This is a genomic window from Dysosmobacter sp. Sow4_B12 (genome assembly GCF_052116665.1).
In the GTDB taxonomy this organism is placed as follows: domain Bacteria; phylum Bacillota; class Clostridia; order Oscillospirales; family Oscillospiraceae; genus Oscillibacter.
The window spans coordinates 112,437-167,001 of sequence record NZ_JBQKKR010000001.1 but is presented as its reverse complement, the minus strand read 5'-3'; the positions used below and the strand labels follow the sequence as shown (position 1 = coordinate 167,001).

Annotated in this window: 60 protein-coding genes, 1 pseudogene and 1 other annotated feature (2 of these 62 only partly in view); of the genes and pseudogenes, 25 read left to right on the top strand and 36 right to left on the bottom strand. The window is 58.1% G+C overall.

The genetic code is table 11. The features are described 5' to 3' along the window. On the top strand, window positions 1-1,194 hold the 3' portion of the coding sequence (locus ACTQ4R_RS00875; RefSeq protein WP_441624926.1) for a sodium:solute symporter family protein. It extends 231 nt beyond the left edge of the window; only the last 1,194 of its 1,425 coding nucleotides appear in the window; its start codon lies off the left edge, out of view; its stop codon occupies window positions 1,192-1,194. A gap of 425 nt (window positions 1,195-1,619) precedes the next feature. Here the strand turns inward: ACTQ4R_RS00875 and ACTQ4R_RS00870 are convergent, their stop codons facing one another. The 4 genes from ACTQ4R_RS00870 to ACTQ4R_RS00855 form a co-directional block, all read right to left on the bottom strand. Beyond that, window positions 1,620-1,958 (bottom strand): histidine triad nucleotide-binding protein, encoded by a 339-nt coding sequence (locus tag ACTQ4R_RS00870; protein ID WP_441624924.1) that lies wholly within the window; start codon window positions 1,956-1,958, stop codon window positions 1,620-1,622. A gap of 19 nt (window positions 1,959-1,977) precedes the next feature. Further along, complete coding sequence (locus ACTQ4R_RS00865) at window positions 1,978-2,151, bottom strand: DUF4250 domain-containing protein (protein WP_441624922.1); 174 nt, start codon at window positions 2,149-2,151, stop codon at window positions 1,978-1,980. Between the two features lie 254 nt (window positions 2,152-2,405). Then, window positions 2,406-5,048 (bottom strand): alanine--tRNA ligase, encoded by a 2,643-nt coding sequence (alaS, locus tag ACTQ4R_RS00860; RefSeq protein WP_441624920.1) that lies wholly within the window; start codon window positions 5,046-5,048, stop codon window positions 2,406-2,408. A gap of 556 nt (window positions 5,049-5,604) precedes the next feature. Continuing rightward, window positions 5,605-6,036, bottom strand: a complete 432-nt coding sequence (locus ACTQ4R_RS00855; protein WP_441624918.1) for a hypothetical protein — start codon at window positions 6,034-6,036, stop codon at window positions 5,605-5,607. Window positions 6,037-6,130: 94 nt separating this feature from the next. Between ACTQ4R_RS00855 and ACTQ4R_RS00850 the strand changes: the two genes are divergently transcribed. Then, window positions 6,131-6,670 carry a DUF5662 family protein gene (locus ACTQ4R_RS00850; protein ID WP_441625982.1) on the top strand — a complete coding sequence of 180 codons (540 nt, stop codon included), beginning with the start codon at window positions 6,131-6,133 and terminating at the stop codon, window positions 6,668-6,670. A 144-nt stretch (window positions 6,671-6,814) separates the two neighbouring features. On the opposite strand, the gene ACTQ4R_RS00845 is transcribed toward ACTQ4R_RS00850, so the two are convergent. Genes ACTQ4R_RS00845 through mltG form a run of 3 tightly spaced genes read right to left on the bottom strand, consistent with a single transcriptional unit; the run spans window position 6,815 to window position 10,599 of the window. Beyond that, window positions 6,815-8,212, bottom strand: a complete 1,398-nt coding sequence (locus ACTQ4R_RS00845; RefSeq protein ID WP_441624916.1) for an NAD(P)/FAD-dependent oxidoreductase — start codon at window positions 8,210-8,212, stop codon at window positions 6,815-6,817. A gap of 16 nt (window positions 8,213-8,228) precedes the next feature. Beyond that, on the bottom strand, window positions 8,229-9,458 hold the full coding sequence (locus ACTQ4R_RS00840) for a peptidase U32 family protein (protein ID WP_441624914.1): 1,230 nt from the start codon (window positions 9,456-9,458) through the stop codon (window positions 8,229-8,231). Then, complete coding sequence (mltG, locus tag ACTQ4R_RS00835) at window positions 9,448-10,599, bottom strand: endolytic transglycosylase MltG (RefSeq protein ID WP_441624912.1); 1,152 nt, start codon at window positions 10,597-10,599, stop codon at window positions 9,448-9,450. The genes ACTQ4R_RS00840 and mltG overlap by 11 nt, the downstream gene beginning before the upstream one ends. Before the next feature lie 149 nt (window positions 10,600-10,748). On the opposite strand from mltG, the gene ACTQ4R_RS00830 reads away from it, so the two are divergent. After that, complete coding sequence (locus ACTQ4R_RS00830) at window positions 10,749-10,907, top strand: hypothetical protein (RefSeq protein ID WP_441624910.1); 159 nt, start codon at window positions 10,749-10,751, stop codon at window positions 10,905-10,907. On the opposite strand, the pseudogene ACTQ4R_RS00825 reads toward ACTQ4R_RS00830, so the two are convergent. The 4 genes and pseudogenes from ACTQ4R_RS00825 to ACTQ4R_RS00810 all read right to left on the bottom strand — a co-directional run. After that, window positions 10,857-10,964, bottom strand: a pseudogene (locus tag ACTQ4R_RS00825) (hypothetical protein); the annotation flags it as partial. The gene ACTQ4R_RS00830 and the pseudogene ACTQ4R_RS00825 overlap by 51 nt on opposite strands. Window positions 10,965-10,967: 3 nt before the next feature. Further along, window positions 10,968-11,633, bottom strand: coding sequence for a dTMP kinase (locus ACTQ4R_RS00820; RefSeq protein WP_441624908.1), 666 nt, complete (start codon window positions 11,631-11,633; stop codon window positions 10,968-10,970). After that, window positions 11,630-12,349 (bottom strand): WecB/TagA/CpsF family glycosyltransferase, encoded by a 720-nt coding sequence (locus ACTQ4R_RS00815; protein ID WP_441624906.1) that lies wholly within the window; start codon window positions 12,347-12,349, stop codon window positions 11,630-11,632. The genes ACTQ4R_RS00820 and ACTQ4R_RS00815 overlap by 4 nt, the downstream gene beginning before the upstream one ends. A 127-nt stretch (window positions 12,350-12,476) precedes the next feature. Beyond that, a complete protein-coding gene (locus ACTQ4R_RS00810) occupies window positions 12,477-13,403 on the bottom strand; it encodes a DMT family transporter (RefSeq protein ID WP_441624904.1) in 927 nt (308 codons plus the stop codon). A gap of 76 nt (window positions 13,404-13,479) precedes the next feature. On the opposite strand from ACTQ4R_RS00810, the gene ACTQ4R_RS00805 reads away from it, so the two are divergent. The 3 genes from ACTQ4R_RS00805 to ACTQ4R_RS00795 are packed head-to-tail and all read left to right on the top strand — an operon-like array spanning window position 13,480 to window position 15,799. Next, entirely contained in the window at window positions 13,480-14,106 is a 627-nt protein-coding gene (locus ACTQ4R_RS00805; protein ID WP_441624902.1) for a DNA-3-methyladenine glycosylase, read from the top strand. Further along, window positions 14,103-14,762, top strand: coding sequence for an HAD family hydrolase (locus ACTQ4R_RS00800; RefSeq protein ID WP_441624900.1), 660 nt, complete (start codon window positions 14,103-14,105; stop codon window positions 14,760-14,762). Before ACTQ4R_RS00805 ends, ACTQ4R_RS00800 begins: the two co-directional genes overlap by 4 nt. An 11-nt stretch (window positions 14,763-14,773) precedes the next feature. After that, complete coding sequence (locus tag ACTQ4R_RS00795; RefSeq protein WP_441624898.1) at window positions 14,774-15,799, top strand: transglutaminase domain-containing protein; 1,026 nt, start codon at window positions 14,774-14,776, stop codon at window positions 15,797-15,799. Window positions 15,800-15,832: 33 nt separating this feature from the next. Here ACTQ4R_RS00795 and ACTQ4R_RS00790 read toward each other — a convergent pair whose 3' ends face one another. Together ACTQ4R_RS00790 and ACTQ4R_RS00785 are read right to left on the bottom strand one after the other, a co-directional pair. After that, a complete protein-coding gene (locus ACTQ4R_RS00790) occupies window positions 15,833-18,340 on the bottom strand; it encodes an ATP-dependent helicase (protein ID WP_441624896.1) in 2,508 nt (835 codons plus the stop codon). 35 nt (window positions 18,341-18,375) lie between these two features. Further along, window positions 18,376-18,519, bottom strand: a complete 144-nt coding sequence (locus ACTQ4R_RS00785; RefSeq protein ID WP_441624894.1) for a hypothetical protein — start codon at window positions 18,517-18,519, stop codon at window positions 18,376-18,378. On the opposite strand from ACTQ4R_RS00785, the gene ACTQ4R_RS00780 reads away from it, so the two are divergent. Beyond that, window positions 18,518-18,931, top strand: coding sequence for a rhodanese-like domain-containing protein (locus ACTQ4R_RS00780; protein ID WP_441624892.1), 414 nt, complete (start codon window positions 18,518-18,520; stop codon window positions 18,929-18,931). The genes ACTQ4R_RS00785 and ACTQ4R_RS00780 overlap by 2 nt on opposite strands. Before the next feature lie 35 nt (window positions 18,932-18,966). On the opposite strand, the gene ACTQ4R_RS00775 is transcribed toward ACTQ4R_RS00780, so the two are convergent. From ACTQ4R_RS00775 to ACTQ4R_RS00765, 3 genes are all read right to left on the bottom strand, one after another. Further along, complete coding sequence (locus ACTQ4R_RS00775) at window positions 18,967-20,082, bottom strand: DHHW family protein (RefSeq protein ID WP_441624890.1); 1,116 nt, start codon at window positions 20,080-20,082, stop codon at window positions 18,967-18,969. A gap of 13 nt (window positions 20,083-20,095) precedes the next feature. Continuing rightward, on the bottom strand, window positions 20,096-21,490 hold the full coding sequence (locus ACTQ4R_RS00770) for an MBOAT family O-acyltransferase (protein ID WP_441624888.1): 1,395 nt from the start codon (window positions 21,488-21,490) through the stop codon (window positions 20,096-20,098). A gap of 74 nt (window positions 21,491-21,564) precedes the next feature. Further along, window positions 21,565-22,053 (bottom strand): DUF4358 domain-containing protein, encoded by a 489-nt coding sequence (locus ACTQ4R_RS00765; RefSeq protein ID WP_441624886.1) that lies wholly within the window; start codon window positions 22,051-22,053, stop codon window positions 21,565-21,567. A gap of 194 nt (window positions 22,054-22,247) precedes the next feature. Here ACTQ4R_RS00765 and ACTQ4R_RS00760 point away from each other — a divergent pair, with 194 nt between their 5' ends. The 6 genes from ACTQ4R_RS00760 (at window position 22,248) to ACTQ4R_RS00735 (ending at window position 27,700) form a co-directional block, all read left to right on the top strand. Beyond that, the gene (locus ACTQ4R_RS00760; RefSeq protein WP_441624884.1) at window positions 22,248-23,273 is read left to right on the top strand and encodes a threonine aldolase family protein; all 1,026 of its coding nucleotides are present in this window, start codon (window positions 22,248-22,250) and stop codon (window positions 23,271-23,273) included. 196 nt (window positions 23,274-23,469) lie between these two features. Further along, the gene (locus tag ACTQ4R_RS00755; RefSeq protein WP_441624882.1) at window positions 23,470-23,916 is read left to right on the top strand and encodes a sigma-70 family RNA polymerase sigma factor; all 447 of its coding nucleotides are present in this window, start codon (window positions 23,470-23,472) and stop codon (window positions 23,914-23,916) included. 98 nt (window positions 23,917-24,014) lie between these two features. Further along, window positions 24,015-25,295, top strand: coding sequence for a hypothetical protein (locus ACTQ4R_RS00750; RefSeq protein ID WP_441624880.1), 1,281 nt, complete (start codon window positions 24,015-24,017; stop codon window positions 25,293-25,295). Between the two features lie 124 nt (window positions 25,296-25,419). Beyond that, complete coding sequence (locus tag ACTQ4R_RS00745; protein WP_441624878.1) at window positions 25,420-25,545, top strand: hypothetical protein; 126 nt, start codon at window positions 25,420-25,422, stop codon at window positions 25,543-25,545. Window positions 25,546-25,558: 13 nt separating this feature from the next. Next, complete coding sequence (locus ACTQ4R_RS00740) at window positions 25,559-26,833, top strand: putative DNA modification/repair radical SAM protein (protein ID WP_441624876.1); 1,275 nt, start codon at window positions 25,559-25,561, stop codon at window positions 26,831-26,833. 9 nt (window positions 26,834-26,842) lie between these two features. Beyond that, window positions 26,843-27,700 (top strand): TIGR03915 family putative DNA repair protein, encoded by an 858-nt coding sequence (locus tag ACTQ4R_RS00735; RefSeq protein WP_441624874.1) that lies wholly within the window; start codon window positions 26,843-26,845, stop codon window positions 27,698-27,700. Here ACTQ4R_RS00735 and ACTQ4R_RS00730 read toward each other — a convergent pair. The 10 genes from ACTQ4R_RS00730 to ACTQ4R_RS00685 form a co-directional block, all read right to left on the bottom strand. Further along, window positions 27,588-28,292 carry a sigma-70 family RNA polymerase sigma factor gene (locus ACTQ4R_RS00730; RefSeq protein ID WP_441624872.1) on the bottom strand — a complete coding sequence of 235 codons (705 nt, stop codon included), beginning with the start codon at window positions 28,290-28,292 and terminating at the stop codon, window positions 27,588-27,590. The genes ACTQ4R_RS00735 and ACTQ4R_RS00730 overlap by 113 nt on opposite strands. After that, on the bottom strand, window positions 28,289-28,738 hold the full coding sequence (gene spoIIAB, locus ACTQ4R_RS00725; RefSeq protein WP_441624870.1) for an anti-sigma F factor: 450 nt from the start codon (window positions 28,736-28,738) through the stop codon (window positions 28,289-28,291). Before spoIIAB ends, ACTQ4R_RS00730 begins: the two co-directional genes overlap by 4 nt. Window positions 28,739-28,757: 19 nt before the next feature. Further along, window positions 28,758-29,063, bottom strand: a complete 306-nt coding sequence (locus ACTQ4R_RS00720) for an anti-sigma factor antagonist (RefSeq protein WP_441624868.1) — start codon at window positions 29,061-29,063, stop codon at window positions 28,758-28,760. Window positions 29,064-29,322: 259 nt separating this feature from the next. Further along, the gene (locus tag ACTQ4R_RS00715) at window positions 29,323-29,565 is read right to left on the bottom strand and encodes a GNAT family N-acetyltransferase (protein ID WP_441625980.1); all 243 of its coding nucleotides are present in this window, start codon (window positions 29,563-29,565) and stop codon (window positions 29,323-29,325) included. 72 nt (window positions 29,566-29,637) lie between these two features. Continuing rightward, the gene (locus ACTQ4R_RS00710) at window positions 29,638-29,760 is read right to left on the bottom strand and encodes a hypothetical protein (protein ID WP_441624866.1); all 123 of its coding nucleotides are present in this window, start codon (window positions 29,758-29,760) and stop codon (window positions 29,638-29,640) included. Window positions 29,761-29,820: 60 nt separating this feature from the next. Further along, complete coding sequence (locus ACTQ4R_RS00705; RefSeq protein ID WP_441624864.1) at window positions 29,821-32,457, bottom strand: valine--tRNA ligase; 2,637 nt, start codon at window positions 32,455-32,457, stop codon at window positions 29,821-29,823. 29 nt (window positions 32,458-32,486) lie between these two features. Next, a complete protein-coding gene (locus ACTQ4R_RS00700; protein ID WP_441624862.1) occupies window positions 32,487-32,999 on the bottom strand; it encodes a YcxB family protein in 513 nt (170 codons plus the stop codon). 57 nt (window positions 33,000-33,056) lie between these two features. Further along, window positions 33,057-33,272 (bottom strand) — a binding site (T-box leader). 34 nt (window positions 33,273-33,306) lie between these two features. Then, window positions 33,307-34,011, bottom strand: coding sequence for an RNA polymerase sporulation sigma factor SigE (gene sigE / locus ACTQ4R_RS00695; RefSeq protein ID WP_441624860.1), 705 nt, complete (start codon window positions 34,009-34,011; stop codon window positions 33,307-33,309). After that, window positions 33,950-34,894 carry a sigma-E processing peptidase SpoIIGA gene (locus tag ACTQ4R_RS00690; protein WP_441624858.1) on the bottom strand — a complete coding sequence of 315 codons (945 nt, stop codon included), beginning with the start codon at window positions 34,892-34,894 and terminating at the stop codon, window positions 33,950-33,952. The genes sigE and ACTQ4R_RS00690 overlap by 62 nt, the downstream gene beginning before the upstream one ends. 244 nt (window positions 34,895-35,138) lie before the next feature. Beyond that, window positions 35,139-35,330: a DUF951 domain-containing protein gene (locus tag ACTQ4R_RS00685; protein WP_441624856.1), complete on the bottom strand. Its 192-nt coding sequence runs from the start codon at window positions 35,328-35,330 to the stop codon at window positions 35,139-35,141. A gap of 162 nt (window positions 35,331-35,492) precedes the next feature. On the opposite strand from ACTQ4R_RS00685, the gene ACTQ4R_RS00680 reads away from it, so the two are divergent. Further along, window positions 35,493-36,350, top strand: a complete 858-nt coding sequence (locus tag ACTQ4R_RS00680) for a S1 RNA-binding domain-containing protein (protein WP_441624854.1) — start codon at window positions 35,493-35,495, stop codon at window positions 36,348-36,350. Here the strand turns inward: ACTQ4R_RS00680 and ACTQ4R_RS00675 are convergent. After that, window positions 36,331-37,599, bottom strand: coding sequence for a replication-associated recombination protein A (locus ACTQ4R_RS00675; protein WP_441624852.1), 1,269 nt, complete (start codon window positions 37,597-37,599; stop codon window positions 36,331-36,333). The two genes, ACTQ4R_RS00680 and ACTQ4R_RS00675, sit on opposite strands and share 20 nt — an antisense overlap. Before the next feature lie 115 nt (window positions 37,600-37,714). On the opposite strand from ACTQ4R_RS00675, the gene nth reads away from it, so the two are divergent. From nth to asnA, 11 genes are all read left to right on the top strand, one after another. Then, window positions 37,715-38,371 (top strand): endonuclease III, encoded by a 657-nt coding sequence (gene nth, locus ACTQ4R_RS00670; protein ID WP_441624850.1) that lies wholly within the window; start codon window positions 37,715-37,717, stop codon window positions 38,369-38,371. Between the two features lie 101 nt (window positions 38,372-38,472). Then, entirely contained in the window at window positions 38,473-38,730 is a 258-nt protein-coding gene (locus ACTQ4R_RS00665; protein ID WP_441624848.1) for a hypothetical protein, read from the top strand. A gap of 81 nt (window positions 38,731-38,811) precedes the next feature. Beyond that, window positions 38,812-39,132: a hypothetical protein gene (locus ACTQ4R_RS00660; protein ID WP_441624846.1), complete on the top strand. Its 321-nt coding sequence runs from the start codon at window positions 38,812-38,814 to the stop codon at window positions 39,130-39,132. 2 nt (window positions 39,133-39,134) lie between these two features. Further along, complete coding sequence (locus ACTQ4R_RS00655; RefSeq protein ID WP_441624844.1) at window positions 39,135-39,497, top strand: hypothetical protein; 363 nt, start codon at window positions 39,135-39,137, stop codon at window positions 39,495-39,497. Window positions 39,498-39,639: 142 nt separating this feature from the next. Then, window positions 39,640-40,647: a tryptophan--tRNA ligase gene (trpS, locus tag ACTQ4R_RS00650; protein WP_441624842.1), complete on the top strand. Its 1,008-nt coding sequence runs from the start codon at window positions 39,640-39,642 to the stop codon at window positions 40,645-40,647. A gap of 12 nt (window positions 40,648-40,659) precedes the next feature. Beyond that, entirely contained in the window at window positions 40,660-41,793 is a 1,134-nt protein-coding gene (locus ACTQ4R_RS00645; RefSeq protein WP_441624840.1) for an MraY family glycosyltransferase, read from the top strand. Between the two features lies 1 nt (window position 41,794). After that, on the top strand, window positions 41,795-42,940 hold the full coding sequence (gene wecB, locus ACTQ4R_RS00640) for a non-hydrolyzing UDP-N-acetylglucosamine 2-epimerase (RefSeq protein WP_441624838.1): 1,146 nt from the start codon (window positions 41,795-41,797) through the stop codon (window positions 42,938-42,940). Between the two features lie 28 nt (window positions 42,941-42,968). After that, window positions 42,969-43,721: a hypothetical protein gene (locus ACTQ4R_RS00635; RefSeq protein ID WP_441624836.1), complete on the top strand. Its 753-nt coding sequence runs from the start codon at window positions 42,969-42,971 to the stop codon at window positions 43,719-43,721. 134 nt (window positions 43,722-43,855) lie between these two features. After that, window positions 43,856-45,346 carry a glutamate--tRNA ligase gene (gene gltX / locus ACTQ4R_RS00630; RefSeq protein WP_441624834.1) on the top strand — a complete coding sequence of 497 codons (1,491 nt, stop codon included), beginning with the start codon at window positions 43,856-43,858 and terminating at the stop codon, window positions 45,344-45,346. Next, window positions 45,343-45,966, top strand: a complete 624-nt coding sequence (locus ACTQ4R_RS00625) for a stage II sporulation protein M (RefSeq protein WP_441624833.1) — start codon at window positions 45,343-45,345, stop codon at window positions 45,964-45,966. The genes gltX and ACTQ4R_RS00625 overlap by 4 nt, the downstream gene beginning before the upstream one ends. Before the next feature lie 33 nt (window positions 45,967-45,999). Further along, window positions 46,000-47,007: an aspartate--ammonia ligase gene (gene asnA / locus ACTQ4R_RS00620; protein WP_441624831.1), complete on the top strand. Its 1,008-nt coding sequence runs from the start codon at window positions 46,000-46,002 to the stop codon at window positions 47,005-47,007. Window positions 47,008-47,069: 62 nt separating this feature from the next. Here asnA and ACTQ4R_RS00615 read toward each other — a convergent pair whose 3' ends face one another. From ACTQ4R_RS00615 to ACTQ4R_RS00575, 9 genes are all read right to left on the bottom strand, one after another. After that, window positions 47,070-48,248, bottom strand: a complete 1,179-nt coding sequence (locus ACTQ4R_RS00615; protein WP_441624829.1) for a macrolide family glycosyltransferase — start codon at window positions 48,246-48,248, stop codon at window positions 47,070-47,072. Continuing rightward, window positions 48,245-48,460: an AbrB/MazE/SpoVT family DNA-binding domain-containing protein gene (locus ACTQ4R_RS00610; RefSeq protein ID WP_441624827.1), complete on the bottom strand. Its 216-nt coding sequence runs from the start codon at window positions 48,458-48,460 to the stop codon at window positions 48,245-48,247. The genes ACTQ4R_RS00615 and ACTQ4R_RS00610 overlap by 4 nt, the downstream gene beginning before the upstream one ends. Window positions 48,461-48,611: 151 nt before the next feature. Continuing rightward, the gene (locus ACTQ4R_RS00605) at window positions 48,612-49,325 is read right to left on the bottom strand and encodes a V-type ATP synthase subunit D (protein WP_441624825.1); all 714 of its coding nucleotides are present in this window, start codon (window positions 49,323-49,325) and stop codon (window positions 48,612-48,614) included. A 15-nt stretch (window positions 49,326-49,340) separates the two neighbouring features. After that, the gene (locus ACTQ4R_RS00600) at window positions 49,341-50,726 is read right to left on the bottom strand and encodes a V-type ATP synthase subunit B (RefSeq protein ID WP_441624823.1); all 1,386 of its coding nucleotides are present in this window, start codon (window positions 50,724-50,726) and stop codon (window positions 49,341-49,343) included. After that, window positions 50,726-52,495, bottom strand: a complete 1,770-nt coding sequence (locus ACTQ4R_RS00595) for a V-type ATP synthase subunit A (protein WP_441624821.1) — start codon at window positions 52,493-52,495, stop codon at window positions 50,726-50,728. The genes ACTQ4R_RS00600 and ACTQ4R_RS00595 overlap by 1 nt, the downstream gene beginning before the upstream one ends. Before the next feature lie 20 nt (window positions 52,496-52,515). Beyond that, window positions 52,516-52,833: a V-type ATP synthase subunit F gene (locus ACTQ4R_RS00590; protein ID WP_441624819.1), complete on the bottom strand. Its 318-nt coding sequence runs from the start codon at window positions 52,831-52,833 to the stop codon at window positions 52,516-52,518. Window positions 52,834-52,848: 15 nt separating this feature from the next. Next, window positions 52,849-53,853, bottom strand: a complete 1,005-nt coding sequence (locus ACTQ4R_RS00585) for a V-type ATPase subunit (protein WP_441624817.1) — start codon at window positions 53,851-53,853, stop codon at window positions 52,849-52,851. Between the two features lie 15 nt (window positions 53,854-53,868). Then, the gene (locus ACTQ4R_RS00580; RefSeq protein WP_441624815.1) at window positions 53,869-54,462 is read right to left on the bottom strand and encodes a V-type ATP synthase subunit E; all 594 of its coding nucleotides are present in this window, start codon (window positions 54,460-54,462) and stop codon (window positions 53,869-53,871) included. Window positions 54,463-54,499: 37 nt separating this feature from the next. Next, window positions 54,500-54,565, bottom strand: the end of a protein-coding gene (locus tag ACTQ4R_RS00575) for a V-type ATP synthase subunit K (RefSeq protein WP_441624813.1). Its footprint extends 426 nt past the window's final position; only the last 66 of its 492 coding nucleotides appear in the window; the start codon falls outside the window, past its right edge — the gene reads right to left on this strand; its stop codon occupies window positions 54,500-54,502.

Genomic DNA, 54,565 nt, shown 5'->3' with positions numbered 1-54,565 from the left:
GCCACCGCCATTCCCTACATGCTGGGCATGTTCATTTTCTCTGGCTATGCCGGACGTATCCAGCGGGTGGGCGAAAAGTACAACATCGAATCTATCCCCGGCCTGTTCGCCTATCGGTTCGGTCCCGTGGCCAAATGCATTCTCTCTGCCATGGTGGCCTTTGCCATGATGGGCACTGTGGCCGCGCAGGTCACCGCCACCGCTACCATCATCAAACTGCTGGGAGGCCAGGTGGGCATCGGCTATGAGATGGGCGCCCTCATCGCCACCGTCATCTTCATTCTCTATACCGCCGCCTCGGGTCTGTTCGGCGTGGTATACACCGATGTGGTGCAGTTTTTCATGCTCATTATTTTCGTGTATCTGCTCCTTCCCATCTCCAGCCTGCACCACCTGGGAGGATTTTCCAGCTTCGCCGCCAATGTGGACCCCAAGTATGTTACGCCTTACCTGGATGGCCAGATCCTGGGGGACATCGTCACTTATCTGGTATTCACCATGGCGGGCGCCGAGATGTGGCAGCGGGCTTTCGCCGCCAAAGACCGGAAGTCCGCAAGACAGGGGATGTTCTGGGGTACTGCCGTCTACGCCTGCACCATTGCCTTACTGTTTTTGATGGGGCTTGCCGCCCAGCAGATCCTGCCGGATGTGGTGGCGGAATACGGCACTGCCGATGCCGTTATCCCGGCCCTTGCCATCAAGATCCTGCCGGCGGGTGTCACGGGCCTGGCCCTGTCCGGTATCCTGTCCGTCATGATGAGCACCGCCGACAGCTATCTGCTGGTCTCCGTCCAAACCATCGTGGACGACCTGGGAAAGACTGTGGCGCCTCAAATGTCCCAGAAAACCGAGCTGCTGATCTCCCGTATTGCCTCCGCCCTGCTGGCTCTGGGAGCGCTGGCCATCGCCCTGTATATCAAGAGCGCCTATGACGTACTCATGTTCGCATGGGCCTTCTACGCAGCAGCGGCAGGCCTGCCCGCGCTGGCTGCACTGTATTGGAAAAAGGCCACCTCCGCCGGCATCATCGCCGGTATGGTGGGCGGCTTTGCGGTAACTGTGGGATGGAAGCTGGCGGGGCAGCCCTTTGGCTTGGGCGCCACGGTTCCCGGCGCCATCACCTGCGGCGTACTGCTGGTAGCCGTGAGCCTTGCGACCTATAAAAAGCATCCCTCTGCCATGGTGGAGGTATAATAGCGGACAGGCAACAGCAGGCCGTCCACCATTCGGTGGACGGCCTGCTGTTGCCTTTTTCAGCTTTCTTATCCTCCGAGGCAAACCAGCGAAGCGTTTACCGGCGGAAATCGAGGAGCAAGGGAGCAGGCGCAGTTTTCGCCGTAGGCGGAAACGGAGTTTCGCGGACTTTGCGACAGCTATTCCCCCGTCTCCTCCGCCGGTAAACCAGCGAAGCGTTTGCCGGCGGAAAGCGGGGAGCAAGGGAGCAGGCGCAGTTTTCGCCGTAGGCGGAAACGGAGTTTCGCGGACTTTGCGACAGCTATTCCCCCGTCTCCTCCGCCGGTAAACCAGCGAAGCGTTTGCCGGCGGAAAGCGAGGAGCAAGGGAGCAGGCGCAGTTTTCGCCGTAGGCGGAAACGGAGTTTCGCGGACTTTGCGACGAGCTCAGCCCGGAGGCCACGTCATGTCCCGGCCGGACAGCACATGGAAGTGCAGGTGGAACACGCTCTGTCCAGCCTGCTCACCGATATTAGATACCACACGGTAGCTCTCCAGCCCCTTTTCCTTGGCCAGCTTGGCGATGACCTCAAAAATGTGGGCCACCACGGCACTGTTGCCGCTGTCCACCTCGGACACGGAACCGATGTGGGCCTTGGGGATCACCAGGAAATGGGTGGGCGCTTGCGGTGCAATATCGTTGAAGGCGTAGCAGACGTCATCCTCATATACCTTGCTGCTGGGGATGTCGCCGGCAATGATCTTACAGAACAGACAGTCAGACATTTGGATACCCTCCTTTGTTTCAGATAAACTGATGATACGCCGGATCGTACCGATAGTCAAGGCCTTCCAGCGTGTTGGAAACAGCCTGCGGCTCCACGTCGAAAGCGGCACACAGGTCCTCCAGCGTGTCAAATTCGTCCCGGAGCTTTGTGTTGACAAAGCTTAGCAGAATATATGGGTCCTTTGGAAGCATTGGCCTTCCTCCTCCGTGGGTTCAGATAGAATAGCGGAAACACACCCTTATGAAAGTGGGCTCCAAGCCGCTCGGCTCCACCGTTTTTCCAGAGTATCTTTCTGCAATGCCTGGTCAAATTCACCTCTGCTGACCTCGCTGCCGACTCCGGTATGGCAGGCTCTGCCTGGCGCTGTCCATTCATAACAGACAGCGCCAGGCAGAGTGTTCCGATCAATACAAACAGGATGCAGTCCCGCACGGCAGGCCGCATATCAGCCCAGCTTGGCAGCCACGAAATCGTCCACAGAGGCCAGGGCGTCATCCAGCTTCAGAAGGTCGCTGCCGCCGCCCATGGCGCTGTCGGGCTTGCCGCCGCCCTTGCCGCCGCAGATGGCGCACACATTCTTTACCAGCTCGCCGGCCTTGATGCCCTTGGCGACAGCTTCCTTACCACAGACAGCCAGGAACGTGATCTTCTCGCCGCTGACAGAAGCCAACACGCCAACCACAGTGGGCTCTTTGTCCCGCAGGAAGTCGCCCATCTGCCGCAGGCCGTTGGCGTCCATTCCATTTCGGGTGGCAGTCAAGACCTTCAAGCCGCCCACTTCCTTGGCACTCATCAGGAACTGACGGGCCTCACCCAGAGAGGCCTCCGCCTGGAACTTCTCCAGCGTGTGGCGCATCTCCTTCATCTCATTGAGCTGCTGGTCGATCTTGCCCTCCAGCTCGCCGGGGTTGGTTTTCAGCATCTGAGCCGCATGGAAGAGCACCTGCTGGTTGCGGTTGATGGTCTCTTGGGTCAGCTTGCCGACAGTCGCTTCAATGCGGCGCACACCGGAGGCCACGGAGCCCTCGGACTTGATGCGGAACATACCGGCCTTGGCGGTGTTGTCCAGATGGGTGCCGCCGCAGAATTCCATGGAGAAGTCTCCCATCTCCACCACGCGAACGGTCTCGCCGTACTTTTCGCCGAAGATGGCCACGGCGCCCTTCTTCTTGGCCTCCTCAATGGGCAGGACCTCTGTCACCACGGGATAGCCCTCCAGGATGGCATCGTTCACCATGCGGTCGATCTCGCTGAGCTGGTCGGGGGTAATGGCCTCAAAATGGGTGAAGTCAAAGCGCAGACGGTCCGGCTCCACAAGGGAACCAGCCTGGTGCACATGATCGCCCAGGACTTTCTTCAGCGCGGCATCCAGCAGATGCGTGGCGCTGTGGGCGCGCATGATGGCCTTGCGGCGGTCCACATCAATGGAAGCGGTGACGGTGTCGCCCACCTGGAATGCACCGGAGACCACTTTGCCGTAGTGCATGAACTTGCCGCCCTTGTTCTTCTGGACGTTGGTCACCTGGAACTTGGCGTCGCCGCAGGTAATGACGCCCTGGTCGGCCACCTGGCCGCCCATCTCGGCGTAGAAAGGCGTCTGGTCCAACACCAAAATCGCGTCTGCGCCGGCCACAACGCCGTCCCGGAGCTCTTCCTCCGCCACGATGGCCAGGACCTTACCCTGGGCCTCGGTACGGTCATAGCCCACAAACTCGGTGGCGGGCATCTCAGAGCCGAACTCAATGCCGGCCCAGCCCAGGTCGCCCAGCGCCTCCCGGGCCTTCCGGGCGCGGACACGCTGCTCCTCCATCTCCTTGTCGAAGCCGGCGCGGTCCAGGGTCATGCCCTCATCCGCCACCATCTCCGCCGTCAAGTCGATGGGGAAGCCGTAGGTGTCGTACAGCTTGAAGGCATCGGCACCGGAGAACTCCGTCTCACCCTTGGCCTTGTGGGCCGCCAGCAGGTCAGCGAAGATCTTCATGCCGCCGTCAATGGTCTTGGCGAAGTTCTCCTCCTCGGTGCGGATGACCTTGGTGATATAGGTCTGCTTCTCCCGCAGGTCGGGATAGGCGCACTCGTTTTCATGCACGACGGTGTCCACTACCTCGTACAGGAAGGGCTTCTCCACGCCCAAGAGCTTGCCGTGGCGGGCAGCCCGGCGCAGCAGGCGGCGCAGAACATAGCCACGGCCCTCGTTGGAGGGCAGGATACCGTCGCAGATCATCATGGTGGAGGAGCGGATGTGGTCGGTGATGACGCGCAGGGACACATCGGTCTTGTGGCTATCGCCGTAGTGGGCGCCGGTGATCTCGCTGACCTTATTGGTGATGTTCATAACGGTGTCCACATCGAACAGGGAGTTTACGTTCTGGCACACGCAGGCCAGACGCTCCAGGCCCATGCCGGTGTCGATGTTCTTGTTCTTCATCTCGGTGTAGTGGTTTTCACCGTCGTTGACGAACTGGGAGAACACGTTGTTCCACACCTCAATGTAGCGGTCACAGTCGCAGCCCACGGTGCAGCCGGGCTTGCCGCAGCCGTGCTCGACGCCGCGGTCATAGTACACCTCGGAGCAGGGGCCGCAGGGGCCGGCGCCGTGCTCCCAGAAGTTGTCCTCCTTGCCGAAGCGGAAAATGCGCTCGGCGGGAATGCCGATGTCCTTATTCCAAATTTCAAAAGCCTCGTCATCGTCCAGATAGATGGAGGGATACAGGCGGTCCTTCTCCAGGCCAACTACCTCGGTCAAAAATTCCCAGCAGAAAGGAATGGCTTCCTTCTTGAAATAGTCGCCGAAGGAGAAGTTGCCCAACATCTCGAAATAGGTGCCGTGGCGGTCGGTCTTGCCGATGTTCTCAATGTCGCCGGTGCGGATGCACTTTTGGCAGGTGGTAACGCGGTTGCGGGGCGGCTCCTCCTCCCGGGTGAACCAGGTTTTCATGGGAGCCATGCCGGAGTTGATCAGCAGCAGGGACTTGTCGTTGGCGGGAGGGATCAAAGAAAAGCTGGGCAGGCGCAGGTGGCCCTTGCTCTCAAAGTAGCTGAGGAACATCTCCCGGAGTTCGTTCAGCCCGTGATAGGGATGTGCCATAATGTTGTTTCCTCCTAAAATTTATTTTTTTACTTGTCATTTTTCCGGTGTTAGGGCAATCAAAAAGCCTCCGCCCCCTCATTTAGGGGCGAAGGCTTGCTTCACGGTACCACCCTAATTATCCCCTTCGCAGGGGCATCTTAGCCATCCGGTAACGGGGATGAACCGTTCCGCTCGTCGCAGACCGCTCCAAAGTGGCTGCCTTGCGGCGTGGGCAAGGGGCTTTCACCGTCTCCCCTCTCGCTCCGGCCGGTTTCGCAAAGCTGGCTTTGTCATAGCATTTTTCTTGTCGAACAGGGATATTATATCCCGTTTATGGGATTTGTCAAGAAGGGTCTCCCTCTTTTTTAGCCCGTTTTCTCCCTTTTACCATGACACACTCTCCGGTGCGGACACACTGGCCGCAGCCGCAGCAGGAGACCACGCCGCTTTTGTGATTGTTGACCTTATACCAAGCAAAAGCTGTACCACCCAATACCAGTGCCAGTAAAACCCAAGTGACCCATGTCATCGGCATTCTCCCTCCTTTTTTAAGAGCTTATCACGGAAGCAAGATTTATGTCAGTGGCATCTGCAACAGCCATAGCCCCAGCAGCGGCAGCAGTTGTTCCGCCGGCTCCGGAAGCGGAGGAAGTGGGATCTCCTGGGGCTCGATGGCGGCGCCGCCCGGCCGCGGAAGTGTCCGCTGGATGCAGAGCACAGGCTCCTCCAGACTGGAAAGCGTTAAACTGTCACGGCTGGAAAGGCCATAGGTGATCACGGTGTCCGCCATTCCCATCATCCGGCAATTCCCCGGCAGCAGCAGTACCCGGCACCGGGGGCAGCATCCTGTCAAATGCGCGCAGCCCTCCGGTGTCAGAGCCAGCAGGTCCCAAAAACGCCCCACCGCTTCCTCCCTGTCGGGCCGCAGCGTCTCTGGCGGCAGCCGATCCGTCCACCTGTTGGGGCAGAGAAACATCCCGCAGTGCAATCCAACCACCTCTTTCATAGTCTTGCCTCTAGGCCGTGTTCCATGCGAAAAATTTCCCTCGTCATTTTGAAAATCGTATGCTATACTAAACCACAGAATTTTGAGTTTCGAGGTGACGTCCTTGCATTTCTGGGCTCATTTGAAAACTGTCCACCGCCATCGGGCGCTGGTGCGGAAATACTGTTTCCGGTTGGGATTGTACTGGCAGGGACTGACGCATGATTTGTCCAAGTATTCTCCCGTGGAGTTCTGGGCTGGTGTCAAGTATTTTCAAGGTGACCACAGTCCCAACGATGCGCAGCGAAAGCAGCATGGATACAGTGCCTCTTGGATGCACCATAAGGGCCGTAACCGCCATCATTTCGAATACTGGACGGATTACAGCACAGACGGTTCCGGCATTTCCGGTGTGGAAATGCCGAAGAAGTATGTGGCGGAGATGTTCTGCGACCGTCTGGCTGCCAGTAAGGTCTACCGTGGCAAGGATTTCGACCCCGGCGACCCGTATAAGTTCTTCCTCCGGGGCAAGCAGCGGCGATTGCTGCTTCACCCCAACACAGAGGCACTGCTGGAACGTATTTTGCTGACGCTGAAGGACGAGGGCGAGGACGCGGCGTTTGACTACGTGCGGCGGGAGGTTTTAGGCAAATAAAAACAGCGCCGGGAGCTCGCTCCCAGCGCTGTTTTTCTATTTAAAGCAGCTTGCTGACAGACTGCTAGGTGACGTCCAGACTGCACCGCTTGTGCCGCAAGGAAAAACCGCTGGGAGGTCCCAGCGGTTTTGTATTCCCTTGGCTCAGCCCTCTTCGGCGATCTTGCGGCCCATGAGGGTGCCCATGACGGAGGCCATCATCAAGCCCCGGGTCCAGCCGGAGCTGTCACCCAGGCAGTGGAGGCCCTGGAGGCTGGTGTTGAAGTCGGTGTCCATCTTCACCCGGTTGGAATAGAACTTCAGCTCGGGAGAATACAGCAGCGTCTCATAGGCGGCAAAGCCCGGCACAACGTAATCCATAGCCTGGATAAAGTTGATGATGTTGGTCATGGCCCGGTAAGGCATGGCGGCAGTGATGTCGCCGGCCACGGCGTCCGGCAGCGTGGGCCGGATATTGGACTGTGCCAGCTCCTTTTGCCAGGTGCGCTTGCCGTCCAAAATGTCACCGAACCGCTGGACCAGAATCTGACCGTTGGCCAGCATATTGGTCAGCTCGCCCACCTTCTGGGCATAGGCGATGGGCTGGTTGAAGGGCACGGAGAAGTTGTGGGAGCACAGGATGGAGAGGTTCGTGTTGTCGCTCTTGAGGTCCTTATAGGAGTGGCCGTTGACCACCGCCAGGTTGTTGTCGTAGTTCTCCTGGCTGACGAAGCCGCCGGGATTCTGGCAGAAGGTGCGGACCTTGTTCTTGAAGGGCCGGGGATAGCCCACCAGCTTGGACTCGTACAGCACCCGGTTCACCATCTCCATGACCTCGTTGCGGACCTCCACCCGGACGCCGATGTCCACCGTACCGGGAGCATGGGCGATGTTATGCTCAGCGCAGAGCTTTTCCAGCCAGTCGGCACCCCGGCGGCCAGTGGCAACCACGGTGTGCTTGGCGTAGATCTCCAGGTCGGTCTTGCCGTTGGAGACGGAAACGCCTTTGCAAACATCATTCTCCAGGATCAGATTGCTGCACTCATAGCCGAAGTACATCTCCACGCCGTTCTCCTGGAGGTACTTCTCGATAGCCAGATAAATGGCCTGGGCCTTTTCTGTGCCCATGTGGCGAATGGGGCAGTCCACCAGCTTCAAGCCCGCCTGGATGGCACGCTTGCGGATCTCCTTCCGCTCTTCCTCGTGCTCCAGGCCTTCAATGTGGGTGTCTGCGCCGAACTCCAAATAGATCTGGTCGGCGTAGTTGATGGTCTCCTGGGCCAGGTCCGCGCCGATGAGGGTAGGCAGATCGCCGCCCACCTCATAGCTGAGGGACAGCTTGCCGTCGGAGAAAGCACCGGCACCGGAAAAGCCGGTGGTGATGTGACAATAGGGCTTGCAATTGACACACTTGCGGGTCTTGTCCTTGGGGCAGTGGCGTTTTTCCACTGGCTGTCCCTTTTCCACCATAACGATCTTCTGGCGGCTGCCCTTTTTGATCATCTCCAGGGCGGTGAAAATACCGGCGGGGCCGGCGCCGACGATGACAACATCTGCGTTCATAATTTCCTCTTTCTCCTCATTTGGCTGATAGTTCCACCGCGTGGCGTACCAACGTGAAAGACGGCACCGGGCGCGGCAATTTCATATGAAAGGTCATCTGCGGGGTGCGGGGCTCATCCAAAACCATCCCCTCCCCGTCCGTCATTTCGGGAACGGCCATGGCGAAGGGGCGCAGGTCGGGACCCACCAGCTCCACGGTGTCTCCGGTTCGGAATTTATTCCGAAGCGACAGCGTGGCATTGCCTAACTCATCGCAATCAGTGACAAGCGCAACCACTTGCCACTCTCTGATGTACCGGGAATTTGCATAGTACTGCCCCGGTGGGCCATAGTAAAAGCCCGTGGAATAGGGGCGGTGGCTCACATGCTCCACCTCGTCCCGCCAGATGGGGTCCGCGGGTCTTCCCGCCGCCGCGTCGTCCAGGCAATGGCGGTATGCGCCGGTGACAACGGCGGCGTAATAGGCGGATTTGGCGCGGCCCTCGATCTTCAAGCTGTCCAGACCCGCGTCCATCAAGTCATCCAGATGGTCGATCATGCACATGTCCCGGGAGTTGAGAATGTATGTTCCCCTGGCATCCTCCTCAATGGGAAAATACTCCCCGGGGCGCTTTTCCTCCACGAGGGCGTACTGATAACGGCAGGGCTGGGCACAGGCTCCCCTGCTGGAATCCCGCCCCGTCATGTAGTTGGAGAGCAAGCACCGGCCCGAATAGCTGACGCACATGGCGCCGTGAACAAAGGCTTCGATCTCCAGCTCCGGAGGAGTCTTGGCCCGGATGGTGCGGATCTCCTCCAATCCCACCTCCCGGGCAAGAATGACCCGGGAGGCACCCAGGTCATACCAGGCCCGGGCAGTCTCGTAATTACTGATGCTGGCTTGGGTGGAGATGTGCCGCTGGCACCGGGGGGCATACTTCCCCGCCAGGGTAAAGGCGCCCAGGTCCGCCACAATGAGGGCGTCCACCCCGGCGTCGTTCAACCGCTCCAGATGCTCCGGCAGGCGGGCGATCTCATCGTTGCGGGGCATGGTGTTGATGGTGCAGTGGACGCGGACGCCGTGGCGGTGGGCAAAGTCCACCGCCTGCGGCAGTTCCTCCGGTGTGAAATTGCCGGCAAAGGCCCGCATACCGAAATCCGTGCCTGCCAGATACACCGCGTCGGCGCCGTACAGCACCGCCATTTTCAGACGCTCCATGTCTCCCGCCGGAGCCAGCAGCTCCGGCTTCCTTCTCTTATCCCGCATAATTACCACTGTTTAGGAACTCATTATGCTCCTGCAGGGTCTTGGAGAAGTGGTGCTTTCCATCCTTGCCAAGGGCGTAATAGTAATAGTCGGTAGTGTCGGGCTCCAGCGCCGCTTCAATGGCCGCAAGGCCGGGATTGGCAATGGGCGTGGGAGGCAGGCCGGCATACTTATAGAGATTGTACTTGGAATCCGTCTGCTTGTCGGCGTTGGTAATAGGACCCTCATGGTCAGGCAGGGCATACAGCAGCGCGGCGTCGATCTGCAGCAGACCGTAAGTGCCGCCCTTGTCCCCAGAGCCCTCCAGACGGTTATAGATAACAGAGGCGATCTTCGCCTGGTCAGTACCATCCGTCTCCTTTTCGATAAGGGAGGCAATGGTAATGATCTTCTTGAGATCATAGCCCCGGGCCTCCGCCTGGGCCAGCAAATCGTCATCCAGCTTGCTGTCAAAGTTCTTGATAAGCCGGTTGAGGGCGTTGGCAGGCTTCTCGTTCAAGTAAAAGTCATAGGTATCCGGGAAGAGATACCCCTCCAAACGGCTGATGTCCTCGGAATTGTTATTGATATACTCGTAGCTGAAAGAAGCGGTTTTGGCGGCCTCCAGAAGGTTTTCCTCCGTATTGACACCCTTTTCCGCCATCAGATGGATGATCTGGGAAACCGTATAGCCCTCCGGGATGGTGATGCGGACAGTGTCCGAGTTCAAGTTTCCAGAGGAGTTGTGCATGCCGACGATCAAGGCACGGTAATCCATATCCGTGTTCAGCTCGTATGTTCCGGTGCCGATTTTATCCTTGGCGTCCGCCACGGAGGCAAACAGCTTGAAAAACCACTTGTACTGGATCAGTCCGGCATCCTCCAGCTTGTCCGCGATGGTGCTGACAGTGTCATCCGCCGTTACTTCAATAGTGGCGGTGATATCCTCCTTGTTGAATGCGCACAGGTCGTTGATCAGCAGCCAACCCACACCTGCCAGAATAGCGGAAGTGACCAGAACGAACAAAAGATACACCAGAATATTAAAGCGGCGCTTTTTCCGCTTGCGGGGACGATGGGCAGGGGTGCGCTGTTCGCTCTGGCTCCGGCGCACCTGCTCCGTATCCCAGCTGGCGGTATCTCCCCTTTTATAATCAGCCATATGAACCTCCATACTCTTCCTCTCCGGCCTGCTGGCCGGAAAAGGCTAGCTCTTTCTCCGGTTTTCTGCGATGGACGCAAAATTTATAATGGTCAAGCTCCTAAAAAGCCTGCCATGCATAGAATGTCTCAAAGCGAGGTGACAAAATCATGTGCTTCAACAACGGAAACAATGACTGTTCCTGCCTGTGGATCATTCTGATCATCATCCTGCTGGTGTGCTGCTGCGGCGGGTCCTGGGGCGGCAACTGGGGCGGCTGCAATTGCAGAGACAACTGCAATGACAACTGCGGCTCCAATTGCTGCTGACCTTTCCTGTGAAAAGGGGCGCCAGGCGTCCCTTTTCGCACTGCTTTTTCGGGACAGGCCTTACAGGAGCGTTTTCACGATGCCCCAGACCTCTTGATGGATATCCTCCACTGTCCTGGGGGCATCCCCTGCGGAACAGCGGACCACCGTCCAGCCGCATCGGCGGACCACCTCCCGGGCGTTGGCCCGGCAGCTTTTCAAATAGGCCTCGTCCTGTTCATGGATGTCCGCGTGGGTGCCGGTGGCCTGCTCGCGGCCGCGCATCATGCGCTCTGTGATCTCCGTGGGCATGTCCAGGTAGAGGACCAAGTCCGGCTCCGGCAGGCCCAGACGGCCATATTCCAGCCCGAAAAGCCAGTCCAGATACTCCTGCCGCTCTCCCTCCGGCAGTTTGGACGCCTGGTGAACAGCGTTGGAGGTGGTGTAGCGGTCCGCCACAATGAGGCCTCCCGCTTCATAGAAACCGCCCCAGTCCTGCTTATAGGAGGCATAGCGGTCCATGGAAAAAAACAGCGAGGCGGCATAGGCGTTCACGTCGCCGGGGTTCTTCCCCAGATTGCCGTTTAGATATTCCTGGACCATCACGGCGGAGGGCTGGCCGTACCGGGGAAAATCGATGTTTTTAAAGGGAATGCCCTCCCGGGTCAGATGCTGGCACAGCAGGCGGGACTGGGTGGCCTTTCCGGAGCCGTCCGTCCCCTCGAATACAATGAGTTTCCCTTTCATTTTTTCCGCTTCTCCTGCTTGACATGCACCAAAAACAGCGGCAGCTTCATCATGCGGCCAATGCGCCGGGGCTCCTTGCACAGGCGGTAGAACCACTCCAGCCCGTGGTCGGACCAGAACTTGGGCGCCCGTTCCACCACGCCGGCAAACACATCCAGACTGCCGCCCAATCCGCACAGCAGATGGGCGCCGGTCTCCGGACCGTGCTTTTTCATCCACAGCTCCTGCTTGGGCGCGCCCAGACACACGAATACCACATCCGCGCCGCTGAGGCGGATCTCCTCCACCACGGGAGCATCTTCCTTGAAGTATCCGTCATGCGTGCCTGCAATGACCAGTCCGGGATACTTCCCCGCCAGGTTGCGGGCGGCCATCTCCGCCACGCCGGGTTTCGCTCCCAGTAAAAACAGGGACTTGCCCTCTCTGGCCATGCCCTCCATCAGCCCGGCGGCAAATTCGATGCCGGGGGTCTTTTCCTTCAGCGGCGTACCCAGCATGGCGGCACCCTTTACGACGCCGATGCCGTCCGGCAGGACCAGGTCCGCTTCGTTGACCGCGATCTTCGCCGCCAGATTTTCCCGGCAGACCTCCACGATCTCCGGATTGGGCGTGACCACATAGTGGCAGCCGGGACTGTTTACCAGCCGTAGCCCCTCCGCCACGGCCTCCTCCATAGTCAAGTTATCGAAACCGACGCCAAGAACGTCGATACGCATAGAATCACCTCGTTACATACTCATACAGTTTAAAAGTATACCATAAGGTCGACCCTTTGTCCAATAAAAAATCCGGTGAGAACGAGAAACGCCCCCACGGCATACCGTGAGGACGTTTTCGTGAATTTCAGTTGGATGATACGGCTTTTTTCCTGCCGGATTTTGGTTCCGGCAGCTGGGCCAGGATCACCGCCGCCAGCATGAGCAGGCAGCCAAAGTACTCTTTTAGGCTCATCTGGTCGTGTAGGATCACCGCCCCCGCCAACGTCGCGAATACGGACTCCAGGCTCAAAAGCAGCGACACCACCGTGGGGTCTGAATCCTTCTGTGCCAGGATCTGCAGGGTGTACGCCACGCCGCTGGAGAAAATGCCCACATACAAAATGGGAAAGGCGCAGGCTTGCAGCGCCGCGAAAGACGGACTCTCCGCGGCGAGCATGCCGGCGGAGGACAAAACCGTCACCACCAAAAACTGCACGCAGGACAGCTCCACGCCGTCCACCTTCTGGGTAAAGTGGTCAATAACCAGAATGTGGGCCGTGAAGCAGAAGGCGCACAGGAGAATGTAAAAGTCGCCCATGGTGATGGAAAAATCCTCGTTGATGCACAGGCAGTACAGTCCCGCCACCGCCAGGACCACGCTGAGCCAAATGGTCTTGGGAGGCATTTTTTTCAAAAAGATGCCGGCAATGGGCACGATCACGATATACAGCGCCGTAATAAATCCCGCCTTGCCGGAGGTGGTGGTCTCCAGTCCTTTTTGCTGGAGGAAGCTGGCCACTGTCAGCGCCGTGCCGCAGCAGATACCGCCGACGGCCAGGTCCCGGCGGGAGCCAGGGGCCGCCTTAGCCTCCCCGGCAAAGTCCCGCTCCTGGCGCTTTCGCAGCACAGCGCACAGCACCAGCAAAAACAAAAACGCGATGCCGGACCGGGCGGCATTGAAGGTGAAAGGCTCCACATAATCGGCGCCCACACTCTGGGCCACAAAAGCGGTGCCCCAGATAAAAGCCGCCAGAACGGGGAATACATTTTGACGAATACGGTTGACTTTCATATCTCTTGCTCCATCTGCTGTTTCATGGTATACTTTTCGTCACAGCGAATTTGTATTTTAACATCGGGGTGACAAAATGGCAAGGCTTTCCCGTGATTTTTACAACGGAGACACTGTGGAAACAGCCCGGGCCCTGCTGGGCAAATGCCTGGTCCGGGTCCGGAACAGTGAGACGCTGGCCTGCCGCATCACGGAGACGGAGGCCTACATTGGCCGGTGCGACAAGGCCTGCCACGCCTACAACTACCGGAAAACAGAGCGGACCTCCACCCTCTTTCTGGCGCCGGGCCACGCCTATATCTACTTCATTTACGGGATGTACCACTGTCTGAACTTCGTGGCGGAGCCGGAGGGCGAGCCTGCCGCCGTCCTCATCCGGGGCGGCGAGCCCCTGGCCGGAACGGACACCATGTGGCGCTTGCGGTACGGGGACAAGCCCGTTACCCCCTACCGGAAAAAGCATTTTCTTGATGGGCCGGGCAAGCTGTGCATGGCCCTGGACCTCACCACCCGGGAAAACCGGCTGGACCTGGTGGAGGGCGATACCCTGTATGTCTGCGACACGCCCGCGGACGCCGGCCTTCCCTGCCCCCCGCCGGTGGGAGAGCGCATCTGCGCCGGGCCCCGCATCGGCGTGGACTACGCCCAGGAGGCCAGGGATTTCCCCTGGCGTTTCTGGCTGGAAAAGGAGGCTGACACATGAGCATGTTTTTCTTTGACCTGGATGGGACTCTTATCGACTCCAACGGCGTTTGGAAAGAGGTAGACCGGAAATTCCTGGCCAAGCGGGGCCTGCCCTACACCCACGCCTACTATGAAGGAGTGGCGCATACCATACTCCCCCTGGCGGCGAAGTTCACGAAAGAGTTCTGCCATTTGGAGGAGTCCTGCGAGGACATCATCTCCGAGTGGATGGACATGGCCAAGGACGCCTATTCCCATGTGGAGCTGAAGCCCGGCGTCCGGGCCTACTTGAAGCAGTGCCGGGCCGAGGGGCGGAAACTGTCCATTGTCACCAGCTGCGTGCCGGAGCATTGCCACACCGCCCTGCGCCGTCTGGATCTGGAAAAATACTTTGACCGCATCACCTTCGCCCAGCAGCTGGGTCTGGAAAAAAAGCAGGCGGACATCTGGCAGCTGGCGGCGGCAGATGCCGGTGAGCGGCCGGAGGACTGCACCGTGTTCGATGACAGCGTCGCCGCCTGCCGGGGAGCCCGTGCCGCAAAAATGCGGGTGGTTGGCGTGTATGACAGCTTTTTTGCCCAGGATGAGCGGCAGATGCGTTCATTCTGCGACGTGTATATCAAGAGTTTCGAAGAGCTTCTGTGGCTGCCGGAGCAAAAGCTCCGCAAGCAGTGACCGGAGGGGCTATGGAGGCCTATTACTGTCAGCATATGAGCAAGCCCCACCAGGCGGCGTACCATGCCATGAAGGTGGGCTTCACGGCTCTGTCTCCCTGCTTTTCCGTGCCCCGCCTGGACAGCAGCGAGCTGAGCAGCATCTTCTTCCAGCTGCGTCTGGACTGCCCGGAGATCTTCTATGTTACCGGCTTTTCCTACCGCTTCGCCCACGGGGCGGAAAATGTGGAGCTGCTGCCGGAATACCTCTTCGACAAGGGTAAGGTCAAAGAGCATCAAAGGGCCCTCTCCGCCCGGGTGGAAAAGCTGGTTCGGCCTGTCCGCGGCATGTCGGACTGGGAAAAAGAGCGTTACATCCATGACTTCATCTGTGAAAATGTCCGATACGACAAGCTGAAAAAGCCTTACTCCCACGAGATCATCGGCCCCTTGGGCCAGGGAGTTGGCGTGTGCGAGGGCATCGCCAAATCCGTGAAGGTCCTCTGCGACGCTCTGGGGCTGTGGTGCGTCATCGCCATTTCCGAGGCTAATCCGGAAGCGGGCGTCAAGTACCGCCACGCCTGGAACATTCTGAAGCTGGACGGCCAATATTACCACCTGGACGCCACCTTTGACGGCTCCTTGAGTCATGACGGCGTCGTCCGCCGGGATTACTTCAATCTGGATGACAGCCGCCTGTTCCGGGACCATCAGCCTGTCCTCTATCCCGTTCCTCCGTGCGTCAAAGGGGACCGCTTTTATTACCGGGAGGAAAAGCTGTCCTTCACCAAGGTGGAGGACGTGGTGAAGCGGGCACAGATGTTCGTCCGCAAGGGACTGCCCTTCGTGTTCCACTGGCGGGGCGGCTACCTCACCAGGGAGGTACTGGCGGAATTGGCAGCCGCCCTGGAGGAGGCCGCCCAGAAGAAAAACCGGCACGCCGCCGTGTCCTTCAACCCCGCCCAAGCAGTGGTGCTGGTCCGGTTCCAGACGGAGGCGCAGCAAAGCGGCCCCGCCGCCGAGGAAGCCAATGAAGGTGAATCGTATACGGAAGCTTAAAAGGAGCCGAAGCAGTCGCTTCGGCTCCTTTTCTCACAGCTTTTCCATGTGCTTTCCGGCGGATTTCAGCATCAGCTTTTTCATACCCACCTGGTCAAAGGCCACCTCCACCAACGCGTCGCCGCCCATGGGACGGACAGACAACACCATGCCTTTGCCAAACGCGGTGTGCCGGACCATATCTCCCTTTTCCAGCTGCATAAGGCCTGTGGACGCTACCGTGCTTTGGCGGGAAGAGGCGAGCGGCCGCTGCCGAGGCGCTTGCTCCGCACGGTAGGAATGGACGCTGCCGTTTTCCCGGAGACCGCCGCTGGTGTAGATGCCGGTGGAGGGCCGAGCGGGACGCTGGGCATATCCGCCGTAGGCACTTCCCCCCTCCCAACGGTCGCCGCCAAAGGTAGCATCGTGCTCCATGCCGCCGAAAGCACGCTCCGGCTTGCTCTCCCAGTGCATGTTCTCCTCCGGGATCTCCTCCAGGAAACGGGAGGCCCGGTTGGCGCTGGTGCGGCCGTACAGCATCCGCTGGCGGCAGTTGGTGAGGGTCAGCTTCTCCTTTGCCCGGGTCATGGCCACGTAGCAAAGCCGCCGCTCCTCCTCCAGCTCCTCCTGGTCGTACTGGGCGGAGGAGCCAGGGAAGATCCCCTCCTCCATGCCCACCACGTACACCACCGGGAACTCCAGGCCCTTGGCAGAGTGTATGGTCATCATGGTGACGCAGTTGTCATCCGCCTCCACGCTGTCCAGGTCCGTGTACAGGGCGATCTCGTTGAGGAAGCCGGAGAGGGTGGCATCCTCCGGGTCCTGCTCCAAAAAGCCCAGGATGTTGGATTTCAGCTCCTGGACGTTTTCAATGCGGCCCCGGCTCTCCATGTCGTTTTTGTCCTCCAGGACCTTCACATAGCCGGTCTGGTCGCAGACGGCGTCATAAAACTCCGGCAGGGCCAGGTCGGCCCCCTGGCGGCGGAGGCCATCGATCAAATCGGCAAATTTTAAAAGCTTGCCGCAGGCGCTTTTCAGCTCCGGGAACAGGTCCGCGTTGCGGATGATCTCGTACAGGCTGGCGCCCTGCCCCTCCGCCAGCAGGGCCACCTTGTCCAGGGTCGTGGCGCCGATGCCCCTGGGCGGGTTGTTGATGATGCGCCGCAGCCGCAGGTCGTCCATGGGATTGTTCAGCACACAGAGGTACGCCAGCATATCCTTCACCTCGGCCCGGTCAAAGAACTTCATGCCGCCTACCACTTTATAAGGGATTCCGTTGCGTTTCATGGCGTATTCCAAGGCGTTGGACTGGGCGTTCATGCGGTAGAGCACCGCCGTATCCCGGAAGTTCCGGCCTCGGTTCACCCCCATAAGGATGTCTCCCACTACGTAGTTGGCCTCGTCACTCTCGTTGAAGTTGGTCTTGACGGTAACGGTCTCCCCGGCACCGTTATCGGTCCAGAGCGTTTTGCCCTTGCGGCCCGCGTTGTTGCGGATGACGGCGTTGGCGGCGTCCAGAATGTTTTGGGTGGAACGGTAGTTCTGCTCCAAGCGGATGGTCCGGGCGTCTGGATACTGCTGCTCAAAATTCAGGATGTTTTCGATATTGGCGCCCCGGAAGCGGTAAATGGACTGGTCGTCATCTCCCACCACGCAGAGGTTTTTCCGTCCGCCGGCCAAAAGCGAGGTCAGCAGGTACTGCAGATGGTTGGTGTCCTGGTATTCGTCCACCAGCACATAGCGGAATTTGTTCTGGTAATAGGCCAGCACCTCCGGCTCCTGCTGCAAAAGCGTCACGGTGTGGTAAATGATGTCGTCAAAGTCCAGGGCATTGGCGGCATGAAGCTTTTTGGCGTAGGCAGCGTATACCTTGGCGATGCGGCTCATTTTCCAGTCGTTTTCAGAAGAGTGAGCTTTGGCGAAGTCCTCCGGGCTCTGGTATTTGTCCTTGGCACCGCTGATCACAGCCAGGATGCTCTTTGGTTGGAAGGCTTTCTCGTCCAGGTTCTGCTCCTTCACGATGTCCTTGATGACCCGCTTGGCGTCATCGGTATCGTAAATGGTGAAGTCCTTGTCAAATCCGATGCGGTCAATGTCCCGCCGCAGGATGCGGACGCAGGCGGAGTGGAAGGTGGAGGCCCAGATGTCGTTGGCCTGTGGGCCCAGCCGGGCGGCCAGGCGGTCCTTCAGCTCTCCCGCCGCCTTGTTGGTAAATGTAATAGCGATGATCTCCCAAGGACGGGGCACATCCACGGCGCATAGGCGGCGTGCCCGCTCTGCATCCATGTCATCCGGGCGGTCCGGGAAATTCTCCAAAAAAGCCAAATCCTCCTCCGCAGCCCACTCCGGCACAAAGTCCGAGTCACTGCCCTGGCCGTAGGTCAAGAGGTTATACACCCGCTGGATGAGGACGGTGGTCTTGCCGGAGCCTGCGCCCGCCAGCAGCAAAAGCGGTCCCTCCGTGGTCATGGCGGCCTTGCGCTGCATAGGATTGAGCCGCTTCAAGTCCTGTGCGATGACGGCGCGCCTGGCGGCGATGTAGCGTGTATTGAAATCAGTCATATGTTCACCAGTTTTCTATAATGTCACGGTCCATTTTAGGACAAAATCCCGGCGCGGTCAACCGGAAAACACGCCGCCATCTTTTCCGGATCATCAGACGCCGCAAAAAACTGACGCTTCCCTTTTCCTTCTGTTTCGGGTATACTGTCGATAAAACCCGAAACAGGAGGTTTTCTCATGCAGCAGTTATTTTTGCTGGCGGCTGTCATTTGCTTCGGTATGGCGGCCATCAAGTTCTGCACCGCCCGCATGAAGCCCAACACCGCTCCGTCCCAGCCCAAGCATTCCGCTGACCTAACAGCGGAGGAGACCAAGGCGCGGTTGGACGAAAATCCGGACCTCATCGTGCTGGATGTCCGCACCCAAGCAGAGTTCGACGGCGGCCACATTCCCGGCGCCGTTTGCCTGCCCGTTGAGATGATCGCGGCGGACATGCCCTTCCCCTTCGGCAAGGATGCGGAGATCCTGGTTTACTGCCAGACCGGGCACCGCAGCGCCGATGCCGCCTCCAAGCTGAGAAAGCTCGGCTTCACCGATGTCAGTGACATCGGCGGCATCGTGGACTGGCCCTACGAGACCACCACTGCGTAAAAAATACGCCGCTCCCAACGGGAGCGGCGTATTTTTTACTGTGCCAGGAACACCAGGTTCTTATCCGTGATGAAATTCGGAACGCTGTACAGCACCGCAATGTCGGCAATGCCGTTTTCCGCGGCGTATTGGGCCGCCGGCAGGCGGTAATACCGCAGGTCCAGCAGATGGACCTCGGAAAAACGCTGGCTGAGAAAAGGCGCCAGGGAGTCGGAATAGCTGTCCCGCACCAGTAAAATCTTACTGCCGTCGGTGACGGCGCCGTTTTTGATAACACACAGGGGCTGGTTGCCGCCTAAGAAAGCAGAGTATTTGTCCTTCTTTTCCAGATAGGCGCGGTCATAGAGGCTCCCCAGCTCCGGTTCCCCCGTCCGCCAGGAGATGACGGAAAGCCCCGTGTCCTCCACCCAGAACTCCAGGGTATCCGGTGTCAGCCAATGGACCCCGGACTGGGAGTACAAGGTTCCGTTGAAATCTCCGCTGGCAATTTCAGGCGTAAAATCCTCCATGGACAGAAGCTCCTTTCCCAGGGCCTCCAGCAGGGCGTTGGCCCCGTAGAAGGCGCCCAGACTGGTCCAATGGTGGTCCGTGCGGTAAAAGATGGGCTCGTCAGCGTGAGCGGCAAGGTCGCTTTGCAGGTCCACCAAGGGGATTTCCAGTTCCGACGCCATACGCGAAAGCTCTGCCTGGTCCCAGCTGGGGGCGTCGGCAGGCAGTTTTTCTTCCCAAACCTCTGCCGCCGAGGGGATGAGACCGAGGTACACGTGGGCATCCGCCTTTTCAAAAAGCCGCCGGACATAGGAGAGATTTTTCTCCAGCAGGGCTGGGTCCGGTGCTTCCACTTTGGAGATCAGCGTGTCTCCGCAGAGGTATACACCGTTAAATTCCCTTTTGCCGATGACCTGTTCCGTCCGGGCCTTCAGTCCCGTCCACTGGTCCCGCAGGGGAAACTGGTCGGCGAAGTATTCCTCCACCGCCGCCGTGTAGCTGCCGTCCGCCAGAGCGGACCAGGAGAACTCCGGTCTTTGGGCCAGTGTACGGTTCTCCACCTCGGACCGGGCCCGGTCCGGCAAAAGAACATGCCACACCAGAAGCCCTCCCAGAAACAGGCAGAACAATGCCGACAGGAAGCGGCTGTATGCGTTTGTCATGGTCCGCCTCCTTTCAGAACCGGAAATACAGGAAGGGATTGTAGCTGCCGTCCACCAGATAGGCGGTGGAAAGCGCCAAAGAAAGCAGCATCAATATGGGAGAGAGCACCTTTTGGGCTTTGTCCGGCAGCCGCTGCCAAGTACGTTTTCCCAGCGTGGTGGAGGCAGCGGCCAGCACCAGAAATGTGACGGCATAGCTTCTGAACGTATAGCCATCCACAGCGGCCCACAGCGGCGCGGCGCCGAAGCAGTCGGCGAGGTATCCGCTTAGGACACCAAGGTCCTCCACGGCGAAAATGCCCCAGCCAACGAACACCACCAGCAGCGTATAGAGGTGCTTGAGCCATCCGGGCGTTTTTTCAAGAAGGGATTTCAAAACATACTTCTCCAGAATGAGCCAAACGGCAAAGTACAGTCCCCACAGGATGAAATTCCAGCTGGCGCCGTGCCAGAAGCCGGTACAAAACCAGACAATGAGAATATTTCGCAGCGTCTTGGCCGTTCCGCCCCGGTTTCCTCCCAGGGGAATATACAGATACTCCCGGAACCAGGAGGTCAGAGACATGTGCCACCGCCGCCAAAACTCCGTAACAGAGGCGGAGAGGTATGGATAGTCAAAGTTTTCCAAAAAACGGAAGCCGAAAATGCGGCCCAGGCCGATGGCCATGTCGGAATAGCCGGAGAAGTCAAAGTAAATTTGGAAGCCGAACGCGGCAAGCCCCATCCAACCTGCCGCCGCTGTCAGTGTTCCGGCTTCCGCCGCGGCCAGCTGGGTGTCCCACAGGGCACCGATGGCGTTGGCCAGCAGCACCTTCTTGGCAAGGCCCACGCAGAACCGGCGGGCACCCAGGGCAAAGTCCTCCGCCGTGTTCACACGGTGGTCCAGGGCTGCCGCCACGGTCTTATACTTGACGATGGGACCGGCAATGAGCTGGGGAAACATGGTGACGAAGGCTCCGAAACGGATGATGCTCTTCTGGGCAGGCGCATCCCGGCGGTAAACGTCAATGGTGTAGCTCATGGTCTGGAAGGTGAAAAAGGAGATGCCAATGGGCAGAGGGATGTTCAGCTGGGGCAGGTCCACCCCCGGCAGCAGGGACAAATTGGCCGCCAGGAAGTCCCAGTATTTAAAAAAGCCCAGGAGCAGCAGGTTGAACACCACGCTCTGCCCCACGAACCACCGGGCTTTTTTGTCATTGTCCCGGTACTTCTCTACCAGAAGGCCATGGGTGTAGTCGATGAAGATGGACACGAACATGATGGTGATATACACCGGCTCGCCCCATCCGTAAAAAAACAAGCTCACCACCAGAAGCGTCAGGTTCCGCCACCGCAGCGGTACCAAGAAATACAGCAGCAGCGTGATAGGCAGATAGGCGAACAAAAAAGTAAGACTGCTGAAAACCACAGCGTTTCCTCCCTGTCAGTATGGAAGGAATGGCCGCAGCGACAGGCTGCGGCCACTCGCAAATCCGGCTATTTTTAGGCGAACAGTGCCTCGAAGCCGTCCACCATCTCCTGCTGATAAGAGGCAGAGGCAAACATGGCCACATAGGCGCCGTGCTGGATGATCTGGGCCTTGCTCCAGGCCTCCATGGACTCGGGATACCAGGCGCCGCCCTCAGCTTGGGTCTCCACCCGGGTCTGCAATATGGCGGCGGCTTCCGCGGCATCCTCCTCGCTCTGGCACTGCATCAGCACCAGTTCATTGACCACGGAGCTCATCATGGGCGCCTTTGCCACAAACTGCGTCACAGGAATGTCGCTGATGCCGGGATAGTAGCTTTCCAGCATCTCACCTTCCAGATCCACCATATAGCCCTCGTTCCACTGGAACTTCTTTTCCAGCTCCGCGTAAAAGGCCGGCAGATCTACCTCGACAGCCTCGGAATTATCCTGCTTTGCGCCGCAGGCGGTCAGTGCGCCAAGAGCCAGTGCCAAAGCCAACAGGGCGGTCATATATTTTTTCATGCTTTTTTCCTCATCCTTTTTGTTTCATGGTATCATGACGTTCCGGCGGTCAAAAAAGTTTCCGCTTTCCCGGATAGTATTTACCGTTTTCTTTTAATTAAGCAGTTTTCTCTTTCCCTGCTTGCATTTATACAGGAAAGGCGGTATGATTTCAATAGGAATTTATAAACTTTGAAAGAAAGTAGGTTTTTCCAATGTACAGTTTCCGCAACGATTACAGCGAAGGCGCCCACCCCAAGGTCATGCAGGCCTTGATGGACACCAATCTGGAGCAAACCTGCGGCTACGGCCTTGACCACCACTGTGAAGAGGCTGCCGACCTCATCCGTAAGCTGTGCAGCGCCCCTAACGCAGACGTCCACTTCATGGTGGGCGGCACCCAGACAAACCTTGTGACCATTACCGCGTTCCTTGCTTCCTACGAGGCGGTCATCGCCGCCCACACCGGCCACGTGAATACCCACGAGACCGGCGCCATCGAGGCCACCGGCCATAAGGTCTGCGCTGTCCGCAGCCCTGACGGCAAGGTGACCCCGGAACTCATAGAATTCGTCCTGTCTGAGCACAACGGAAGTGAGCACATGGTGGCCCCCAAGATGGTCTACGTATCCGACAGCACGGAGATCGGCACCATTTACTCCAAGGCTGAGTTGACGGCCCTGCGGGCCTGCTGTGACAAGCACGGTCTGCTCCTGTTCCTGGACGGCGCCCGCTTGGGCTCCGCCTTCACGGCTCCCGAAAATGACTTGACGCTGCCGGATCTGGCCGCCTTGACCGACATGTTCTACATCGGCGGCACCAAGAACGGCGCCCTCATGGGCGAGGCCCTGGTGGTGAATACTCCCAACGACCACCTCCGCTGGCATATGAAGCAGCGGGGTGCCATTCTGGCTAAGGGCCGCTTGTTGGGCATTCAGTTCAAGGCTCTGTTGGAAAACGGCCTGTATTTCGACATTGCCCGCCACGCCAATGAGATGGCTTACCGCCTGCGGGATGGTATGGCCGCCTTGGGATATGAGTTCCCTGTGGCCTCTCCCACCAACCAGCAGTTCCCTGTTCTGCCCAATACCGTTTTGCAGCAGCTCCAGGACAAAGGCTACGCCTATGAGCTGGACCACGTCGTGGACGATGCGCATACCTGTGTGCGCTTCTGCACCAGCTGGGCCACTCCGGTGGAGGCTGTGGACCAGCTTTTGAAGGACCTGGCCGCCTGCAAATAACACGCCTGTTTGAAAAAAAGCCGCCTGCGGGCGGCTTTTTTTCGTGGTGTCTTCTGACATTTGTTGTATGATAGAGTAAACGGCTTGGGAAAGGAGGACTTTTTGTGTCGGATACAGAACTGCTGGAGCTGCTGCGCAGGACCGTGCCGCCGGGACGGAGGCTCTCCTGGACCGCTACCGTCCCCTGCTGCGCTACGTGATCGGCGGTATTCTGCAGGAAACCGGAGACCGGGAGGACTGCCTGTCCGAGGTGAGCCTTCTCCTGTGGCAGAAAGTGGACAGTTTTGATGCCGCCAAAGGGTCCTTATCCGCCTGGCTCACCGCCGTGGCGCGGAACACAGCCTTGAATCATTTGAAAGCCCTTCGGCGCAGGGAAGCCCACCTTGCCGAAAGTGAGAGAGAGCCGGTCTCTCCCGAAACGCCGGAGGAGGCGCTGCTGCGGCAGGAGCAGGCGGAGCGACTGAAAGCCGTTCTGGACAGTCTCAGCGACCGGGAACGGCAGCTATTTTACCGCCGCTACTATTATTTGCAGCCGCTGTCCCAGATCGCCGCGGAGACTGGCATGTCGGAACGGTCCGCGGAGGGCCGCCTTTACCGGCTCCGTCAGCGGCTGCGGCAGGAGTTGGGAGGTGACGAGCCGTGAGGGAATGGAATGAATTTGACCGGGAGCTGGTCGACGCTGTCACAGAGCTGCCTCCCTCTCCGGATACCGTCCGGGCCGTGACGCCGTGGCGGAACGCCATGGACCGTATTCTGCTGGGACTGTGCCTCACCTGCTTTACCCTGCATTTTCTCTGTCTGCAATATATCCTCCCCGCCGTCGGTGCGGTACATCTGTATTTAGGCTTTCGCACACTGCGCGACAGCAATCAATTCTTCAAGTTTTCCTGGTATTGCAGCGTTTGTAAAGCAATATTACTGTTTATTGATTTTGTGCTGACGGCCACGCCTTACAGCCACATTCTGTCCGGACCGCGCACCGTTTTGCAAACCGTGATGACGATGGCCATACTTCTGACTTTGCGGCAGGCCCTCCGTCTGTCAGCGGCTGCGGCGAACCACACCATGGACCGTGATCCTCTCTTGTGGGCCGCAGTCTGGTACGCCGTGCTCATCACCCTGGCGCTATTCTGGCCAAAGCCAGGCTGGGTGACATTTTTCTTGATGGCGTTTGCTTTTTACCGCATCGTAAAAAGCCTGTATGCCATCACGGCGGAATTGGAGGACTGGGGCTGCAGCGTCCGTGCTGCGCCGGTACGGCTCAGCGGCGGACAGCTCCAACTGGCGTATTATACTTCCCTGCTGGCGTTGGTTCTGCTCTGTGGACTTTTTTCCAACCATGTTTGGCTGAAAGCAGAGCCAATCGAACAAATCGTTTCCTCTGAGGCAGAAGTCACCCGGCAGCATCTGAGAGACCTGGGGATGCCGGAGACGTTTTTGCTCCAGCTGCCGGAGGAGGAATTGCAGCAGCTGTCCAGCGCGTCAGCCTGCCAGTATCTGGAAAACGAGGACGCAGCCTCGCTTCGCCTTTCTGGGACCATGGTGTATCTGGGCGGCGGTACCGCACGGTTCTACGTACTGGCGGAGTACGATGACGGAGCGTCCTTGTTCTGGCAGAACCTTGCGGAATTCGCGAATTCCAGCACCGTTCGACGGGATGGCGCTTGTTATCTCTCCTACGAAAAAGGCGGAACAGTGTATCGAACGATCGTTCCTGTCCAGGAAAGCGCAGAGACGGTGGACAACTACTTTTCCGGCCCCTTGGAAAACACATTTATCCGCGCCTGGTACAGTTTCCCTGCAGGCGCCAAAAAAAGGACCTGCTTGTTTGTCTGCACCCAGGAGCTTTGGGAGTTCCCTGGATCAAACACGGACTATTATTACGATTCCATCGTAAATTTTTATCAAAGCCGCTTCCCCTTTTCCTATCCTTATAGGCCCCTCAGCAGGCAGGAGCCTTCCGGTCGGAGAAAATTGACGCAGTTTTGTCAGATCTTTGAATTTTCTCAACCCCTTCCATGAAAAAATCCCCGGCCATTTGGTCGGGGATTTTTTTCGAATATTTGTTCGATTTTTACTTGACACGAACGATTGTTCGAGTTATAGTATGTATAGAACAAAAGTTCGAATAAGGAGGATGTGAACGATGACTGGTTGGGGCTTCTTCTTTATGCTGGTAGGCGTCACTTTCTTGACGGCACAGCTGTTCCGCGTTATCAATTACATTGAACAGCCTTCCCAGAAACATCCCCGCAGAGCCGCGGCCCGGTGACCGATCTCTTCTCATGGATGTCCTGGAAAAACTGACGGTTTTGACAGACGCCGCCAAATATGATGCCGCCTGCACATCCAGCGGCGGAAACCGTACTGCCAAAAAAGGATATATCGGCAACACCTCTTCCTCTGTGTCCGGGTGCTGCCACTCCTTTTCCGCCGACGGACGGTGCGTGACGCTGTTGAAAGTCCTTATGACCAATTGCTGCGTGTTTGACTGCAAATATTGCGTCAACCGCCGCAGCAACGATACAAAGCGGGCCGCATTCACACCGCATGAGCTGGCGGACTTGACTATCAGTTTTTACCGGCGGAATTATATTGAGGGACTCTTTCTCTCCTCCGGGGTTCTCCGCAGCCCGGATTACACCACGGAGTTGATGATCAAAGCCCTTCGCATCCTGCGGGAAGAATACCGATTCAACGGCTACATCCACGCAAAAGCCATCCCGGGCACGGCGCCGGAGCTGGTGGAACAGCTGGGATTTCTGGCTGATCGCTTGAGTGTCAATATTGAGCTGCCCTCAGAGGCGGGATTGCGGACACTGGCACCGGACAAAACAAAGCAAGCCATTCTCTCCCCTATGCGCCAGATACAGGTACGGAGCAAGCAGAGCAAAGAGGAGCTTGTCAAGTACCGACACGCTCCCAAATTTGCCCCGGCGGGACAGAGCACTCAGCTCATCGTAGGCGCCACAGCGGACAGCGACTTTCACATTCTGCGGCTGACGCAAGGGCTTTATGATCGATACCGTCTCAAACGCGTGTTCTACTCCGCCTATGTTCCGGTGGTAGAGCACGCTCTGCTGCCCTCCAAGGATGTGAAACCACCTTTACTGCGGGAGCACCGTCTGTATCAAGCGGATTGGCTGCTGCGATTTTACGGCTTTCGTGCGGAGGAGCTGCTGGACGAACAGCATCCGGATTTCAATCCTCTGGTAGACCCCAAGTGCAGCTGGGCATTGGCCCATCTGGATTTTTTTCCTGTGGAGGTGAACACCGCGGACTACGAAGCATTACTGCGGGTCCCCGGTATCGGCGTCACTTCCGCAAGACGTATCTTGACCGCCCGCCGGGCCGGCAAACTGCGGATAGAGGACCTGCAGAAAATGGGTGTTGTCATGAAGCGGGCTCAATATTTTCTTACTGCATCTGGAAAGCGTGCAGAAGGGCTTTTGTTCACACCGGACAGCCTTTTGCGGAATCTGATCGCCGCGGAGCATCCGCTTCTCCCAGACGCGGAGCCGGTGCAGCTGTCCCTGTTTGATCTTCCTGCGTCTGTATGAGGTCTTTCCATGACAGATATGATTTATTATTACGATGGCAGCTTTGAGGGCTTCCTCTGCTGCATTTTTGATAGCTATGCCAACAAAGAGGTCCTCACCGCCATCTGCTGCGATGAGGACCTTGTGCCCACATTATTTGCCTCCCGGAGCATCTCAACAGACCGGGACCACGCCAACCGTGTATACAGAAAAATTGTAAAGTGTTCTCCCTATACAGCGGATCTGGTGCAAAAGGGGTTCCTCACCTGCCTGCCGGACAAAGAGCTTTATCTGTACCGGCTGGTGGTGAAGCTACTGCGGGAGGGTCCCGGTTTTTTGCGGAACTTTTCCGATGAAACGCTGTATCCTGTGCTCCGGGCTGTGCGGCATCTCAACGGCGAAGCCCACCTGCTGAAGGGCTTCGTTCGCTTTTCTGACCTAGGCGGTGTGCTGGGTGGGGAGATCGAGCCAAAAAACCGGGTTTTACCTTTGCTGCGCAGCCATTTCTGTGCCCGCTACCAGGGAGAGAAATTTTTCCTCTACGACCGCACACACCGGGAAGCCCTGTTCTATGCCAACGGCAAGGCTGTCATCCAACCACTGGAGCATTTTCAAATGGCGCCGCCGGATGAAGTGGAGGCCCATTACCGATTGCTTTGGAAATGCTTTTACGAAACCATTGCCATCAAGGAGCGCTACAACCCAAAATGCCGGCAAACCAATATGCCGAAGCGCTACTGGAACACCATGACGGAGTTTCAAGACGAATCCTACTTCAAAGCCCAAAGCTCTCCCGAAGATGCTGCAAGCCACGGCGCTCCAGCCGGGATACCTGCACTTGGGATACCCCCAGAATCCGGGCTGTCTGCTCTTGAGTCAAGGATTTGAAATACCGCAGCAAAATCGTCATCCGCTCTTTTTCCGGCAGTTGGTCGATGGCCTCCCGCAGGGCGATACGCTCCACCATTGCTTCTTCCGGTGCTTCCGTGCCCAGCATTCCCTCCAACGTTAATCCATCCGCTGTCTCCTGCTGCAGGGATTCCGGCGTGTCCGTGGCCAGATCCGCCCGGGCGATTTCCTCCGGAGTCAGTCCCGTGTCCTCCGCAAGCTCTGATAAGACCGGCTCCCGCCCGAGACGATGACGCAGGCGTTCCCTTGATGTGTAAAGCAATTGCGCTTGCTCCCGAAGGCCCCGCCCCACTTTCAGCATGCCATCATCCCGCAAAAACCGCCGGATTTCCCCGGCGATTTTGGGGACGGCATATGTGGAGAAGCAGGTTCCGTAGGTGAAGTCAAACCCCTGGACCGCCTTTAAAAAACCGAGGCAGCCCAGCTGATATAGGTCGTCTGCTTCCACCCCGCGGCCATAGTACCGCCGCACAATGCTCCAGATAAGGCCGCTGTTTTCTGCCACTGCCCGCTCACAGGCGTCCCGGTCTCCGGCTTGAGCTGCCCTTAGGAGTTCCAGCTGCGCCTTCATTTTCCTGTCTTTACCCGGGACGCCAGCTTTTTTCGCATGACGACAGTGGTACCGCGTCCCGGCACGGAACGGACGGTAAGCTTGTCCATGAAGCTTTCCATAATGGTGAAGCCCATACCGCTGCGCTCCTCACCCCCGGTAGTGAACAAAGGCTCCCGTGCCTTTGCTACATCCGTGATTCCCCGTCCATGGTCCTTCACTGTCAGCTCCAGCACGTTTCCCGGACAGATGCGTGCCCGTACTGTCACTTTACCAATGGCATCCGGATAGGCATGAACGATGGCATTGGTCACCGCCTCGCTGACTGCCGTTTTCATATCCTCCAGCTCATTGAGCGTAGGGTCCATCTGGGCGGCAAAGCAGGCCACAGCCGCCCGCGCAAAGCCCTCGTTGCTGCTGCGGCTGGGAAATTCCAGCAGGACCTCGTTTATGACCTTTGTTTTCATTATTATGTAACCCTCCTTTTCAGCGTATCGTCACAAGGCGTCCGATGCCGGCGGCATCCAGCACCCTGCGGGCTTGCGGCGGCACATTGCAGACCAGAACGCTGCCGTCCAATAGCTGCATCCGTTGCTGGGCCCGCAGAATCAGTGCGATACCGGAGCTGTCCATAAAGGTGATTCCCGACATATCCAGCACCAGCGTTTTCGGCAATGCCGCATCGATGGCCATTTCCACTTCCCGTAAGCTATTTCGCGCTCCGTGGTGGTCCAGTTCGCCGCTGAACTCCAGAAGCAGGTTCCGGTCCGAACTCTTTGCATTGATCTCCATAGTGATTCCCCTTTTGCTTTTCCTATGTGGTTTTAGCTGCATTTCTCCTCCATTATAGAAGCTGCCTTGTTTCTTTTTTGTCGGATTCTTTCCGCTTTGCGGTATTTTACAAAATTTCTTCTGCCGCCCCTCATGTTCGGCCTTGCCAGCACCCGTCATACAGCTTTTGAGAAGTCCCGGCAGCGGGTTTGAGAGCATAAAATGGTAAAAAAACACCCTTCAGCAACAAAGTGTTTGCTGAAGAGTGTTTCCTTATACGCTATTCTCCCCTACGTTCCATAGGGATGTATCGAATACCATCGGAGATCTGCTCCGGTGCAGTGGAACAGAAGCCCAGGCGGCGGTAAACCTCCACCGCATAGGGAGAGGAATGGACAGTTACCGCCCCATTGCCCCTGTCCATCAAAAACCGGCGGAAAAGAGCTTTCCCCACGCCCTGTCGGTGTCGGGCCGGGTCAACAAAAAACAGAGAAATGTGCGTACCGTTTTGGCGGACGGCCAATACCCCCAAGAGGACCTTTCCATCAAAAGCACCGTAAACCTCCAAAGCTGATACAGCAGCCGGATCGGTAATTTAGGTGCGAAATGCCAGAACTCCCTCCGGCGAATATTCCGGCGCCTTGAATTCCAAAAACACTCGCCAGGCAAGCTCCATCGCTGCCGGTTTTTCATTTTCTGTCAGTTTTCTGATATCCATGGGGTATCTCCCTTAAAACAAGGCCCCCGCATGAGCGGGGACCTTGTTCGTACTTTTAAGTTATGCCTGCATGGCCTTGGCAGACTCTTCCAATTTGGCGATAAGCTCCCGGTATTTAGCGGCCTTTTCCCGCTCAGCGTTGACCACCGCCTCGGGGGCATTGGCCACAAACTTCTCGTTGGAGAGCTTCTTCTCCGTGATGCGCAGACCGTTCTCGGCCTTTTCTTTCTCCTTGGCGATACGCTCCAGCTCCGCCTGGAAGTCAACCAGCTCGCTCAAGGGGATATATGCGTTGGCCTTATGCGTGACAATATTCACCAGACCCGCCAGCTCCTCCGGCGCTTTGCCGGTAACTGTCACCTTCTCAGCGTAAGCCAGACGCTGGATGAAGTGGATACCCTGCTCGTAAATGGCAGGCTCTTCTGTTACCAGAATGACCTCGGCCTTCTTAGAGGGGGGCACGTTCATCTCGGCCCGGCGGGCACGGATGGCCTTGATGGTATCCATGACGGCCTCCATAGCCGCTTCCTCCGCGGGGAAGCACAGGCTCTCTTGATACTCCGGCCATTCGGAAGTCATGATGAAGTCGCCCTCGTGAGGCAGCGCCTGGAAGATCTCCTCGGTGATGAAGGGCATGAAGGGGTGCAGCAGCTTTAGGAGGTCCGTCAGCACGTAGCACAACACATTCTGAGCCACCAGCTTGGCATCCTCATCCTCGCCGTTCAGCCGTGTCTTGGTCAGCTCGATATACCAGTCGCAATAGGTGTCCCAGATGAAGTCATAGACCTTGGCGGAAGCAACACCGATCTCATAGCTGTCCAGATTCTCCGTGACTTCCTTCACCAGGGTATTCAGCTTGGAAAGGACCCATTTGTCCTCGGGAGCCAGCTTTTCAGAAGAAGGCAGCCGGCACTGGTCGATGGTTAGGTTCATCATCACGAAACGGCTGGCGTTCCAGATCTTGTTGGCAAAGTTCCGCATGGCCTCGCACTTTTCCGTATAGAACCGGGTGTCATTTCCGGGGCTGTTGCCGGTGATGAGGTTGAAGCGCAGGGCGTCGGCGCCGTACTTTTCCGCCATTTCCAGGGGATCGATACCATTGCCCAGGGACTTGGACATCTTGCGGCCCTTATCGTCCCGGACCAAGCCGTGGATGAGTACCGTGTGGAAGGGAATCTGCTTCATCTGCTCGCAGCCGGAGAAAATCATCCGGGCCACCCAGAAGAAGATGATGTCGTATCCGGTGACCATGACAGAGGTGGGATAGTAATAATCCAGATCCTCGGTCTCTTCCGGCCAGCCCAGCGTGGAGAAGGGCCACAGGGCGGAGGAGAACCAGGTGTCCAGCACGTCGGGGTCGCGGGTCAAGTGGGTGCAGCCGCACTTTTCACACTGGGTGGGGTCCTCCCGGGAAACGTTGATATGGCCGCACTCGTCGCAGTACCAGGCAGGGATCTGGTGGCCCCACCACAGCTGGCGGGAAATGCACCAGTCATGGACGTTCTCCATCCAGTTGGTGTAGGTCTTGGAGAACCGCTCGGGGACGAACTTCACTTCGCCATCACGCACCACGCGCAGGGCCTCCTGGGCCAGAGGCTCCATCTTCACAAACCACTGGGCGGAAATGAGGGGCTCCACATCGTTATGGCAGCGGTAGCAGGTGCCGACGTTATGATTGTAGGGTTCGGTCTTGACCAGATATCCCTGCTCCTCCAAATCCTTCACGATCTGCTTGCGGCACTCGTAACGGTCCATGCCGTTGTATGGGCCGCCGTTTTCGTTGATCTTGCCGTCATCGCCAATGCAGCGGATGACCTCCAGGTTGTGGCGCAGGCCCACCTCAAAGTCATTGGGGTCGTGGGCGGGAGTCATCTTCACAGCGCCGGTGCCAAAGCCCAGCTCCACATAGTCGTCCGCCACAATGGGGATCTCCCGGTTCATAATGGGCAGAATGCACTTCTTGCCCACCAGATGCTTGAACCGCTCATCCTCCGGATTCACAGCCACGCCGGTATCGCCCATCATGGTTTCGGGCCGGGTGGTGGCCACGACAAGGTCGCCGGAGCCGTCCGCCAGGGGATAACGGATATACCACAGGTGGCCGGGCTTGTCCACATACTCCACCTCAGCGTCGGAAAGGGCGGTGATGCAGTGGGGACACCAGTTGATGATGCGGCTGCCCTTGTAAATCAAGCCCTTATCATACAGCTCGCAGAAGGTCTCCCGGACGGCCTTGGAGCAGCCCTCGTCCATAGTGAAGCGGGAGCGGCTCCAGTCACAGGAAACGCCCAGCTTCTTCTGCTGTTCCACGATGCGGCCGCCGTACTTTTCCTTCCACTGCCATACCCGCTGGAGGAATTTTTCACGGCCCAGGTCATAACGGGTCTTGCCTTCATTGACCCGGAGCTCCTCCTCCACCTTGATCTGGGTGGCGATGCCGGCGTGGTCCGTGCCGGGCAGCCACAAAACGGAATAGCCCTGCATCCGCTTGAAACGGGTCAATATGTCCTGGAGGGTAGAGTCCAGGGCATGGCCCATGTGCAGCTGACCGGTGACGTTGGGGGGCGGCATGACGATGGAGAAAGGTTTCTTCTTAGGATCGGGGTCGCCCTTGAAACAGCCGGCTTCTTCCCACATCTCGTAGATGCGGCCCTCCACCTGCTGGGGCTCATACACCTTCGGCAGTTCTTTATTCATTGGGGTTCCTCCTTACTCTATATCAAGACTTATTTGACAGATTCAAACTGTTTTCCGCTTTTTTCCTCGATGAGACGGCGGAGCTCCTCCGGCGTACCGCCGCTGATGCCATCCGGCGCCAGGATCAAGCTGCGCTGCTTGTCCAGGAAAATGAAATCATAGCCCCGGTAGCTCTTCAGCGCGAAAATATCGCTGTAACGGTGCTGGGTCTTTTGATACTTGCTCTTCTCTGTGAAGAACTTTTCTCCAAAGCTCAGCTTTCCGTCCGGTATAATGGTCATCTGATTCAGCCAGGCGCTGATGGTGTTGGTAAACAGGCCGATGGCCAGCACCAGCAATCCAGTGAGAAGCTTGCAGGTTTGGTCAAATCGGATACCTTCCGCCAGTAAGGTACGCCCCGCCGTCCAGCTGAGCCAGCCGCCCAGCGCCAGCATCACCAGCCGGAACACTAGCATCTGGCCCCGGCGGAAGGTTTTTTCCGCCAAGGCGTTCAGCGCAACCAAACGCCGGAGGTCCATTTTCATATCCACTTCAAAATGCATACGGTTTCTCCCAATTTATCAAGATGTTGGATCAAAAAAAACACCCCGAGCCAAAAGGCTCAGGGCGAACAAATGTCCGTGGTACCACCTGGATTCCGCTCCTCTGAAAGATGCGGCGCTTATGACTCTGTAACGGGAGTTCCCGTCCGTCCTACTGCTGTTTCAGTACGGCTGCTCCAAGGCGACTTCCACATACGCTTCACGGAAGCTCTCACCGGCCGCTTCCTCTCTTTGCTTTGGCGTATCTGTACTGCTCCTCTTCCCTGCATTTGAACAGCAAGTATTATACGATATGGTATTTCATTTGTCAAGACAACCGCAGGATCTCCTTTTTTAACCGGGAAATGATCCGTTTTTCCAGCCGGGAAATATAGGATTGGGAGATACCAAGCCGGTCCGCCACCTCCTTCTGTGTCTGCTCACGGCCGCCTCCCAGGCCGAAGCGCAGGGAAATGATCTGCTTTTCCCGGGGAGAGAGCACGTTGATGGCCGCCGCCAGCAAGCCCCGGTCCACATCCTCCTCAATGGGCCGCATGACCGTGTCCTCCTCGGTCCCCAGCACATCGGAAAGAAGCAGCTCGTTTCCATCCCAGTCGGTGTTCAGCGGCTCATCAAAGGACACCTCCCCCTTTCGGTTGGCGTTTTTCCGCAGGAACATCAAAATCTCGTTTTCGATACAACGGGAGGCATAAGTAGCCAGCTTGATATTCTTGTCTGTCCGGTAAGTTCCCACCGCTTTGATGAGGCCAATGGTTCCAATGGAAATCAGATCCTCGATCCCGATGCCGGTATTTTCAAAGCGCCGGGCAATGTATACCACCAGCCGGAGATTATGTTCGATGAGCTCTTGACGGGCTGATTCCTCCCCCAGCCGCGCCAAAAGCTCTGCCTCTCGCTCCTTTGTCAAGGGCGGCGGCAGTGTGTCGCTGCCGCCGATGTAATGGACACTTTCACTTCTCCGCAGCCCCAGCCTTGCCAGCAGACGCCGCAGCCGCTCCAAGCTCCTGTTCATACCGACCTCTCCTTCCCGCCTGTCCGCCCCAGAGGGCATGATACGCTGTCCCCAGTTCCGTGGGTGAAAGGGCCACCGACAATCCCGGATACCGCCTTCCTTCCACGTCTGTCCAATCTGACCGCACCGCCAGCAGCAATCCCCCCTGGACCCCCACCGCCCGATACGGCAGCAGATAAAACCGCAAATCCGACGCCGCTTGCCGCAGAGGCTCCAGCAGGTCTGCCGGCAGGCAGAGGCTCCGCTCTGTCATAAGGCGTTTTACCGCTGCCGGAAGCAGCGGGTCCAGAGCGCCCCGGGACACCACCAGCACCGGCTGGCCGCTCACCGGGTCTGCAAGGCTGGTCCCCGTATCCCGCAGGGCTGTCAGACGGACGCTTTTCCCCCTTAGGCATACCTCTGTCCGCAGCAGTTCTCCCCGCAAGCCATGGCGTGCAGCCGCCCGGAAAATTACCGCCAACACCACATAAGCCGCTGTGGCGGCCACCAGCAATGTCCGTGCGTCCACATCCGTGTAAAAAATACCGTTGACCGCCGGCACACCGCCGCCTGCCACCAAGCCCAGCCCCAGCACGCAGCCCGCCAGGGCGCAGGAAACAGCAAAGAGCAGCAGCGTCAGCCGCAGAAGATGGGCCTCCCCGCCGAAAGCCACAGCCGCCAGTAATACGCCTGCTGCCAGCTTTACAGGAGATTCCGCCAAAAATTCCATTCCCGGCAGGAACACCGCCGCGGCATACAGTCCTCCCCCCACGGCAGAAAGCGCATACCGCAGCCGGCGAAGCGGAATACCGGCAAGACGGGCCGTGCCCAGCAGCAGCAAATAGTCCATCAAGCTATTCAGCATAAACACACTGTCCAGATACACCACAGTCACAACCGTCATCCCCCTTTCCGGTGAATGAGATGCTACAATGCAGTATTATAGGACGCTCCCGATGGAAAAGCCGTCGCAAAAGGGACATGGAGGAAAATAAAAAAACAACCTAACGGCCATCTTAGCTGTTAGGCTGTTTTGCTTTACAGATTAGGCGTATAAGGTTATGCGATATAAGGGACGATCATAGAGGCCACCATGGCCACGATCATGACCACCACCAGTACCAGCGCCACGACGCGGGTCTTTTTGCTCATTTTGTCTCCTCCTCCGTCACGATCTTCCGAATGCTTTTTTCCGCCTTGCTCCGGGGCAGCATCAGCTCATGGCCGCAGCCCAGGCAGCGAAGCTTGATGTCCATGCCGACCCGCAGGATCTCCCACCGGCTACTGCCGCAGGGGTGCGCTTTTTTCAGTTCCACTTTGTCATGCAGATGCAGGTCCATATTTTTCCTCCTGTCAAACCCGTCTTTCCGCTTGCATATCATATACCAAAACGCCGCCGTGCGGCAGATAGGATGAGACATAACATGCCGGAAAACAATCTTTTTCCCCCGGAGGGACTGCGTCCCCAGCCGGTTTTTTCTCTGCCGGCTCTCCAACAGGCCATGGAAGCAGGCACAGTTCTGGAAGCTCCTGTCCAGCGGTGCGATGTCGACAAAAATCTCCATATCTCCCTGGGGTCGGTCATAGGCTTCATGCCCCGGGAGGAGGTCATCGCCCCTTGGATCAGCGGTGCGGACCGCGACATTTCCATATTATCAAGAGTCGGCAAGCAAACATGCTTTACAGTCACTTCGATTCATTCCGATGAAAAAGGCACGCCGGTGGCAGTTCTCTCCCGCCGGGCGGTCCAGGAACAGGCCATCACCTACTTTTTCTCCCATCTGCGGCCGGGGGCTGTGGTCACAGCCAAAGTAACACACTTAGCAGCTTTCGGCGCTTTTTTGGACATCGGCTGCGGTATCATCGCCATGCTGCCTATGGAGCAGATCTCCGTTTCCCGCATCTCCCATCCAAAGGACCGTTTCCGGGTGGGACAAAAAATCCTGGCGGTGGTGCGTTCCATAGACCCGTCACAGCACCGCTTCACCATGACCCACAAGGAGCTGCTGGGCACCTGGCTGGAAAACGCCAGCTGGTTCCGTCCCGGCGAGACGGTGAGCGGCATCGTCCGCAGTGTCAAGGAATACGGCAGCTTTATCGAGCTGGCGCCGAACCTATCGGGTCTGGCGGATGTCCGGGAGGATCTGTCCCCCGGGGAGTCGGTGTCTGTCTACATCAAAAGTATCCGCCCGGAGAGAATGAAAATCAAGCTGCAGCTCATTGAAAAGCTGCCCGGCCCCGTTCCCCTGCCGCCCATTCAGTATCAAATCACCGATGGTTGTCTGGACCGCTGGGTCTATTCACCGCCGAACTACGAAAAGCAGCCGGTGGAAACGGTATTCATAGCTCCCGGCCCTTGATCTTCTCCCAGTAGGCCTTGGCGGCCTGCTCTGTCTTATTGTCGCCCCACTCATAATATTTCACGTCCTTCAAGGCGTCCGGCAGGTATTGCTGCTCCACCCAGCGGTGTGGGAAGTCGTGGGGATACAAATAGTGCTGCTGGTGGTCAAAACCGGTGGTATCGGCGTGGACATTTTGCAGCTGCCGGGGAATGTCGCCGCTTTTTCCTTTTTTCAAGTCCGCCATGGCGGCAATAATGGCGTTGTGGGCTGTGTTGGATTTTGGCGCGGTGGCTAGCAGAATGGCAGCCTCCGCCAGGGGGAGCCGGGCCTCCGGCAATCCTACCTGCACGGCCGCGTCCACGCAGGCCTTGGTAATGACCATAGCCATGGGATACGCAAGCCCCACATCCTCAGACGCGATGACAAGGAGCCGCCGGCAGGGAGACAGCAGGTCCCCTGCCTCTAATAGACGGCCCAGATAGTGGACCGCCGCATCCGGGTCGCTGCCCCGGATGGATTTTTGCAGAGCGGACAGGATATCATAGTGGGCGTCACCGTCCCGGTCATAGCGCATGGCGCTGCGCTGAGCCACCTGGGTGGAGTCCTCCTTTGTAATGCACAGTTTACCGTCCCTGGGCCGGGCTGCCCGGCACAACAGCTCCACAGCGTTAATGGCCTTTCGAACATCACCGCCGCAGGCGGTGGCGATTTGAAGGGGCACCCCCTCCTCCCAGGAAAGGGGCAGGGAGCTGCGCTCCTGCTCGATGCGCAAGGCCCGCAGAACGGCAGGCTCCGTCTCCTCCGCCGGGACCGCTTTGAACTCGAAGACCGTGCTGCGGGACAGCAGAGCACTGTATACGTAAAAATACGGATTTTCCGTGGTGGAGGCAATGAGAGTCAGCTTGCCGTTTTCCATGAACTCCAGCAGGCTCTGCTGCTGTTTTTTATTAAAGTACTGGATCTCATCCAGGTACAGCAGCACGCCGCCGGGAGCCAGCAGTGTTCCCACATCGGCAATGATGTCCTTGATATCCTGCAAAGACGCCGTGGTGGCGTTCAGCCGGTACAGCGTCTTATTGGTCTTTTCCGCGATGATATTGGCGATGGTGGTTTTTCCGGTGCCGGAGGGACCGTAAAAGACCATGTTGGCGTCGGTTCCGCTCTCAATGAGCCGCCGCAGTACCGCGCCGGGGGCAAGCAGATGCCGCTGGCCTACCACGTCATTCAAAGTTTTGGGACGGATCTCATCCGCCAGTGGACGCTGCATGGCTGTCCCTCCTTCCTAACCGCTTTATATTACCACAGTTCCCGGTGGATTTCCATGGTTTTTTCCCTGGTCATTTGGCGAAAGTTGTGGTATCCTGTCTCCAGAGGTGATGACCATGGCATCCAAAGCCGCGATCAAGCGGATTATTGAGACATTGAAGGAGATCTATCCCGACGCCCTTTGTTCCCTGCAATATGAAAAGGACTACGAGCTGCTGTTTGCCGTGCGGCTTTCCGCCCAATGTACCGACGAGCGGGTAAACAAGGTGACGCCGGCCCTGTTTGCACGCTTCCCCACTCTGGAGAGCTTCGCGGAAGCGGACCCCAAGGAGGTCGGCGAGTACATTCATTCCTGCGGCTTTTTTAATGGCAAGGCCCGGGATTTGGTTGCCTGCGCCCAGCAGCTTTTGGAAAAGCACGGCGGCAAGGTCCCCGGCACCATGGAGGAGCTGACAGCCTTGCCCGGCGTGGGCCGCAAGACCGCCAACTTGATCCTGGGCGACATCTTCGGCCAGGAGGGCTATGTCTGCGACACCCACTGCATCCGCATCACCGGTCGCCTCGGCATCACAGACGGGTCAAAGGACCCGCTCCAGGTGGAGCGGCAGCTGCGCCAGTGCATTCCCCCCAAGGAGTCCAGCAACTTCTGCCACCGGATGGTGCTCTTTGGCCGGGACACCTGCACGGCCCGCTCGCCAAAGTGTGAGGGCTGCCCCCTGGCAAAGGACTGTGCCGCCGCGAAAGCTCTGAAAGCCGTAAAAGTAAAAGCCTAATTTGCATGTGCCTGTACAAACGCTTGTACAGGCACATTTTTTCCAGACGCTTCATATACTGCTTTGGAACGTGAAACCACCAACGCGATTCAGGAGGCCATATGGACGAAAACACAGCCCGGCTGATGGAACAGCTCAAAAGCAACCCCGCCCAGCTCCGGCAGCTCATGCAGTCACGGGATGGGCAGGCCCTCATGCAGATGCTGACGCAAAAGGACCAGGGAGCGGCTCTGCAAAAGGCCGCCCAGTCCGCGGCCCGGGGAGACCCGGCGGACATGGTGCGGATGGTGAGCCAGCTGATGCAAAGCCCAGACGGAGCAGCTCTGGTGGACCGCATCAACAAGGCCATACGGAAATAAATCTCCCCGTGGGAAAGGCAGGTGGCAGCGGTGGCCGAATTTGACGAGCAGCTTAACAATATTCTTTCTAATCCTAATGCCATGTCTCAAATCATGCAGCTGGCGCAGTCTCTGTCCGGCGGTCAAGAGCGGCCCACCGCTCCTCCTCCACCGCAGGCAAAGCAAAGCAGCCCGCCGGACCTGCTGTCCTCCCTCACCGGCGGTATTGACCCCAAGCTCATGGCCCGGCTGCTGCCCCTTATTCAAGAGCTTGGCAGCCAGCAGGACAGCAACGCCCGGGCACTGCTGTATGCACTGCGGCCCTATCTCAAGGAGGAGCGGCAAGAAAAGGTGGAACGGGCGCTGCAGCTGGCCCGACTGTTCCACCTGGGGAAAAAATTTCTTGCCGGATGGGAGGGATAGGCATGTATAACCGCTACATCCGCAATGACAACGGCTCCTACACCCGCATTCCCCAGGAGGAGGTCCCCCCGCAGAAGCATGCGCCGGAGCCGCCCCCCCGGCAGGAAACGCCGCCTCCCCCGCCGCCGAAGCAGGACCCACCCCGGGAAGAACCGCGCAGGCCGCCTCCGCCACCTTCTCCACCGCAAGCGGCAGGCCGGATCGCAGACGGTCTCACCGGCTTTCTCCGGCATGTGCTGGATCAGCTGCATCTGGACCATGTGGACACCGGGGACCTGCTGCTTTTGGTACTGCTGTTCTTTCTATTCCGGGAGGACGCGGACGAGGAGCTGCTGGTGGCTCTGGGACTGCTGCTGATTTTATGAACGCCCTTCGCTCTGCCGCGAGGGGCGTTCTTTCCATCAAGAACAGATTGCACTTTCCATAACGCCATGGTATAATATATGAGTTAAATTGTCGCTTCGCGCCTGTTGACGTTGGGCGGCGCTGAGTTTGAGGTGTTTTGAAATGGAGAATCAAGTGCAGAAAAAGAGAATCTTAAGCGGCATTCAGCCTTCCGGCGATTTGACCCTGGGCTCTTACCTGGGCGCCATCCGCAACTGGGCGGCCCTGGCCGATGAATATGACTGCTATTACATGCTGGCGGACATGCACACCATCACGGTGCGCCAAGTGCCGGCGGACCTGCGCCGCCATACCTTGACCCAGGTGGCCGCCTACATTGCCAGCGGCCTGGACCCGGAGAGGAACACGCTCTTCGTCCAGTCTCACGTGCCCGCCCATGCTCAGCTGGGCTGGGTGCTGGACTGCTATACCATGTTCGGTGAGCTCAGCCGCATGACCCAGTTCAAGGACAAGTCCGCCAAAAACGCGGACAATATCAACGCGGGCCTCTTCACCTATCCCTCCCTTATGGCAGCGGACATCCTCCTGTACCAAGCGGACCTGGTGCCCGTGGGCGGCGACCAGAAGCAGCACGTGGAGATCTGCCGGGATATTGCCAATCGTTTTAACGGCATTTACGGAGACGTATTCAAGATCCCCGAGCCGTACATCCCCAAGGTGGGCGCCCGCGTCATGAGCTTGACCTCTCCGGAGAACAAGATGTCCAAGTCCGACAAGGACCAAAACGGCTGTGTCTATATGCTGGAAAAGCCCGAGGACATCATGCGCAAATTCAAAAAAGCCGTCACCGACTCCGACGCCTGCGTCCGCTTTGACCCTGCCGCCAAGCCCGGCGTGTCCAATCTAATGCAGATCTACTCCGTGGCCACCGGACGGAATTTCGAGGAAATCGAGAAGGAATTTGACGGCCGGGGCTACGGCGACTTCAAAAAGGCCGTGGGCGAGGCCGTGGTGGAGCTGCTGCGCCCCATCCGCGAGGAAACCGAGCGCCTGCTGGCCGATAAGGCGTATTTGGAGAGCGTGTACCGTGCCGGCGCCGAGAAGGCCTCCCGCGTGGCGGACCGCACCGTGGCCAAGGTATACAAAAAAGTGGGCTTCCTGGCCCGCTGACGGAGGGCTGCTATGAATCTTGACAATCAGCTGATCGCCTATGTGGTTCTGGCTCTGCTGGTAGCCCTGGTGATAAGCTTTCTCATGACCCCCGTGGTCAAGACCTTCGCCTATAAAGTAGGCGCCATCGATGTGCCTAAGGATGGCCGCCGGATGCATAAGGTCCCTATCCCCCGCCTGGGCGGCCTGGCTATTTTCATCGGTTTCATGGTCAGCATTTTGTTGTTTGTACCCATCACCTCGGAGATGAAAAGCATTCTGCTGGGGGCCGTCATCATTGTGGTACTGGGTGTGGTGGACGACATCATGGCCTTGCCTGCCATGCTGAAATTCGTGGTGCAGATCGTGGCGGCGGCTATCCCCGCCACCCACAGCGTCACGATTCTGGCTTTTTCCAATCCCAATATTTTCTCGGACAACCTGTACTGGGTGCTGGGCGGACTGTCCGTGCCTTTCACTATTCTCTGGATCGTGGCCATCACCAACTCCGTGAACCTCATCGACGGGCTGGACGGCCTTGCCAACGGCGTTTCCGCCATCTCCGCCACTACCATGTTGGTCATTGCCCTGCTGGCCTCCGAGGCCCAGGTAGCCATCGTCATGGCGGCCCTGGTAGGCGCCTGCGTGGGCTTTATGCCCTATAATTTGAATCCCGCCAAAATGTTTATGGGCGACACCGGCGCCACCTTTTTGGGCTTTATTCTGGCCACCATGTCCATTCAAGGCCTGTTCAAGTATTACGCCGTCATCTCCTTTGTGGTGCCCTTCTTGATTCTGGGTCTGCCTATTTTTGACACGGCTTTCGCTTTCATCCGCCGCATCGCTCACGGCCAGAGTCCCATGCACGCTGACCGCAGCCATATCCACCACCGGCTCATCGACATGGGGCTGAGCCAGAAACAGGCGGTTGCCACTCTGTACGTCATCTCCGCCATTCTGGGCCTTTCCGCCGTGGTGCTGACTACCGGCGGCGAGGAAAAGGCCATGCTGTTTTTCGCGGCGCTGTGCATTGTGGCCGTGGTGGCCGCCAAGGTGGTCTTCCCAAAAGAAGTAAAGGAAGAACTGAAAGAGGAGCTCCACGAAGAGTTGGAGGACCTAAAAGAACACGGGCACCGCGAAGAGCCCGGGAAAGACAAGGGAGCGTAATATGGACAAGCTTCGTATCATGAGCGTCTTCGGCACCCGGCCGGAGGCCATTAAAATGTGCCCGCTGGTGAAAGAGCTGGCAGCCCATCCGGAAATTGAAAGCCTCTGCTGCGTCACTGCCCAGCACCGTCAAATGCTGGACAGCGTGCTGGAGGTCTTTGATTTGAAGCCGGATTATGACCTGGACATTATGACGCCCCGGCAGACCCTCTCCACCATCACCAGCCGGTGCCTTATCGGTATGGATGAAGCCATTGATGCCTTGAAGCCGGATATGATCCTGGTCCACGGAGACACCTCCACCACCTTCGCCGGGGCTCTGTCCGCCTTTTATCATCAAGTAAGCGTGGGGCACGTGGAGGCCGGCTTGCGGACGTATGACAAGTACTCCCCCTTCCCGGAGGAGATGAACCGCAAGCTGGTGTCCGCCATCGCGGACCTGTACTTCTGCCCTACTGTCAACAACAAAAACAACCTTTTAAAAGAAGGTATTACCAGCGGCCTGTTCGTTACCGGCAATACCGTCATTGACGCTTTGAAAACAACCGTTCGGGAGGACTACACCTTCACGACAGAGGAATTGAACCATCTGCCTTACGGAGAGAAGAAGATCATCCTTGTTACCTGCCACCGGCGGGAAAATTACGGCGAGCCCATGAAAAACATCATGTTGGCTCTGCGGCAGATCGCGGAGCAAAATGAGGATGTGGAGCTGGTGTATCCCGTCCATTTGAGCCCCGTGGTCCGGGAGGCGGTGGACACATATCTGCGGGGTGCTCCCCGCGTTCACTTGATTGACCCTCTGCCCGCCGACGAAATGCACAATCTCATGGCTCGGTCCTATCTGGTTTTGACGGACTCCGGCGGTCTTCAAGAGGAAGCGCCCGCCCTGGGCAAGCCTGTTCTGGTCATGCGCCGGGAGACGGAGCGCCCCGAGGCTGTGGAAGCCGGTACGGTAAAGCTCTGCGGTGTGGTGCAGGATGACATCGTCACCATGGCGGAGCGCCTTATTCATGACCCTAACGCCTATCACAAAATGGCCCACGCCGTGAATCCCTACGGTGACGGCCACGCCTGCAAACGCATCGCCGAAGCGATTTTATGGCATTTCGGGCGAGGCGAAAAGCCTGCGGATCTCAACGCTTGATCTGCCTCCCAGCGGAAAGGAGGGACCTATGGACAGGCGAACGCTTAATCGCATCACAGCGGTCTTTCTGACGCTTCTGGTCCTGGTGGTGGCTTTCATGCTCTCCGGCAGCTTTCGGCGCACCGTCCATGTGGTCCTCCCCCAGGAATCCCAGCAGCCGGAGCAGTCGCCCGGTTTTCCAAGCGACACCACAGGCGCTTTGTCTGTGGTGTCAGTGGCTCCTAACACCGTTCAGACCGCTGTTGAAACGTTGACAAGACCGGAGCGCTACCGCCGGACCGTCGCGGTCCAGCAGTTTTGGAGCGGCGGAAGCGGTACCGCAACGACCACGGCGTCCGTGCTCGCTCCCTGGACCCGGTTGGATCGGCAGCTCACGGATGGCCGCCAGCGGCATGTTCTGACCGATGGGGAAACTACATATATTTGGTACAATAACGCCCAGGAGATACTCCGTACCTCTGCCGGTACGATTACCGCCGATATTGAGCAGTCCATTCCCACCTATGAAGATGTTCTGCTGCTTCCGGTGGAGTCCATTGCCGCCGCGGATTACCGTACTATCGCTGACCAGGTCAACTGCATCTATGTAGAGACCGTCGCCGACGAGGCGGGTTATTCCCTCCGCTACTGGGTCAGCGTGGACACAGGTCTGCTGGTGGCCGCGGAAAAGCTCAGCGGAGGCGATACTGTTTACCGCATGTGGGAGACCTCTATTGACTTAGCCCCGGCATTTACAGCGGAGTTCACTCTGCCGGACGGGACCGTTCTGGCAGCGCCTTGAATTGAATGACCACGCCGCAGACGCGGCGTGGTTTTTCTCTTGGGCCGCGAGCAATCCAACCTTGACAACTCCCGTGGAAAAAGCGATAATATAGGGTGTTATTTTGTGTAAATTACTGGCATGGAGGTACATTCATGGCGCTTGATATGAAATTTTTCGACGAGATGGAAGCTCGTATTCCCAAGGGGAAGGTCCGCACACGGTTTGCCCCCTCCCCCACCGGCTATATGCACGTTGGCAATCTCCGCACTGCCCTGTATACCTGGCTCATCGCCCGCCACAATCACGGCACCTTCATCCTCCGCATTGAGGACACGGACCAGGGCCGTCTGGTGGAGGGCGCCACGGACGTTATCTACCGCACCATGGCCGAATGCGGTCTGGACCACGACGAGGGTCCCGATGTAGGCGGTCCCGTAGGACCCTATATCCAGTCCCAGCGCCGCGACCTGTATCTGCCCTACGCCCAGCTGCTGGTGGAAAAGGGCGCCGCCTACTACTGCTTCTGCGAAAAAGCCGAGTCGGAGGAGGATTCCGGAAACTTTGACCGCGCCGACGATCCCTGCCGTGATCTCAGCGCCGAGGAAGTGGCTGCCAATCTGGCTGCCGGAAAGCCTTACGTCATCCGTCAGCGTATTCCTCACGAGGGCACCACCACCTTCCACGACGTATCTTTCGGCGACATCACCGTGGAGAACAAAACTCTGGACGACCAGGTGCTGCTGAAGCGGGACGGCCTGCCCACTTATAACTTTGCCAATGTGGTGGATGACCATCTGATGGGCATCACCCACGTGGTCCGAGGCAGTGAATACCTCTCCTCCGCTCCCAAGTATAACCTGCTGTACGAGGCCTTTGGCTGGGACATCCCCACCTACGTTCATTGCTCTCCTGTTATGCGGGACCAGCACAACAAGATGAGCAAGCGCCACGGCGACCCCTCCTATGAGGATTTGATCGCTAAGGGATATCTGACCCCCGCTGTTTTGAACTATGTGGCGTTGCTGGGTTGGGCACCCAAGGGAGAGCGCAGTGAGCAGGAGATCTTCTCTCTGGAGGAGCTGGTGGACGCTTTCGACATTGCCGGTATCTCCAAGTCCCCCGCCATCTTCGACATCGTGAAGCTGGACCACTTTAACGCCCTCTACCTTCGCGCCCTGCCGGCGGAGGAGTTTGCACGGGTGGCGGAGCCCTACATCCGCCAGAGCGTGAAAAATCCCGCCATTGATACCGCCGCTGTGGCCGCTTTGCTGCAGGCCCGCTGCGAGAGACTGACGGACATTCCCGAGAAGGTGGACTTCTTCGATGCCCTGCCGGCATACAGCGTGGACTTTTACACCAACAAAAAGTCCAAGACCGATTCCTCCGTCTCCGCCGCCATGCTGGAGGCCGTCATCCCCGCGCTGGAGGGCATTTCCGTCTGGACCGCAGATGCCGTCCATGACACGCTCATTGACTTAGCCGCGTCTCTTGGTGTGAAAAACGCCACCCTCATGTGGCCTGTCCGCATTGCCGTGGCAGGCAAGCTGGTGACGCCCGGCGGTGCTGTGGAGCTGTGCCACATTCTCGGAAAGGATGAGACCCTGCGCCGCCTGCGCTTTGGTCTGGATATGCTGAAACAATGAGCCAGCTGGAACGACAGTTTCGAATTCTGGCCGACCATTGGCACAAAGGCTACGGTCAGGAGGTCAAGCGCTCCGCCATCGCCTTTTTTGTGCTGATCGTGATCTTCTTCGGTGCCTGCATGGCCGTTCCCTCTCTGCGGGAGCTGTTGGCAGGCCAGGTACTGCCCCTGTTCGGCGGGTTGGACGTAACAGATGAAAACGGCGCTTTTTCCGCGCTGGCACTGTTCTCCAACAACGTGCGGGCCTGCTCCGTCACAATGGTATACGGCCTTCTGCCTTATGTGCAGCTGTCCGCCCTGGCCCTGGGCGCCAACGCCATGGTCATTGGTGTTCTGGCTGCTTATTGCTTGACAGCGGATACCTCGGCTCTGGCCTTTTTTCTGGGCATTCTCCCCCACGGCATTTTTGAGCTTCCGGCCCTGGTGCTCTCCTTTGCCATGGGCCTGTATGTCTGCGGCCAGTTGACTCGCCGCTGCCGCCATGATGAGACGGCACTCCCCCTGTGGGATTGCGTGACGCTTCTGAGCTGGCTGCTGCTGTTGGTGGTGATCCCCCTTTTGGCGGTTGCCGCTGTTATGGAGGCCTATGTGACTCCGCTTCTTCTTTCTCTGGTGATGTAATTTTGAAATTCAGATAAAAAGGACTGTATCGATATGAGCAAACTCTTTATTCCTGCCGGCTACCGGATGCCGCTGACCAACAACGAGCTGCAGCGGGCCATTGAGCTCATCCACGAGGAATTTCAGCACAGCCTGTCTGTCCGCTTAAACCTGCACCGGGTCTCCGCTCCCCTGTTCGTAGACGGTGGCACCGGCCTTAACGATGATCTCAATGGCGTGGAGCGGCCTGTGACCTTTGACATTCCCGATGTGGGAACCGACGGTCAAGTGGTCCACTCTCTGGCCAAGTGGAAGCGGCTGGCTCTGAAGCGCTACGAATTCAAGGTCGGCACTGGTCTTTACACCGATATGAACGCCATCCGCCGGGATGAGGAGGTGGATAACCTCCACTCCATTTATGTGGACCAGTGGGACTGGGAAAAGCACATCGATGTGAAGAACCGGAACATGCAATATCTCAAGGATACGGTCCGGGACATTGTGGGTGCCATCTGCGACACCTCCGCCGCGCTGCGCAACGCCTACCCAGCCTTGACCTTCAAGCCGGAGCGGGAGATATATTTTATCACCACCCAGGAGCTGGAGGACCGTTATCCCGATTTGACGCCCAATGAGCGGGAAACCGAGATCTGCCGCCAATACCGCACGGTGTTCCTCATGCAGATCGGTAAAACCCTCCACTCCGGTCAGAAGCATGACGGCCGCGCCCCCGACTATGACGACTGGAACCTCAACGGTGACATTCTCATGTGGAACCCTGTTCTGGAACGCAGCTTTGAGCTTTCTTCCATGGGTATCCGTGTGGACGCTGCCGCATTGGACCGCCAGCTGACGGAAGCCAACTGCGACTACCGCCGCAAGCTGCCCTTCCACCAGATGCTGCTGAATGGCCAACTGCCCCAGTCCATCGGCGGCGGCATCGGCCAATCCCGCCTTTGCATGCTTCTGTTAGGCACCTGCCACATTGGCGAGGTCCAGGCAAGCCTGTGGGATAGGGAAACAGTTGAAGGCTGTGAAAAAGCCGGTATTACGCTGCTGTAAAGAAGCATTACATCAAAAGAAGCATCCGTTTCCCAAAATGGAAAATGGATGCTTCTTATTGTTTACAGCAGGAAAGATTTACAGCAGGAAAGAATCCATTCCGCCGCTTTCGGCGCGCCGCCCGCAGCACGAAAGCTCTGGGCGATCCGCCTTGTTTCCTGCCGGAAGGAGGCGTCAGACAGCACTTTTTGCAGGGCCTCCTCAATGTCCTTTGGATTTTCCGACGGCAGCCGCAAACCCATCCCCAACTCCTCCATACGGTCCGCTACTGCCGTCTCCTCGCTCTGCTGCGGGTCCAGCACTGTGGGAACACCGTACCAAATGGCCTCGCTGGCGCTGTTCATACCGCAATGAGTCAAAAACACATCCGCCCGGCGCAGCACGGACAATTGGTCCACCCGCTCCGCCGCTTGAATGGATTGCGGCAGCGTCCCCAATGCAGACAAATTTTCGGCCGTCCCTACCGACAGCACGGCATCCACATCCATATCTTTCAGCGCAGTCACACAATTTCTGCAAAATTGTTTTCGGTCGTGCATGACCGTTCCCAGAGACACATACACCAGAGGCCGGGTCTTGCGCGGCAGCGGTTCGTTCCGTTCCGGCAAGGATGGCCCTACGAAAACGTACCGCTCTGAAAAGGTTTCAGCCATGGGCTGAAAGGCCCGGGAGGTGTAGACAATGGTATTGGTCTCGTTGTCGTTCTGCAGCAGGTCTGTGACCTTTTCCACCTGGTATCCGTGCTGTCGCAGCAGGGCCATTTTTCGGCTGATTCGAGGAATCCCCAGCAAAGACCACAGCATCTCCCCTGCCCTGGGCTTCATCAGACGGGCCGAGTATTGGTTGAAGGCAAATGTGGTGGTAGAGCATACATAAGGAATGCCCAGCTTTCCGGCAAACAGCTTTCCCCAAAAGCAAACTGAGTCCGACACGATGACATCCGGCCGAAAATCCTCCAGTTCCCGGCAGACCTGCTCCTCCAGTGCCAGGGTGGTATCCGCGGCCATCTCCACCAGTGCTGCGAAATCGCGGCCCAACTTTTTATCCAGGTTTTTGGGTGCGGGCGGTATGGCACCGTCGCAGCAGATCACTTCCGCCCCGGCGGCCTCCAGCTTCTCCCGGAAAGCTGCAAACGAATAATAGCGCACTTGATGGCCCTGCGCCGTCAACTGGCGCACGACCTCCACCGTGGGATTGGTATGTCCCCAGGCGGGAATGGAGAAAAAGGCAATGCGGTTCATGTCGGCTCCTCCTTTGAGAGGATCTCGTCAAACTGGCGGAACAGGACATCGTCCTTGGTAATGGCGATCCCCTGCTTTACATCAGCCAATACCAACAGCGTATCACCCGGGTGAATGTCAAACAGGTCCCGCACCCCTTTCGGGATCACGATTTGTCCCCTCTCTCCCACACGGACTGTACCAGCGAACTTCCCCTTTGTCTGCTTCATCATGTGCTCCTCCCAAAAGTATGTTAATTCATATTTTTCATATTTATACTACATCTACGAAATGAAGCTGTCAACCCCAAACGCACAAGCCCTGGCAAAAAAACAGTACTGCCGAAAAATCGGCAGTACTGTTTTTCAATAAAGTGAATTAGCTTTACACCTGCTGCGGCGCTTCACTGGACTCATTATACGCTTCCAGCAGTTTTGCATCCCGCTCCCGCTTCTCCTCAATCGCCTGGGCCAACAGCATATCCTTCACCTTCATGAGGCGAGTGGTGGTGGAACGGTCGTTCTCATCCAGCTTCATGGTGATATAACGAATGGCCTCCTGGGTGTTGGGGATCATGACGTATTCCAGTGCGTTGACACGGCGGCGGGTCTTTTCGATCTCCTCCGCCATAAGCTGAGCGGATTTTTCGATCTGAGCCAGCTTCAGCATCTTCTGGAACACCTTGCCCAGGGCGTCCACCGCCGTATCCAGCTCACCGGAGGTAGCGGCAAAGCCGTAGGGATAGATGTCCGCGTCTGACTTTGTCTTGGTCTGGAAGTGATAGACCGGCACGTTGACGGACATGATATTCTGGCTGGTCTGTGTCAGCTCCACGCTCTGCTTAGGATACAGCAGTGCCTGCTCCAACGCTTCCGAGGACATGAGGGCGGAGGCAACGGTAAAAGACTTGTGCACCGTCATCAGCTCCTCCTCTACCTCAGCACGAAGAGAGCGGACCTCCCGAACCGTGTCCAGGAACTGCTTCATAAGCTCGTCCCGCTTATCTTTCAGCAGCTTATGGCCCCGCTGAGCGGTGCGCAGCTTGCCTTTCAAACGGGTCAGCTCCATACGGGTGGGGTTTACCGTGATATTTGCCATTGGTCGCCCCCTCCTTTATTCCTGGTCTTTCTTCGGCCAGTACTTCTCAATATACTCGGGTTTGATACGTTTCAGCTCGCTCTTCGGCAGGATGCTCAAAAGTTCCCAGCCCAGGTTCAGCGTCTCCTCGATGGAACGGTTCTCCTCGTAGCCCTGGTTCACATAGCGCTTTTCAAACTCGTCGGCGAACTTGGCATACAGCAGGTCCGTGGGGGTCAAGGCGGCCTCGCCCAGGATGGACATCAGCTCCTTGTTATCCTTGCCGGTGGCGTAGGCGGCGAAGAGCTGGTTCATGGTGTTGGCGTGGTCCTCACGGGTCTTGCCCTCGCCAATGCCCTTATCCTTCAGTCGGCTCAGACTGGGCAGCACATCCACAGGGGGATGGATGCCCTGGCGGTACAAGGCACGGCTTAGGATGATCTGACCCTCGGTAATATAGCCGGTCAAGTCGGGAATGGGATGGGTCTTATCATCCTCGGGCATAGTCAGAATGGGAATAAGGGTGATGGAGCCGGGGTTGCCCAACCGGCGGCCGGCACGCTCGTACAGCGTGGCAAGGTCCGTATACAGGTAGCCGGGGAAGCCGCGGCGGCCCGGGACCTCTTTCTTGGCGGCGGAGACCTCGCGCAGAGCCTCCGCGTAGTTGGTGATATCGGTCATAATGACCAGCACATGCATACCCTTTTCAAAGGCCAGATATTCGGCGGCGGTCAAGGCCATGCGGGGAGTGGAGATACGTTCAACAGCCGGGTCATTGGCCAGGTTGGAGAACAGGACAGTACGGTCGATAGCGCCGGTGCGGCGGAATTCGCTGACGAAGAATTCGGACTCCTCGAAAGTGATGCCGATGGCGGCAAACACCACGGCGAAGTTGGAGGACTCGTCTCCCAGCACCTTGGCCTGACGGGCGATCTGGGCGGCCAGATTGGCGTGAGGCAGGCCGGAGCCGGAGAAAATAGGCAGCTTCTGGCCGCGGACCAGGGTATTCAAGCCGTCAATGGTGGAAACGCCCGTCTGGATAAACTCGTTTGGGTAGTCACGGGCGGCGGGGTTCATGGGCAGGCCGTTGATGTCCCGGTACTCCTCCGGCAAAATGTCGGGGCCGCCGTCAATGGGCTGGCCCATGCCGTTGAACACGCGGCCCAGCATATCACTGGATACGCCCAGCTGCAGGGGATGGCCCAGGAAGCGGACCTTAGCGTCCGCCAGGTTGATGCCGGCAGCGGATTCGAACAGCTGGACCACGGCAGTATCGCCGTTGACCTCCAGCACCTTGCCGCGGCGGATAGAGCCGTCGTGCAGCTCCACCTCCACCAGCTCATCATAGGTGACGTTCTCCACCATGCGGACCATCATCAAGGGGCTGACGATCTCTTCTACGGTCTTATATTCACGAATCATCAGTTCTCACCTCCCTGAGCGGCGATCTCCTCGATCTCCTGCTCCATCTCGCGCTCGATGCGGGCATACTCCTGGGGATACTCCTCCACAGGCACGCTCTTGGCACGGCCGATCTTCTCGCGGGCGGGGATCTCAAACAGCTTCATGACAGGCGCCCCCTGGGCAATAGCAGCGCGGCACAGGGACTCATAGCGCAGGATCATGGCCAGCATCTTCTCCTGACGGTCGTAACTGGAATAGCTGTCGATGTCCAGGAAGGCGTTTTGCTGCAGGAAATCCTCACGGACCATGCGGGCCACTTCCAGCGTCAGCTGGTCGCCGGGAGACAGAGCGTCCTTGCCCACCAGCTGGACGATCTCGTTGAGACTGGACTCGTTTTGCAGAATGCTCATGGCCTTGCCGCGGTTGAGCATAAATTCCACACCAAAGTTCTCGTCAAACCAGGGCTTCAAGGTGTCCAGATACAAAGAGTAGGAATTCAGCCAGTTGATGGCCGGGAAATGACGCTTGTAAGCCAAAGAGGCGTCCAGGGCCCAGAACACCTTCACGATACGCATGGTGGCCTGGGACACGGGCTCAGACAAGTCGCCGCCCGGAGGGGACACGGCGCCGACTGCCGTTAGGCTGCCCCGGCGCTCATCGGAGCCAATGCATTCCACGCTGCCGGCACGCTCGTAGAACTGTGCCAAGCGGGAAGCAAGGTACGCGGGATAGCCCTCTTCGCCGGGCATCTCTTCCAGACGGCCGGACATCTCACGCAGAGCCTCGGCCCAGCGGGAGGTGGAGTCAGCAATAACGGCTACATCGTAGCCCATATCACGGAAGTACTCGGCGATGGTGATGCCGGTATACACAGACGCCTCACGGGCGGCCACAGGCATATCAGAGGTGTTGGCGATCAGCACGGTCCGCTTCATCAGCGATTCGCCGGTGCGGGGGTCTTTCAGCTCGGGGAACTCCCGCAGAACGTCGGTCATCTCGTTGCCGCGCTCACCGCAGCCGATGTAGACCACGATGTCCACGTCGGACCACTTGGCCAACTGGTGCTGCACCACGGTCTTGCCGGAACCGAAGGGACCGGGCACGGCGGCAGTACCGCCCTTGGCGATGGGGAACAGGGTGTCGATGATCCGCTGGCCGGAGCACAGAGGCCGCTTGGGGGGATACTTGTGGCTGTAAGGACGGCCAACACGGACAGGCCACTTCTGGGTCATGGTCAGGGGCACTTCCCTGCCGTCATCCGTTTTCAGCGTGGCGATGGTCTCCGTCACGTTGAAGGAGCCACTCTTAATGTCAGTGATGGTGCCGCTCATTTTGGGGGGCACCATGATCTTGTGGAGCACCACGGAGGTTTCGGGCACTGTGCCGATGACGTCGCCGCCGATGACCTTGTCTCCGACCTTGACGGTAGGAGTAAACTCCCACTTTTTCTCACGGTCCAGGGCGGGAACTTCCACGCCGCGGGTGATGCAGGCGCCCACCTTCTCCACGATCTTCTCCAGAGGGCGCTGGATGCCGTCGTAAATGCCCTCGATCATACCGGGGCCCAGCTCCACGCTCATGGGTGCGCCGGTGGTCTCCACCTCAGCGCCGGGACCCAGGCCAGAGGTCTCCTCATAGACCTGAATGGAGGCGGTGTCGCCCTTCATGGTCAGGATCTCGCCGATCAGACGCTGGGGGCCGACGCGGACCACGTCGGACATGTTGGCGTCCGACAAACCCGTAGCCACCACCAGCGGTCCGGAAACTTTAACAACTTTACCGCTCAAATCTATAACCTTCTTTCAGCTCAGAGAATGTCCGCGCCCACCGCGCGTTCAATGGCCCGCTGGATGTTGCTCTTACCGATGCCCAAAGAGCCTTCCCGGCCCGGGATCAGTATGATGGCGGGCCGCAGCTCGTCTTTGTAGCGGGAGATCACGTCGTCCATGTCCTTGGCCAGCTGCTCAGTGAGATAGATCACCGCGCAGTCGGTCTTGGCCAGCTCCTTCACCTTTTCTCTGGCCTCGTCCACGGATGTGACTGGATAGGTGTCCAACCCCAGAGCGCGAAAGCCCATGACAGACTCCCAATCGCCGATAACAGCGATACGATACGTTGTAGCCATACTCAACCTCCCGCCTTACACATAACTGGCCCGCAGCCGGGAGCGGATCACATCCGCCGGCAAGCCGGTGCTGCGTCCGATGAGGAGGATGCGCAGATTGGTGTACTCCGTCTCTCTGGCAGCAAGATAACCCACCAAAGGCGCCTCGCCGAAGGGCACGAACTGTGCCCCCGCCAGATAATCGCCCACGGCATCGTCACAGAGCTTTTCAAACTCCGTCAAGGGACCGCCGCCCAGCGCCTCGGCGCCGGCCTCCGCCGCCGCGTGGAACCGGGTAGACTGGTACAGCTCCTTCATCCCGCTTCCCTTTGCGGCGCTGACCTTCAAAATGGCATCCTCCGCCACATCGCCGCCCGCAAAGAGGATACCGGCCAGGAAGGTCTCATTTTTCCCCATGCGGATGGTGCGGACCAGGGAGCGCAGGTTAGCCGCGTCGATCTGGGCCTTTACATAGCCGTGCAGGAACGCGCTTCCGGTAGTCTCCGCCACGGCGTCCATGTCCTTGTAGCACCAGCGGTCCAGAACGATGTCGCTGAGCTGGGGGTCACGGGTGGTCTCCAGCACCTCCCGGGCCTCCGCCGCCGCGGAAGCCACCATGGGCGGCAGGTTTTCCAGCTCGCCGCTCTGGAGAGCTTTTTTCAGCTCCGCCGTGGAAACACGGCCCATGTCCATCAGCATATGGTCAGAGCTCACGCCCATGGCGCCGGCCTTTAAAATGGCCTTTACATTGTGATAATCATACTTCAGCTTAAAAATATCGATATACCTGGGATCCGGCACACTGTCCGCCAGATCGGCAAGGGTCTCCTCCCGGGAAGCGGACAGCGCCGCGTCCAGAGATTCCGGGTCCGTGGCGTGGAGCTCGGGATAGCCGCTCTCCTGCAGGAGCTTCAAGGCCTCCTCATCCGTGCGGGCCTCCAGGACCTGCTCCATGCGCTCCCGGGTCAGAAGGCCGGTCTCCATGGCCTTGATGCGGGCGGAGATCGCCAGGTAATCGGTGTCTTTGATCTTATTCCGCAAGACACTTCCTCCTTGTCAGATCTCCGGGAACAGTTTTTTCGCCGCCGCTCCCGCTGTCTCCGCCTTCTGCAGGCGGACCAGGGTATCAAACGAACAATTGACTTCCACCTTGCCGTCAGAGAGGATGAAGCCGCCCTTCAAGGGACGGGTCTCCTCCGCCAGAGTCAGCTTGCCGCCGTGCAACTTTTCGTTGGCGGCACGGACAGCGGCCTCGCCAATGCGCTCCCGCTCCGCTGGAGCAAAGATCACGGCGCCGCGGCCGTTGGGTGCCGCCTGGACCAGCAGGTCCGCCACGGTCTGGACATACTTCTCATCCGGCATGGAGCACAGCTTCTCCAGCGCCAGGGCATAGGCCTTTTCCACCATTTCCTGTTTGGCGGCCAGGCCCACCTTCCGGGCTTCCATCTGGGCTGTGCTTACCAGACGCTCCTCCCGCTCCGCGGCGGCCTTCTGGTTTTTGGCCGCCAGCTCGGCGGCTTCGTTATTCGCCTGGGCCTGATAGCGGCCGGTGATGTCATCGGCCTCCGCCCGGGCGTCGCCCAGGATGCGGTCGATCTCCGCCTGTGTATCTGTCTCGATGCGCTGGGTGATTTTTTCGATTCCGTTCATGATTTTGTACTACCACCTTTCTGATGTGGTAAGTGCATCACAGGGCGTTCATCAGCAGCAGGATGGTGGCCAGCAGAGACAAAATGGCATAGAACTCCACGAT

Bases quoted from the DNA above. Each gene is read 5' to 3' on its own strand.
- ACTQ4R_RS00870 (WP_441624924.1), bottom strand. From the start codon at position 1,958: ATGTCTGACTGTCTGTTCTGTAAGATCATTGCCGGCGACATCCCCAGC.
- ACTQ4R_RS00865 (WP_441624922.1), bottom strand. From the start codon at position 2,151: ATGCTTCCAAAGGACCCATATATTCTGCTAAGCTTTGTCAACACAAAG.
- alaS (WP_441624920.1), bottom strand. From the start codon at position 5,048: ATGGCACATCCCTATCACGGGCTGAACGAACTCCGGGAGATGTTCCTC.
- ACTQ4R_RS00855 (WP_441624918.1), bottom strand. From the start codon at position 6,036: ATGAAAGAGGTGGTTGGATTGCACTGCGGGATGTTTCTCTGCCCCAAC.
- ACTQ4R_RS00845 (WP_441624916.1), bottom strand. From the start codon at position 8,212: ATGAACGCAGATGTTGTCATCGTCGGCGCCGGCCCCGCCGGTATTTTC.
- ACTQ4R_RS00840 (WP_441624914.1), bottom strand. From the start codon at position 9,458: ATGCGGGATAAGAGAAGGAAGCCGGAGCTGCTGGCTCCGGCGGGAGAC.
- mltG (WP_441624912.1), bottom strand. From the start codon at position 10,599: ATGGCTGATTATAAAAGGGGAGATACCGCCAGCTGGGATACGGAGCAG.
- ACTQ4R_RS00830 (WP_441624910.1), top strand. From the start codon at position 10,749: ATGTGCTTCAACAACGGAAACAATGACTGTTCCTGCCTGTGGATCATT.
- ACTQ4R_RS00820 (WP_441624908.1), bottom strand. From the start codon at position 11,633: ATGAAAGGGAAACTCATTGTATTCGAGGGGACGGACGGCTCCGGAAAG.
- ACTQ4R_RS00815 (WP_441624906.1), bottom strand. From the start codon at position 12,349: ATGCGTATCGACGTTCTTGGCGTCGGTTTCGATAACTTGACTATGGAG.
- ACTQ4R_RS00810 (WP_441624904.1), bottom strand. From the start codon at position 13,403: ATGAAAGTCAACCGTATTCGTCAAAATGTATTCCCCGTTCTGGCGGCT.
- ACTQ4R_RS00805 (WP_441624902.1), top strand. From the start codon at position 13,480: ATGGCAAGGCTTTCCCGTGATTTTTACAACGGAGACACTGTGGAAACA.
- ACTQ4R_RS00800 (WP_441624900.1), top strand. From the start codon at position 14,103: ATGAGCATGTTTTTCTTTGACCTGGATGGGACTCTTATCGACTCCAAC.
- ACTQ4R_RS00795 (WP_441624898.1), top strand. From the start codon at position 14,774: ATGGAGGCCTATTACTGTCAGCATATGAGCAAGCCCCACCAGGCGGCG.
- ACTQ4R_RS00790 (WP_441624896.1), bottom strand. From the start codon at position 18,340: ATGACTGATTTCAATACACGCTACATCGCCGCCAGGCGCGCCGTCATC.
- ACTQ4R_RS00780 (WP_441624892.1), top strand. From the start codon at position 18,518: ATGCAGCAGTTATTTTTGCTGGCGGCTGTCATTTGCTTCGGTATGGCG.
- ACTQ4R_RS00785 (WP_441624894.1), bottom strand. From the start codon at position 18,519: ATGAGAAAACCTCCTGTTTCGGGTTTTATCGACAGTATACCCGAAACA.
- ACTQ4R_RS00775 (WP_441624890.1), bottom strand. From the start codon at position 20,082: ATGACAAACGCATACAGCCGCTTCCTGTCGGCATTGTTCTGCCTGTTT.
- ACTQ4R_RS00765 (WP_441624886.1), bottom strand. From the start codon at position 22,053: ATGAAAAAATATATGACCGCCCTGTTGGCTTTGGCACTGGCTCTTGGC.
- ACTQ4R_RS00760 (WP_441624884.1), top strand. From the start codon at position 22,248: ATGTACAGTTTCCGCAACGATTACAGCGAAGGCGCCCACCCCAAGGTC.
- ACTQ4R_RS00750 (WP_441624880.1), top strand. From the start codon at position 24,015: ATGGACCGTATTCTGCTGGGACTGTGCCTCACCTGCTTTACCCTGCAT.
- ACTQ4R_RS00745 (WP_441624878.1), top strand. From the start codon at position 25,420: ATGACTGGTTGGGGCTTCTTCTTTATGCTGGTAGGCGTCACTTTCTTG.
- ACTQ4R_RS00740 (WP_441624876.1), top strand. From the start codon at position 25,559: ATGGATGTCCTGGAAAAACTGACGGTTTTGACAGACGCCGCCAAATAT.
- ACTQ4R_RS00735 (WP_441624874.1), top strand. From the start codon at position 26,843: ATGACAGATATGATTTATTATTACGATGGCAGCTTTGAGGGCTTCCTC.
- ACTQ4R_RS00730 (WP_441624872.1), bottom strand. From the start codon at position 28,292: ATGAAGGCGCAGCTGGAACTCCTAAGGGCAGCTCAAGCCGGAGACCGG.
- spoIIAB (WP_441624870.1), bottom strand. From the start codon at position 28,738: ATGAAAACAAAGGTCATAAACGAGGTCCTGCTGGAATTTCCCAGCCGC.
- ACTQ4R_RS00720 (WP_441624868.1), bottom strand. From the start codon at position 29,063: ATGGAGATCAATGCAAAGAGTTCGGACCGGAACCTGCTTCTGGAGTTC.
- ACTQ4R_RS00710 (WP_441624866.1), bottom strand. From the start codon at position 29,760: ATGGATATCAGAAAACTGACAGAAAATGAAAAACCGGCAGCGATGGAG.
- ACTQ4R_RS00705 (WP_441624864.1), bottom strand. From the start codon at position 32,457: ATGAATAAAGAACTGCCGAAGGTGTATGAGCCCCAGCAGGTGGAGGGC.
- ACTQ4R_RS00700 (WP_441624862.1), bottom strand. From the start codon at position 32,999: ATGCATTTTGAAGTGGATATGAAAATGGACCTCCGGCGTTTGGTTGCG.
- sigE (WP_441624860.1), bottom strand. From the start codon at position 34,011: ATGAACAGGAGCTTGGAGCGGCTGCGGCGTCTGCTGGCAAGGCTGGGG.
- ACTQ4R_RS00690 (WP_441624858.1), bottom strand. From the start codon at position 34,894: ATGACGGTTGTGACTGTGGTGTATCTGGACAGTGTGTTTATGCTGAAT.
- ACTQ4R_RS00685 (WP_441624856.1), bottom strand. From the start codon at position 35,330: ATGGACCTGCATCTGCATGACAAAGTGGAACTGAAAAAAGCGCACCCC.
- ACTQ4R_RS00680 (WP_441624854.1), top strand. From the start codon at position 35,493: ATGGAAGCAGGCACAGTTCTGGAAGCTCCTGTCCAGCGGTGCGATGTC.
- ACTQ4R_RS00675 (WP_441624852.1), bottom strand. From the start codon at position 37,599: ATGCAGCGTCCACTGGCGGATGAGATCCGTCCCAAAACTTTGAATGAC.
- nth (WP_441624850.1), top strand. From the start codon at position 37,715: ATGGCATCCAAAGCCGCGATCAAGCGGATTATTGAGACATTGAAGGAG.
- ACTQ4R_RS00665 (WP_441624848.1), top strand. From the start codon at position 38,473: ATGGACGAAAACACAGCCCGGCTGATGGAACAGCTCAAAAGCAACCCC.
- ACTQ4R_RS00660 (WP_441624846.1), top strand. From the start codon at position 38,812: ATGTCTCAAATCATGCAGCTGGCGCAGTCTCTGTCCGGCGGTCAAGAG.
- ACTQ4R_RS00655 (WP_441624844.1), top strand. From the start codon at position 39,135: ATGTATAACCGCTACATCCGCAATGACAACGGCTCCTACACCCGCATT.
- trpS (WP_441624842.1), top strand. From the start codon at position 39,640: ATGGAGAATCAAGTGCAGAAAAAGAGAATCTTAAGCGGCATTCAGCCT.
- ACTQ4R_RS00645 (WP_441624840.1), top strand. From the start codon at position 40,660: ATGAATCTTGACAATCAGCTGATCGCCTATGTGGTTCTGGCTCTGCTG.
- wecB (WP_441624838.1), top strand. From the start codon at position 41,795: ATGGACAAGCTTCGTATCATGAGCGTCTTCGGCACCCGGCCGGAGGCC.
- ACTQ4R_RS00635 (WP_441624836.1), top strand. From the start codon at position 42,969: ATGGACAGGCGAACGCTTAATCGCATCACAGCGGTCTTTCTGACGCTT.
- gltX (WP_441624834.1), top strand. From the start codon at position 43,856: ATGGCGCTTGATATGAAATTTTTCGACGAGATGGAAGCTCGTATTCCC.
- ACTQ4R_RS00625 (WP_441624833.1), top strand. From the start codon at position 45,343: ATGAGCCAGCTGGAACGACAGTTTCGAATTCTGGCCGACCATTGGCAC.
- asnA (WP_441624831.1), top strand. From the start codon at position 46,000: ATGAGCAAACTCTTTATTCCTGCCGGCTACCGGATGCCGCTGACCAAC.
- ACTQ4R_RS00615 (WP_441624829.1), bottom strand. From the start codon at position 48,248: ATGAACCGCATTGCCTTTTTCTCCATTCCCGCCTGGGGACATACCAAT.
- ACTQ4R_RS00610 (WP_441624827.1), bottom strand. From the start codon at position 48,460: ATGATGAAGCAGACAAAGGGGAAGTTCGCTGGTACAGTCCGTGTGGGA.
- ACTQ4R_RS00605 (WP_441624825.1), bottom strand. From the start codon at position 49,325: ATGGCAAATATCACGGTAAACCCCACCCGTATGGAGCTGACCCGTTTG.
- ACTQ4R_RS00600 (WP_441624823.1), bottom strand. From the start codon at position 50,726: ATGATTCGTGAATATAAGACCGTAGAAGAGATCGTCAGCCCCTTGATG.
- ACTQ4R_RS00590 (WP_441624819.1), bottom strand. From the start codon at position 52,833: ATGGCTACAACGTATCGTATCGCTGTTATCGGCGATTGGGAGTCTGTC.
- ACTQ4R_RS00580 (WP_441624815.1), bottom strand. From the start codon at position 54,462: ATGAACGGAATCGAAAAAATCACCCAGCGCATCGAGACAGATACACAG.